We start from the raw sequence: 57,671 nt of genomic DNA, 5'->3' as shown, positions 1-57,671 counted from the left end.
CTCGTTGTCAGTTTTTGAAAGCCAGCATCAACGATGGTGAAGCAGAAGTTCTAAGCCATCAAAATTCCTCTATGCTCAATTCTTTTTCAGTTTCCAACGGACTGGTTTATGTTCCGCACGGACATTATGAATTGAAAAAAGGGGATAAGGTTGAAGTGTATTTGTTATAAAACCTCCGGATTGGCAATATTTGTTGGGTTTCCGTTTATATAATTGATTACATTTTCAAATGCTTTTCCAAAATACAGTTCGTAACCGTTTTTTTCTACGTAGCCTAAATGCGGTGTGCAAACTACATTGGTCATTTGAAACAGTTCAAAATTAGAATCATAAATTGGTTCTTCTTCATAAACATCCAATCCTGCGAAGGCTGGTTTTCCTTGTTTTAAGGCAGAAATTAAAGCTCCTTTTTCAATCAATTCAGCCCGAGCGGTATTGATAAGAATCGAGTTTTTTTTCATTTGCAAAAGATCACTTTCCTTTACAATACCGTTTGTAGCTTCATTTAAACGCAAATGTAGGGTAATAATATCGGCGGTTTCAAAGAATTCTTTTTTGGAGTTGGCGCTGTTAAATCCGTCTTCAATGGCCTTGTTTCTTGAGTTTTTGCTTCCCCAAACCAAAACTTTGGCATCAAAAACTTTGGCATATTGTGCTATCTTTTGACCTATTTTTCCATAACCCCAAATACCAATTGTTTTACCATGAATTGTAGAACCAATATTCGTTTGCCATTTACCCATTTTCATAGCTTCAATCGCTTGGGGAATTTGTCTCATGGTATTCATTAGCAATGCCCATGTTAATTCGGCTGGGGCAATGGGCGAACCAATTCCTTCAGCAACGGCAATTTTATGGGAGGTACATTCTTTTAAATTCAGATGGTTGGATATTTTGCCTGTTTGGCTAATCAGTTTTAGATTGGGTAACAAATCAAGCAACTCCTTAGTGATTTCGGTTCTTTCCCGTGTCAGGACTATTATGTCGGAGTCTTTTAATAATCCGGAAAGTTTTTGAGGATCTCTTTCAGTTTTATGAAGTATTTGAACGTCTTGACCTTCGAGTAAATTAAAACAGTCTAGGTTTTCAATTGCGTTTTGATAATCGTCTAGTATGGTTATTTTCATTTGGTTTCGGAATTGATTTAAAAAATACCCGATAACTAATTTATAAAATTAATTTAATCTTTGATTTCTTTCTTGAGCCAATATTTTTCGGCAAGAATAACAATGGCAATCCCGATAATATAGGTCAGTAAGTCAATCCATGAGAAGGATGTTCCTATGACGGTTCGGGCAATTTTAGATTGTTGCAAATGCAGTTTTTCGACAATATTTAAAAATTGAAGAAATTCAATTGTGAAAGCAAAAATCAGCACAAAAACGGCAACAGGCAAAACAGGTAATTTTACAAACGATTTTATAAAACAATAGATTAAAATCACCACCAAAACATCCCCGAGATACGGCCTTACAAAACTATCATTTACAAAAAGGGCAATAAAAACTTCCACCAAAAAAATCAGGATGGTGAAAATGAAATAGGTTTTATTGAATGTTAGCATGGTGTGATGTGGGCTTTGACGTTGTTGTGCTTTTTTTCTTGAATGAGTTTTATTTACTCTTTAATAAGCAATTTTTCAAATGCTTCTCTTTCACCTCCTCTAAAATATACTTTGCCACAATAACTGTAACCCAGTTTTTCAAAGATTTTTAGCATGGCAATATTGTCAAAATTAGTGTCTGCTTTAACGCTGTAGATGTTATTGCTTAGGGCAAACTCTTCAATCTGTTTCATGATTTCTATGGCGAGCCCTTTACCTAAATACGCTTCAGAAATTGCTATGCGGTGAAATACAACAAAATCAGTATTCGATAACCATTTGCCTTTTATTTTGGCGTATTCAGGTTCGTCGTTAATCAATACGGCGCAATATCCCATAATGGTTTCGCCATCGACCAAAACAAAGCTAGCTCCTCTTTCAATGTCTTTTTGCACCACTTCCGGATTTGGATAACCGTCCTGCCATTGTTCGCTGCCGTCTTCTTTTCTGCGGGCAATTGCCTGTTGTAAAATCTCCCATATCGCAGGGATTTCAGAAGCTGTGGCTTTTCTAAAGAAATAATTCATTTTTATGGTTGTTTGTTTTTTTAGTTCATAAAAGTATCTAAAACATTTTTATTTCAAAGACCATAATTGGGCAATATTCTTGGCAGCAAGATTATAATCTGTCTTTTTTGCGTTTTCATTTCTGAAACTGCAAAATATGGGATCTTCATTAAATATAGATTTGGCTAATTCTCTTCCGGCCATTGTGATGGCGGTTGTTTTATTCAGTCTGTTTTTTTGAAATATTGCAAATGCTTCTTCCTGTGTTTTTGCTTCTTCCAGAGCGGTTGCAAATTCCCATGCATCTTCTATGGCTTGGCATGCGCCTTGTCCGGATGTAGGCAATGCGGCATGTGCCGAATCCCCAATCAGGCATACATTATCTTCGTGCCATTTTGAAATTGGGTTGTGGTCAAACACCTCAATATACTTGATGTTTTCTTCAGCGCTTAACCGAATGATTTTTTCAATTTTTGGAGACCACGAAGCAAATAAGTTCAATAAATCATTTTTATTGTTAGCGTTTTCAAAAGCTGAATTTAGAGGTAACGATTTACCGCCAGCCCAATATCCTTTGAATTCATTTATAGGGACGATTCCAAAACGTTCTCCGCAACCCCAAAAATCTAAAACAGTATCGGTCTTTGAAAAAATAGGTTTGTCGCTTTCTACGATTCCTATCCAGTTTACAAAATTCTGATAAATAGGCTTGTTGTCTCCATTGACATACTGTCTTGCAACCGAATTCATTCTTCCGTCTCCACCAATCACGACATCTGTTTTTATTTCAATTCCATTGTCGAACAAAACAGTCGCTTTATTGTCTTTGCAAGATAGTTGTAGGGCTTTGTGATTAAAAGAAATGGGGATTTTTAGATCGTTGGTTTTTTTCAATAAAATTTCTTGAAGTTCCTTTCTACTCACCGAATAACTGTTAGCACCAATTGCTGAATCAATCGTAGAAACATTAATGGATCCAAGAAAATCGTCTTTATCAGTCCAGCGCTCCATTTGTTTTATTTGGCCTCCAATTTTTTGTACTTCAGTCAATAAATTCAGTTTGTCGAGAATTTTGCTTGCATTTGCCCATAGTATGATGCCCGCACCAATTGTAGTTGCCGTTTTTCTTTGTTCATAAATGGCTATGTTTTCAAATCCTTTTTGACGTAAAGCAATTGCAGTGGTTAACCCGCCAACACCGGCACCCAAAATAACAATATTTGTTTTTCGATTCATTTCGCTACTTGTTTCTTCAAAAATTATATAGATGGTCAGCTTAGTGTATCAAATATAGTGAAAGAATTGCTTTGCAGTCAATGAAAATAGATTCATCAAGGGCGGTAAAAAATAAACTACCTCAGGGCAGAGCCCAGAGGTATTAGTAAAATAGTAACCTGAGATTTTTAGAAATCCTTTTTAATCTGTGAATCTGTGGCAAAAAAAACCGAAGCAGAGCTTCGAGGAATTAAACCTAAAGAGATTAAATTTTGTTTCCGTATTTAGGCTTCAAGAAAATGCAAATGGTTGTATCTTTGCGGTCTTTTAAAATAATAGCAAATATAATGAAGCAGCAATGTGTAATTTTTGATATGGATGGTGTAATCTGCCACACCAATCCGGATCATGGCAAAGCTTTTGAAGCATTCTTCGACAAGTACCAAATTCCTCACACCCAACAAGAATTTGAGGATCATATGTACGGAAAACACAATGGTTATATCATGACGTATTTCTTTAAGCGTCCCATTTCCGGAGAAGAACTCAAACAATTGGAAGACGAAAAAGAATCGATGTTTCGTGAAATTTATAAAGACAAAGTAGAAACCATTCCGCATTATCTAGCGTTTTTGGAGCAACTTAAATCCCGTGGTTTCAAAACCGCCGTTGCGACATCGGCTCCGCGTGCGAATCTCGATTTGATTATTAATGCCTTAAAAATCGAAGATAAAATGGATTCGATGATGGCAAGTCAAGACGTACAACAACATAAACCCAATCCGGAAGTGTATCTAAAATCGGCAGAACGTGTAGGTGTTTCCCCATCCAACTGTGTGGTTTTCGAAGATTCTTTTTCGGGGGTTACAGCGGCTCTAAATGCCGGAATGAAAGTGGTAGGCGTTTTGAGCTCGCATACCAAAGAACAATTGCCACCATGCAACTTCTATATCAACGATTACAGCGATGTAAATGTGGACAAGATTTTGGAATTATTGAACAGTTAATTGGAGTTTGATTTTTTTAAGGAGCAGAAATTTTTGATATTTCATCAACAGTTGTCCCGCTTTTCACTACAATCTCTTGTACCGAACCCCGGTTCACAAGGATTTCCACTACTATCAGGGCTAGTTTATAGGTTTAGTTTTTCATAATGATTTTTCTTAGATTCCAGTAATCCACAAAATTGCCAATCCGGAGGGACTATCGTGTGAAGCCTTTTACCCGACGAAGTTATATGCTTTTGCTCACCTTCAAAAAACTACACTTTCTGCGATGTCCTTAAAATTTTCAAGGTCAGTTTTAACGCTTTCCAATTTGCTAGTCAATGAAAGTAAAGCGATTTTTCCGAGGGGTAGGCGCAAAGGAGGCGTAAGTGAATTGGTGATGTCATAAATGGCTTTGGACGCTTTTTTTGGGTCGCCTTCTTGTTTGCCATCCACACTTTTTATCTTTTCTCTAAACACAGCCGCCGTTGTATCGTAGTCAGCAATTGTTTGTTCAACAATTTTGAAACCGCTTCCCGCAAAGTTGGTTCTGAAAGGGCCGGGTTCTACAATCGTTACCTTAATTCCAAGTGGTGCAAGTTCTTGTGCCAATGCTTCACTAAAACCTTCTAACGCAAATTTGCTTGCGTTGTAAACTCCAAAACCGGCAAAGGCTTTAAAGCCACCGTGCGAAGAAATTTGAATGATGTGCCCGCTTTTTTGATTTCTGAAAAGAGACAAGAAAGACTGTGTTATTTTTAAAGCACCAAAGAAATTGGCTTCAAAAACGGCCCTTGTTTCTTCTGTGCTTGTTTCTTCAATAGCACCAGCAAGTCCATAACCGGCATTATTTACAAGTACGTCAATTTGTCCAAACTTTTCAGTTACAAGTTTAACTGCCTTTTCAATTTCGTTGGGGTTTGTAATATCCAAAGTCAATGCAAGTGCTTTGTCTTTGTGTTGTTTGTTAAAACTGTCTGTCTGTGATTGATTACGAAATGTACCAATGACAAAATCGCCTTTGTCAATAACGGTTTGGGCAAGTGCTTTGCCCAAACCGCTTGAAATTCCTGTGATGAACCAAATTTTCATTAAATGTTTTTTTAAGATTAAAGGAGTTGAGCCAAAGGAAAATCAATTTCAAATCCAGTGAGGTTGTGTAGGTAGTTGCTCGTTATTTTGTCGCCAATAACCATTACCACATCAATCATATTGGCTTCATCATATCCTGCTGCAAAAAAGGCTTCCTTACTTTCTTCGGTTGCTCTGCCTCGATTTTCAACTGCTGATGCCGCAAACTTTACTAATGCGTCTAACTTGCTGTCAAACGATGCTGAACCTTTACGAATTTCAACGATTTGTTCATCTGTAAAACCATTCATTTTTCCTAATGCTGTGTGTGCCGATTGGCAGTAACGACAGTCGTTAATTTGGCTCGTTACCAAGTTAATCACTTCTCTTTCTTTGGCTCGTAAAGTACTCTTTCGATTTTGTAAAGTAAGATAGTCATCCAGTGCCGTTTCATTTTTTGCATAGTAGGCATACAGATTCGGGACAAAACCTATACCTTTTTGTAGGTTATCAAAAATTGCTTGATTGTTTGCAGATACTTGTGATCTTGTAGGAACGGTGAAAGTTCTTTTTTGTAATGTTGACATTTTACTTTTATTTAAAATTGTTGTTTGTCATTATTGACATTGCAAAAATGAGACGACTTACAACGATTAAAAATGAAGTAGTTTAGGAAATTTGGTTGATGTAGTTCAACTTTTTTTGGAAATCCTTTTGTTTCTAATTCTTGACAAGAATTCGGTTGTCATTCCTAAAAACGAAGCCAAAGCATATTGAGGCACTCTTTGAACTATTTGAGGATATTTTGAAACGTAATTTTCATAACGTTCTTCCGCTGTTTGTGTAAGATTTGAAATTATTCTGCGCTGTTGAAATGCAAGTCCACGTTCTGCAATTATCCTAAAAAAGGTCTCAAACTTGTGGTTTTGTCTTTTAATTTCTTGTTCAGTTTCGAAGTCAATTTGCAAAATGATGCTGTCTTCAAGCGCAACTACAAACATTGTCGCCGGCTGCTGAAAAATATAACTGTTGTAATCCGTAATCCACCAATCATCTATGGCAAAGTTAATGGTGTGCTCTTGTCCGTCGTCAGCCGTAACGTATGCTCTAAATGCACCTTTGTAAACATAGTGTCTGTATTTTGCCGTAAAATTGGGTTGGACAATGAATTGTCGCTTTTTGATTTTTACTTCTTTGAAGCAAGAACCAATCAGCTGTTTTTCTTTGTCTGTCAGTTTTACAAATTTCTCTATGTATTCAACTATTTTTTCTGTCATTTACACGTCTGTTGATGTCTTTTATGGGTTAGTTATAGTCATATCATTATGCACAGCGTTCTCTTGTATCGAGTGTGTGCCTTGCGGGAGCAAGAGACAGGCCGTAGGCTTTGATGAAGATCTAAAGTACAAATTTGGAATTAAAAGAAAAGAAAATAATTTTAATAACCCGTTGGGCGAAATTATTTTTAACCACATAGAAACATAGAATTTTCTAGTGTTTAAAAGAATTTGATAGGCATTTTATTTTTCACATAGTCAATCTATGTGAAAAATAGTGCTATTATCTATTTATTCTAGGACAATTAATTATAAATCTATGTTTCTCTATGTGGTTCATTTTTTATTTATTTTAAATTTCGCCTAACGGATTTTAATAAAAATGTTATTCATTAAATTGACTTAGCTCATTAAAGAAATTATCGCTAAAATAGCAGGTAAAGCTTGAACGAAAAATATTTTTTTGCTAACGCTTATTGCTCCATAAACTCCGGCAACTACAACACAAATCAAGAAAAAAAGTGCTATGTTTTTGGACCAAATTACATCTGAAATAAAAAATGTCCAGATTAAGCCCGAGGCTAAAAAACCATTGTAAAGCCCTTGATTGGCGGCTAAACCTTTTGTCGGTTTGAATAAATGTTCGGGTAAAGATTTAAACGTTTTTTTGCCTATGGTCTCCCAAGCAAACATTTCAAAATACAAAAAGTAAAAATGCTCTAAAGCAATTAGTCCTATTAAAATTTTAGCAGCTATTTCCATTAATTTTGGTATTTGTTATAAAAAAAACCTTTTGTTGTATTTTTTCAAAAATACTTAAAAATTTTAATAATAAGAGGAAAAGTTATACAGTTAAAAGGATAAGCTCTAGTTGGTATTTTCCTCAAGCAACTACAACCTAGTTGACTAAAAATAGAATAAATATAGACAATGCCATTCTTTTATGGATGATTTTAGTAACATTCTGAGATCCGCAAGGTAGGGTGACTTTGTGGAGAGTGATTGTTGGTATTGTTTTAGTTTTATTCTATAATTTGTATTAAAAATAAATAAGAGTTTCTTGCATTGCCAGAAACTCTTATAAAAATAACTTACTATTTCAATTATTCTTTAAGTATTTTACCTTCTTGTCTAAATCCATTTTCGCCTTCAATAATGTAAATGTAAATACCTTTTGTTTGTTTCTCTAGACTAATTTCGCTATTAATTTTTGAGTTTTTTATAATTATTTTTCCATTCGCATCAAATATAGAAACATTGTATTTGTCTAAATTTGCTCCTGAAAATTTAATTATTGAATTTGTTGGATTAGGCGAAATAATTATTTCTTGTCCCTCTGTTAAGTCTGTTTTTTTTGAATTAGTTGACTGTTTTAGTAACTGACTAACTCCGCAGTTACAATTCGAAAAAGTTGAGGAACCTAAAGTGCTGATAGCTTTTGGGAAGCAGAATATTGTATTATTTGACGCAAAATTTACATTTATTGTAGTTGATGTATGATCAGTAAAATTTATTACTGCGGTATAATTTTTTTTTCTACATAATTCATTATTTGACTGAAGAGAGAAGGAAATGCAATAAAGATCGCAAGAAGTATAAATGTTATATTCTATGCAATCAGTTCCGGTACTTCCACCATCAGTTGCACATTTTATTGGGATGTTAAAACGTATGCCATTTGCATAACCTTCAGCTATTGAGCCTGAACAACTCAAAGTTGTTGTAAATTGATTGTTAGTAGAGTTCATACTTCCACTTAAAAAAGTGTCACAGGTCCCATTTAAGTCACCAGTAATAAAATAAGGACTAATACTAGTACCATTTGAAGTTATTTTAATTATAACCGGAGTATTTAAAGGTGCGCCTGAACCTAAAGCACTTACGAATGCGCCAGATAAACTGATATTGTGTTCATAATAAACGTAACTTCCGGTCAAATCTGTAACTGTCAAAGTGGAGCCATTTGATATTGCTTGACTAAATGTAGCAAACGAATTCAAAGAAAGAATAATAAAAAGGAATTTAAAAAATTTCATAATTTAAATAAATTAAATCTACCTACTTTCAGTTAGTTTTAAGTCGCTGTTTCGGCTATTCCGACTATGATGTAATTCAAAAAGTGATGTTGCATTATTAATCTGAATTATTCATGTGTCTTAAATTAAAGTTTTATTAAATAATTTTATCTATTTAAAAGGTGTTATTTCTTCCAGGTTGTTTGTCTGAAAATTATACTGATACACTAATATTAGAGGGCCGCTCTGTGTAATAAAAGCTCCTGTTGTTGGCTTAGCTAATTTATAAATAAATATTTATATAATTTAATTAATTTATAAATATTTATTTACAAATTATTAATTGGAAAACCTCACGTATGCAGTTCCTCGCGTGAGGGATGGGAGCAAGTTACCTTGTAACGCGTACAGCCCGACCGCATTGAGGAAAGGGGCTGTATAACCGCATTGCAGAATAAGCCTCTTTTCTCAATGGGGGCACGCCCAAATGAGTTTTAGCACAATAAATTGAAATCGCAAAATCCTATTCTTCGGTCTCTGTTTGTAATTCTTCGATTTGGGGTTCATCGTTTTCCATGTCTATCCATGAAAGGAAAAATTTATATCCTAAAGTCAGGATTACCGCTCCCAGGAATAAGCCAATGAAGCCGTTGTAAATGAAACCGCCTATCGCGCCAAGGAATATCACAAGCATTGGTGCCGGAGGATTGCCTCTTCCTAGCAAAATGGGTTTCAGGATATTGTCGGAAATCAGCGTGATTCCCACCCAAATTGCTAGTATTGTTGCCGTTGTGGCATCGGTTACGGAATACATATAAATGACTACCGGAATGGCAACCGGGCCAATTCCTACTTGTATAATGGCTAGAAATAGACAGATAATGGTGAAAATTCCAGCAAAAGGAACGCCTGCCAAAAAGAATCCAATGCCTATCATTAGCGCCTGAATCAAGGCTACGCCCAAGAATCCTTTTACGACATTGCGAATGGTGATTACGGTGACTTCGGCGTAGTGTTCGCCATTGTTTCCGATAAGTTTGACGAAAATGTTTTTTGATACTTTGGTTAGCGATTCGGAATACAATAACAGTCCCATCGCAATAATAATCGATACGATAAATTGCAAAATTCCTTTGCCGATTCCCGCTAAGGAAAGCAATAGCCATGCTCCGACTGTTTTTAACTGTTCTGTATATTTAAGTGCGACTTTAGAAAGGTCTTCGGAGGCCGATGCCCATATTTCGACTATCGGTTTTGTTATTGTTGGCCAATTTTTGGTGGTTTCTCCGGGAGGCGGAATTAAGTGCTCATTGGTTTGGTAATAATGGGCAAAATTATTGACTTCTTCGTATAAAGATTGTGTTATGAGTACGCTAGGCACAACTAAAATAGTAAGCAGAATTAACGCGACAAATATCGTGACCAATATTTTTTTGCCTTTAAATAATTTGACTACTCTTTCATAAATTGGACTGAAGGCGACAGCAATGACAATGGCCCAAACTATGATTAAAACAAAGGGTTTCAGGATATCATAACACCAGCCAATCAGTAAAAACAATACACCAAGGCGGATAATGATGTCGGCAATTTTTTCGAAATTGAAAATATTGAAAGTTGGGCTATTTTGTTGCATACTATTTCGGTTTTGGTTAATAAGCAATATTTGGTTTATTATGCTAATCTAGTTAAAATATGGTAATTATCAATGGTATATTTGGATGTATTTTGCAGAAAGTTTAAGTTTTTTTGTAATCTTAACATAAAAATAGTTGTAAAATAATGCTTGGTTTACGTACGAATTAAATTGCGGTTTCGTATTTTTACTAAATTGATATTTTGGGGCATTTTAATGTTTTATATGAAATACAAATGTAAATTAGTACAATAACCTCCCCTCTCTTTTGGAGAGGGGTTGGGGGTGAGGTTAATAGTTGGTTTAATTTATATTTGTCTTTGATGTTAATAGAGTATCCGTTCATATCGAACTATTACAAATCATAAAATCGTATTATATGAAAATAGCGCTTTATACCAACGAATTTCCGCCAAATATTTATGGGGGAGCAGGAGTACATATTGATTTTTTAAGCCAAGAATTGGCCAAGTTGGGACAGGTTGAGGTTCGGTGTTTTGGAGACCAAAAAGTTAACAACGATTCCATGCACGTGGAAGGGATAAATTCCTGCTTGACCAAAATGGTGGATCCGGAAAACGAACACATCAAAATGTTCCATAACCTAAGCCGAAATGTCGAAATGGCTCAGGCAACGCCAAAGGCCGACATTGTGCATTGCCATACTTGGTACACGCATTTGGCGGGTGTTTTTACGAGAGAATTGTTACAGGTGCCGTTGATATTGACCACCCACAGTTTGGAAACGCACCGTCCTTGGAAAGTGGAGCAGTTGGGGAACGGTTATTTTATGTCCCGATGGATTGAGACGAACGCTTATAAATCGGCGGATGGCGTGATTGCCGTTAGCGAACAAATGAAAGTTGATGTGGTCGAAGCCTATGGCGTGGATCCTGAAAAAGTTACCGTAATCCATAACGGAATCGATCCTGAATTTTACAAACCTACTTTTGACAATACTTTATTAGCAGAATACGGAATCGACCCGAATATTCCGTTTGTGCTTTTTGTGGGACGAATTACCCGCCAAAAAGGGATTTCGCAATTGATTGAAGCGTGCCAATATTTTAATGAGGATTGCCAAATCGTTCTTTGCGCAGGTGCTCCAGATACCGAAGAAATTGCCATTGAAACATCCAATCTTATCGATCAGCTGAAAGCAAAAAGAAAAGGGGTAATCCTGATTTCGGAAATGTTGCCACGTGAAAAAGTCAAAGTGTTGTACAGCCATGCACGCGTTTTTGCCTGTCCGTCATTGTACGAGCCTTTCGGAATCATCAACTTGGAAGCGATGTCTTGCGAAACACCGGTTGTAGGAAGTCACGTGGGCGGAATTCCCGAGATTATTGTCGAGGGCGAAACCGGATATTTGATTCCGTTGGAAAGTGTTTCGAGGACTAATTTTAATCCGTTGAATCCAACCGAATTTCAAAAAGCTTTTGCGTACAAAGTAAATTTACTACTTGATCACAAAGAATTGGCAGATGCTATGGGGAAAGCCGGACGTGTACGAGTTTTAGAGAAATTCAGTTGGGAGTCAATAGCCAAAACAACTTATAATTATTATCAGGAAGTCATCGCCCGATTTGAGAAAGAAACTGCTTAGATAATTTGATGGGCCACGGATGACACAGATAAAGCGGATTTACGCTGATTTTTTAACCGCAAAGTTCGCAAGGCAGGCGCAATGATCGCAAAGCTTTGTGTCCTATGCGGTTAAATCGGCCACGGATGACACGGATAAAACAGATTTTACACGGATTAAAAAAGTCTGCGAGAATCTGCGACCCCGAAAGCTTTCGGGGGCGTGCCAAATTTTCGCGAACCTTGTGGTTAGGGTCTTATAAGTTTTTCAGAGTCAAAAATAAAGCAAGAATCCGTGTCAATCAGCATAAATCCGTGTCATCCGTGGGCCAAAAAATCACTCAATTTTGCTCAAATCAATGATTTTTTGCGCCACAGACCCTCTTTCGAACAAACGTATAAATTTAAAAACACCGCTCACTAAATACCCCGGATTTGAAACCAGTTTCGCAATTTCGGAGATTTTTATGTCTCTTTCCTGTATGGAGGCTTCTCTTTGGTTTTCCGGAAGCAGAACAAATTCATTGGCATATTTCCAGGCACCGTCTCTCGCGGTTTTCATGCTAAAATCAATAAAGAAATTGTCTATTTTGCCCGATAATTTCAATATGTAAGTGAGTGTCGGCCAAATTTTGATAAGACCTTTTTCAACGCTTCCGACCAAATCACTGAGTATCGTATTTATTTGTTCAAAATCCGATTTCAGATCGGTAATATCTTGCGGAGTACTGACCTGAGCCGAAGCAATTCCCAAATCCAAATTGATATGGGCATTGATACCAAGAAGTAAATGCTGAAGGACAATAGGCCAGTACGTTTCGGTCTTTTGAAAAGCAAATTTCCAGCATTCTGATGGTTTTCCCTTAGCCCTGTATTCATAGTACGCCTTCAGATATCGGTTGGCAAAAATTACATCCAGTTTTTCCATTCGTTCACAATTCTGAAAAGAACCGTTTACGATTCCGCTTTTTATTTTTAGGGTGACAATTCGGTACAGCGTGGGGAACAACCCTATTGGACTTTGTTCCAGTTTGGCGGCTTCTATTATTTCGTCCAAAAACAGTATGACTTCATCAATGGTTGTGGCTTGCTTCATGTTCATTTATAGTTGGTTAGTCTGTTAGATTATTGCGAATATACTTATTTTTTAAAACAGATGCCATTGTTTTTTTGGAGCAGAAAAATTGGTTGTTTTCAGAAAGAATTCTCCCGCTCTTCGTTTCAATCTCTTGTCCTTCCCGATAACTATCGGGACCAGGACAAGAGGATTTTCACTGCGATCGGGGCTAAAAATCAACATTGTATTTTCATAATTAGTTTCTCTATCCTTAGCGTCTTGGCGCCTTTGCGAGACCATATTCACGCAAAGGCGCCAAGACGCAAAGAAATTCGTTTTGAACTTTGCGACCTTACGTCTTTGAGCAAGAATTAAAGTTTGACTTTACGTAATTGGGCTAAAGAGGTATTTTTGCAATCATCGAAAAAAGAAATCTGCGTAGGTCTGCGTAAATCTGCGTGCCAATTTTTTTATAACAAAAAATATATCATAAAGACGTTTTAATCTTTTTTTGAAAAACGGATTTCGTTATATTTGCAAAAGTATAACGAAAATAACCGGCTTTGAGGATCAAAAGTAAAATTTGGATTGAAACCGATGAGGGAATTCTCATCAGCGAAGGACGAATTCAGTTGTTAAAGCAGATTGAGTCCACGGGTTCGCTCAATAAAGCGGCGAAGGAAATGAACATTTCGTATCAAAAAGCGTGGAAATTAATCGACGCTTCAAACAAGGCTTCCAAAGAACCCTTAATTGCAACCCAAGTAGGTGGAAATAAAGGAGGTGGGACTGTTATTACTCCTTACGGAAAATCACTTATCGAGTCTTTTGAAAAAATAAATGTAGCCTGTTGGGAATTTTTGGATGCCGAACTCAAGAAACATTCGTTATAAATCAAACTATGGAGAACAAAATCACAGCAATACTTTTGGCTGGAGGAAAAAGCCAGCGAATGGGAACCGATAAAGGCTTATTGGATTTGAACGGAAAAACATTCATTCAGCATATTTGTGAGGCCTTACAGCCTATCGTAGGTTCGAATATTTTGATTGTTTCTGCCAATGCAGCGTATGATGCTTTAGGTTTTTCCCGAGTGGAAGACATAGTTGAAAACAAAGGCCCAGTGGGCGGTTTTTACACAGGACTGAAAGAATCCAAAACCAAAGTCAATTTAGTTTTGAGTGTTGATGTACCATTAGTAACTACTGAATTATTACAGTGGCTGATTGACAACCACGATGAAATATATATGGTTACGCAAACAAAAATTGGAGAAAAAACCAGTCCGCTGATTGGGGTTTACGACCGCTCAATGCGAATTGTTTTTGGTGAACACATGGCCGGAAACCAGTTAAAATTGCGACAGGTGATCGAAGATGTCAAACACCAAACGATTGAAGTTCCTGAAAAATGGAGTAATCAAGTGCAAAATATAAATACAAAAGAAGAATATCAAAATTTAATCAAATGACCATAACGCTAAAATATTTTGGGTCACTCGCCGATATCACGAAATTGAGAGAGGAGCAATTCACTTTTGATGAAGAGACTATTTTGGTTTCCACATTAAAGTCAAAAATAGAAAGCAGTTATCAAAATATGCAAAACACAGCTTACACTATTGCGGTCAACCAAACAATGAGTGATTTGCAAACCAAAATAAGTGACAAAGATGTGGTTGCTTTTTTGCCACCGTTCGCGGGAGGATAAAAATGTTTAAAGGTTTAAGAAAATGTTTAAAAGTTTAACGTCTAAACCCTTAAACAATTTTAAACCCTTGAACAATTTTAAACTTTTAAACTCTTAAATCCTTGACTAAATGAGATATTCCAGACAAATAATCCTCCCTGAAATTGGGGAAACAGGTCAGCAAAAATTGCAGGATGCACGCATCTTAGTAATTGGTGCGGGAGGTTTGGGCTGTCCGGTTTTGCAAAATTTGGCTTCGGCGGGAGTAGGGAATATCGGAATTGTTGATGGCGATGTCGTGGACGAAACCAATTTGCACAGACAATTATTATATACTTTAAAAGATTGTGGGAGCAGTAAGGCCGAAACAGCTAAGAAAGTGATTTTGGAGTTGAATCCCGAGATTAATGTAACAGCTTTTTCAGAGTTTTTCACGGCACAAAATGCGATCCGAATTGTAGATGATTATCAAATCATTGTCGATTGCACAGACGCTATTACTGTACGTTATTTAATAAATGATGTGGCTGCCGCCAAAAGAATTCCGATGGTGTATGCTTCAATCCATAAGTTTGAAGGGCAGGTTTCGGTTTTTAATTATAAAAATGGGCCGAGTTACCGCTGTCTGTTTCCGGAGCAGGAAGGATTAAATACAGTACCGAATTGTGCTGTTTCAGGAGTTTTGGGAGTTTTGCCCAACACGATAGGAACGTTTCAGGCTACAGAAGTGCTTAAAATAATATTGGAAATAGGTGAAGTGTTGTCTGGAAAATTGTTGCATTATGATGGGCTTCATTTTCAAACGCAGCTTATTAATTTTTCAAAAAATCCAAAAGCGGTCGAAAAAAGTATCATTAACGGAAGTTTGCTTTTGAACAGTAAAAAAGTAATTGAAGATTTAACCCCCGAAGCTTTCTTGGAAAAATGCAGTCAGTCGGGGATAGTTGTCATTGATGTTCGGGAATTGGAAGAAAGTCCTGAGTTTAAAGGCGAGAATGTTATTCGGATTCCTTTGGGACAATTGGAAGAATATAGTAAGAAACTAGATAAAAATCAAGAAATAGTGTTGTTCTGTCAAACAGGACAACGCAGTCAGCAGGCTATGAATTATTTACTGAAATCAGGATTTGTCGGTGTTTTCCATTTGGGAAGAGGCATTGAATCGCTGAAAAATCAATTTCAATAGCAATCTCAATGGCAAATTCAATAACAATATCAAAAAAAATTAAAAACAGGCTATAGAAGTCACAGATAAAAAAAGTATCGGCGAAAATTCGTTTAATCCGTGTCATCCGTGGCCCAATAACAAAAATATGTCAACAGAGAAACCAAAGAAAAGTTCTTTTATTCAAGGACAAATAACCTCCGAGTTCATCGGGAATTCGATTGCCAAACACCAAAGTAAAACCACAATTGGCGCCCATAATATTTTTTTGGGTCAGGTTCGTGCCGATGTCATTGACGGTAAAACGGTGACCGCAATTGAATATACCGCCTACGAAGAAATGGCAGAACGAACATTTTATGAAATTAGAGAAGCCGCTTTTGCAAAGTATGAATTGTCCTGTCTGCATATTTATCACAGTTTGGGATTGGTAAAAACAGGTGAAATTTGCTTGTTTGTCTTTGTTTCAGCACCAAGACGAAAAGTAGTGTATGAAGCTTTGGAGTTTTTGGTAGAAGAAATAAAAGAGAAAACAGCGATTTTCGGAAAAGAAATTTTTGATGACGAAAGTTATATTTGGAAGAAAAACACATAAATAAAAATAGGCCACTCCCGATAGCTATCGGGAGACACGGATAAAACTGATAAACACGGATAGAAAATGATTTTTAATAAATTTTAAAAATCATTGTTGTCCGGCAAAAATATAAATAGAATTCTAAACTCAATATTTATGGCACTTACTGACAGGTCGCTCCTCTGGAGCTTGTTTTTATCAATTCTCTTTTCTACAATCAGAGTGTCCCTATGGGACTAAAATAGCTCCGTTAGGAGCAAACTGTCTGTAGAACATAGATGTTTTTTTTAATAAAGCTACAGAGTAGCGATCTGTTGATTATTCACAAAAATTTAATTAGACAATAATGTTTTAAAATATGTAATCAGTAAAAAATCCGTTTAATCTGTGCCATCCGTGGCAAAAAAATATACGTGCAGTAGGTAAATCTAAAATCCAAAATCGTTAATAAAAAATCTGAAATCTAAATGGTAGATATCACCCATAAAATAATTACGCAGCGCACCGCAACAGCTCAGGCTATTGTAAAAGTAGGTTCGGCTGAAACAATGCAGGCTATTATAAACAAAACCGTACCTAAAGGCGATGTATTGGAAGTGGCACGAACTGCAGGTTTGTTTGCGGTAAAAAACACTTCAAATTCGATTCCCGATTGTCACCCGATGCCCATTGAATTCACCGGAATTGAATACGAATTGCTCGATGATTCAGTGTTGATAAAAGTAACTGTTAAAGCGATTTACAGAACAGGAGTTGAAGTAGAAGCCATGCACGGTGCTTCGATAGTGGCATTGACGATGTACGATATGCTAAAACCTATCGACAAACAAGTCGAAATTTCGACTATAAAACTACTTCATAAAAAAGGAGGAAAATCGGATTATGGAGTAAAAGAAAATTTGGATTTATCGGTGGCGGTGATCGTTTGCTCGGACAGTGTTGCTAGTGGAAAAAAAGAAGACAGAGCCGGAAAAGTAATTTTGGATAAAGTCAAAAAAATGGGAATGACCGTTTCGAATTATACGGTAATTCCGGATGAGGTTGCCGATATTCAGGAAACGATTACCAAATTATGTTCCGGCAATAAAGATTTGATTATTCTGACCGGCGGAACAGGTTTGTCCAATCGCGATGTTACTCCCGAAGCGATTATACCAATGCTTGACCGTCGCATTCCGGGGATTGAGGAAGCAATTCGTTCTTACGGACAAGACAGAACGCCTTACGCAATGTTATCCCGAAGCGTTGTTGGTTTCAAAGGAGATACTTTGATTATGGCTTTGCCTGGATCTACAGCGGGAGCTAGTGAATCGATGGATGCCGTTTTTCCTTCGGTATTGCATTTATTTAAAATATTAAATGGTTTCAACCATGGAAAATAACAAAAATCCAATGCAGGACCACCACGGAAGGGTACACAATTACCTCCGCATTTCGATTACAGAACATTGTAATTTGAGATGTACGTATTGTATGCCTGCCGAGGGGATTGCGCTTACACCAAGAGCGCATCTGATGACTGCAGAGGAAATTGTTACCATTGCAAAGACTTTCGTAAAACTTGGCGTCAACAAAATCCGATTGACAGGAGGTGAGCCTTTGGTCCGAAAAGATGCCAAAAAAATTATTGAAGAATTAGGAAAACTTGGAGTAGTACTGACTTTAACAACCAACGGAATCCTAGTTCATGAATTTATAGATACTTTCAAAGAGGCCGGAATTACCACTTTGAACGTGAGTATTGACAGTTTGAAACAAGACAAATTCAATCAAATTACCCGTCGCAATTATTTTGAGAAAGTCATTGAAAATATTGATTTGCTCGAAAGAAACGGCTTCAAGGTAAAACTGAATGTCGTTGTTATTAAAGGATTTAATGATAACGAAATTGTTGATTTTATTGAGTTGACCAAAGAACGAAATATTCAGATTAGGTTTATAGAGTTTATGCCTTTTGACGGTAATCGATGGAATAAGGAAAAATTGGTAAGCTATGCCGAAATACTTTCGCACGTGAATGATTTTTATGTTGAATCTAATGTAAATCGTTTGCAGGATAGACCAAATGATACTTCAAAAAATCATAAAATTCAAGGTTATCAGGGCAGTTTCTCGGTAATCAGTTCGGTTACGAATCCGTTTTGCAGTACCTGTAACCGTATTCGTTTAACCGCCGATGGAAAATTGAAAAACTGTTTGTTTTCGAATACTGAAACTTCTTTGCTCGATACCTTGAGAGCAGGAGATTCAATAGAACCGCTTATCTTCCAAAATATAAAATCCAAATTCGCCATGCGTGGCGGAATGGATAATGATGCTAAATTCCAAGACCCGCTTCTTTTTTCGAAAAATAGAAGTATGATTAAGATTGGGGGGTAGTGCTATTTCACAAAGATTCACAAAGTCTATTGAGTAAGGTTTTTAATGAATTTCTAAAAAAAAAATCTGCGAGAATCTGCGAAATCTGCGTGAGAAATAGTGGCACGCCCCCGAAAGCTTTCGGGGTCGCTGATTAACGCAGATAAAATGGATTTATTTTAAAGTAATGAAAAGCAGATTATGAAAATAAAATGTTGATTTTTAGCCCCGATTACTTCGTCAGTTCGCTTCGCTCGTGTGAAGTGAAAATACTTATAAGCCGGGGTTCGGCTTATAAGATTGTAACGGATAGCGGGACCAATGTTTCCTAAAATAACAAATCTTTCTGCTCCAAAATACCTGACAAAAGTCATTTCGGCGCCATATAATCGTGGATACCTTTGCGAAATGAATGAAGAAAAAGAATCTGGCAAAAAAGGTTATAACAATTACGGTACCCATCTCCGCGAGAAATACAATGGGAAGAAAGTTTTCAAGGTAATTGTCGATGGTAATTTTAGCTGTCCCAACCGTGACGGACTGAAAGGTTATGGAGGTTGTACCTATTGTAATGTTGATTCCTTCACACCCGATATTTCAAGAAAAGCACCCACGATAGAAGATCAATTGCTTCAGGGGATGGAGCGTGCTAAAAAGTCATACAAGGCAGATCAATTCATTGTCTATTTTCAGCCGAATACCAATACTTATGCCCATGTAGATTATCTGAAAAATATTTACGACCGTGCTTTGGCTTTCAATCCTGATGAGGTTGTTGGGTTTTCGGTAGGGACTCGTCCTGATTGCATTGATGCCGAAAAAGTGGCTTTACTCGAAAGTTATTGCGACCGTTTTGATGTAGATCTCGAAATGGGAATGGAATCGATGTATGACGAAACACTGTTGAAAATCAACAGAGGTTGTACCCATGCCGAATTCATTACCGCAGTGGAGCTGTTAAAAGACAGTCCGATTGATTTGTGCGTACATACTGTTTTTGGATTTCCGTGGGAAACCCGCGAAATGATGCTCAATTATATCGCCGAAATCAACCGTTTTCCCCAAATAAAATTTGTCAAATTCCATCATCTGCATATCGTCGAAGGCTCGATTATGGGCGTACATTACAAGCGAAATCCGTTCCCGCTCTTCACTTTGGAACAATACACCGATTTGCTTTGCGAGTTAATTCCGCTCTTGCGTCCTGATATTGTTATTCAGCGCCTGTTTGGAATTTCTGATTGGGACTTGCTCATCGCCCCAAATTGGGGTCTCAAAAAAACCGAAATTCAACATTACATCGACTCCACGATCGAAAAAAGGGGAGTTATTCAAGGTTCGCAGTACAAAGGGAATTAGAAAGAGTGTTTTTTTGCCATTTTTTTTAAAATTAAGTGCAATTTATGGATAGTTTGTAAGAGTATCAGTATAGTATAAAAGAAATTAACTATATTGTCCTATCTAATACAAACCACTACCAATGACCAAAAAAGCAATTCTCTTAATAGGTTTTATCATTTTCAAATTTGTTTTACAATATTCATTAATAAGCTCTGACTACGATTTACAACGAGATGAATATTTGCACTTAGATCAGGGCCACCATTTGGCTTGGGGATATCTATCGGTACCGCCATTTACTTCCTGGATTTCCTATATTATTTATCTTTTAGGGAATTCGGTTTTTTGGGTCAAATTTTTTCCTGCATTGTTTGGCGCCTTGACCATTGTGGTGGTTTGGAAAGCAATCGAAGAACTCAATGGAAGTTTGTTTGCTTTGATTTTGGGAGCAATCGGGGTGTTTTTTTCGGCATTATTAAGGATAAATACACTGTATCAGCCCAATTCTTTTGATATATTGTGCTGGACGACTTTATATTTTGTTTTAATCAAATACCTCAATTCTAAAGATACTAAATGGCTTTTTATCGGAGCAATAGTATTTGTGTTTGGATTTCTGAACAAATACAATATTGGCTTCCTGATCATTGGATTGCTACCTGCATTTGTTTTGACAGAAGAGCGTAAAATCTTTGCTCAACCCAAATTATATTTAGCGTTTATTTTGGGATTATTACTTATTGCACCAAATCTTTATTGGCAATATGTAAACAACTTTCCGGTGATTCATCATTTAAAAGAATTGGCCGATACGCAGTTGGTTTATGTAGATCGATTAGGCTTTTTAAAATCACAATTACTCTTTTTTATCGGTTCCTTTTTCGTTATTGTATGTGGATGGCTTGCGCTGTTTTTGTATAAACCGTTCGAAAAATACAAACCGTTCTTTTGGAGTATTGTTTTTACGCTAGCCGTTTTTATGTACTTCAAAGCCAAAGATTATTATGCCATTGGGCTTTATCCAATTTATATTTCGTTCGGTTCTGTTTATCTGGGAAATCAGTTGAAAGAAGGTTGGAAGAGGTACTTACAGCCAGTTTTGTTTTTGTTGCCATTGTTGTTTTTTATTCCATTGTACAATGCTTTTTTTCCAAACAAAAGCCCCGAATACATTGCAAGTCACGCAAAACCGTATCAGAAATTTGGTTTGCTTCGTTGGGAAGACGGCAAGGATCACTTATTGCCACAGGATTTTGCTGATATGTTGGGTTGGAAAGAACTGGCCGTGAAAGTAGATTCTGTCGCTTCGACCTTACCTGATTTGGAACATACAATAATCATTTGTGATAATTACGGGCAGGCCGGAGCAATTAATTATTACTCTAAAAATAAAAAAGTAATTGCCCATTCCTTCAATGCCGATTATGTTAATTGGATTCCTTTGGACAAGAAAATAAAAGATGTTATTTTGGTAAAAGAGGGTGACGATGATGATAAAGAAAGGAAAAGAGAAATTCCGATTTTTGACACGGTGTATTTGGCAGGCAAAAGAATCAATAAGTTTGCCAGAGAGTCCGAAATTTCGATTTATGTTTTGCGGGGAGCCAAAGTGGATGTCAACAAAAGAATAAAAGAAGAAATGGAAAGAAAGAAAAATTATCAGGAATAATTTCAATTCAAGAAGAAAATCCAGGTATCTAAAATCTTTACTTAAATATATAACTAATTGATAATTAGAATTATATTTGGTATTCGAAATTTTAAAATCATATACCAATGGAGACATCAGATTTTACCACTGTGTTATTAGTTGACCAAACTCCCGAAGTGGCATTTAATGCCATTAGAAATGTTCGCGGATGGTGGTCAGAAGAAATTGAAGGCGATACCGAGAAACTTAATGATGAATTTACCTATCATTATGAAGATGTTCATTATTGTCAAATCAAACTGATTGAAGTGATCCCGAACCAAAAAGTGGTTTGGTATGTGAAGTATAATTATTTTAAGTTTACCAAAGACAGAAGCGAGTGGACGGGAACCAAAATGAGTTTTGAAATCTCCGAGAAAGATGGTAAAACAGAAATTCGTGTTACACATCATGGATTAGTGCCGGAATTTGAGTGTTATGATATTTGCAGTAATGCTTGGACGCAATACATTCAGCAAAGTTTAAAGAATTTAATCACCACAGGAAAAGGTAATCCAAATGCTACCGGAAAACCTACCACGGAAGACGAAAGGAAATTTAGTGCTTCAACAAAATAAAAGAATAAAAAAGCCCTCAACTTTATTGTCGAGGGACTTTTTTATTTGTTTCAATGTAATTATTTAATGTCTTTTGAGTGATATTTTACAAATCCGCCACAATTTCCATTACGATCAATGGATTGTTGAACAATAAGATTTCCAATATCGATCATATTATTCAATTCGTATAAATCTTTGCAAGCTAAATGATTTTGAATTTTATCGTCAATTTCGTTTTGTAAGCTTTTGAGTGTTTCTTTGGCTTTGAGTAAATCTGAATCAAATCGAACGATTCCCGCATTCTGACGCATTAACAACTGCAGTTTTGCTTTGGTTTGTGTGATGTATTCAGAATCGATTTTTGTTTTGCTTTTGTTTGACCAATCAGGGATTGTGCTGGCAGTTTTTGGCTCGATATAGGGATTATCTGCTAAGTAATGATATACTTTATCCGAGTAAACCAAAGCTTCCAATAAAGAATTTGAAGCTAGTCTGTTGGCGCCGTGAAGACCTGTTCTCGAACATTCGCCACAGGCAAATAAATTTTCTATCGATGTTTTTCCATTGATGTCAACCACAATTCCGCCGCACAGATAATGTTGGGCAGGAACAACCGGAATCCAATCTTTTTCAAGGTCAATGCCAATATTCTTGCAATGTTTATAAATCATTGGGAAATGGTTTTTGAATCCTACCATATCCAAATGGGTGCAATCTAAATAAACACATTCGTCACCCGATTTTTTGAGTTCCAAATCGATGCTTTGCGAAACAATGTCCCTGGAAGCCAAATCTCCTCTTGGGTCATAATGTTGCATGAAGAAATCCCCTTTTTTGGTTCTTAAACGCGCTCCGAAACCACGAACTGCTTCGGATATTAAGAATTTAGAACCTGTACTCTTGTCGAACAAAGCCGTTGGATGAAACTGAATAAATTCCAAATCCTGAATGGCAGCATGGGCACGATACGCCATTGCGATTCCATCACCTGTTGCTATGATTGGGTTGGTAGTGTGACCGTATAAGTGTCCTATACCTCCAGTGGCCAATAAAGTGAAATCCGATTGATAGGTGATAACCTCGTTAGTTTTTTCGTCAAGGGCATACGCACCTATACAACGATTTTCGGTTGTTATTAATTCCAACGCAAAGTGATGGTCGAGAACAGTAATGTTTTCTTTTTGTCTTACCTGTTCCAAAATGGCGCGCTGAATCTCATGACCAGTTTGGTCTTTATGGTGTACCACTCTGTTTTCAGAATGGCCTCCTTCTTTGCCCAAATCAAAAGCACCTTTGGCATTTTTGTCAAATTGGGCACCCCATTCTATGAGTTCTTTCAGGCGTTTTGGTCCTTCGGTGACTACCATTTTTACAACCGTTTCATCACACAAGCCATCTCCACAAATGAGGGTATCCTCAATATGTTTTTGGTATGAATCTTCCGTTTTGTCAGTAACAATGGCGATGCCACCCTGAGCATATTTGGTGTTGGATTCGTCTGCGGTTGCTTTTGTGATTATGGTAATGGTTCTCTCTGGAAAACGATTGGCCATCTTGAGTGCAAATGTAAGCCCTGCTACTCCGGAACCTATAACTAAATAATTGGATTTAATCATTATTAAGATAATTCGAGCATGCGTTCGATAGGGATTAGCGCTTTTTCTCTGATGTCATCCGGAACATCAATTTCCGGAGTTTCGTTTAGCAGACAGTCATACACTTTTTGCAGAGTGTTCATTTTCATGTATCCACATTCGCTGCAAGCACAAGTATTGTCTTCGTTTGAAGGTGCCGGAATAAGGATTTTGTTTGGAACTTCCTGTCTCATTTTATGCAAAATACCCGCTTCAGTAGCGACAATAAATTTGTTGCTTGGATTGGTTTTAACATAATTGATCATTCCTGCTGTCGAACCAATATAGTTGGCAGTTTTTAGGATATGTGTTTCAGATTCAGGGTGTGCTATGATTTCGGCATCAGGGTTTTGTTTGTACAAAGCCACCAGTTTGTCCAGTGAGAATGCTTCGTGAACCACACAGGAACCGTCCCAAAGCAACATTTTTCTACCGGTTTTCTCCATAACATATTTTCCTAAATTTTTATCCGGCGCAAAAATGATAGGTTTGTCCAAAGGGATAGATTCTACAATTTTAACCGCATTGGACGAAGTAACCACAATATCTGTCAATGCTTTTACTTCAGCAGAACAGTTTACATAAGTGATTACGATATGATCGGGGTGAGCTTCTGTAAATTCTTTGAATGTATCTGCAGGACAAGACTCGGCTAGTGAACAGCCGGCTTTCAAATCGGGCAGAATTACTTTTTTAGTTGGGTTTAATATTTTGGCAGTTTCGGCCATGAAATGAACTCCAGCGAAAAGGATAATATCGGCATCCACTTTCATTGCTTCCTGAGATAATCCCAAGCTGTCCCCTACATAATCTGCCACATCTTGTATATCGGCTTCCTGATAATAATGCGCCAAGATTACCGCATTTTTCTCCTTTTTTAATTCCAATATACGCTCTTTAAGACTTTTCATTTTTTAAAAACTTTAATAGTGTTTTTTAATTGAAGGTTAATTCTATGCAAATATAAGGCAAAACTTTGAAGGTTCGCATCTTCGAAAGCTTTCTAAAAGTTTCAAAAAAAAAGTTTTTGTTAAAAAAAAGCGTGCTTTAAGGGTTTTGCAACCTGCGAATTTAATGGAATATGTTTCGTTTAGATATGATATTTATCAGGTTTTAAGCGAATTTGTATGGTGATATTTGCATAAAAGTTAATTAAACCAATTTTACATTTTATGACTACTAATAAACAACTGCATAATTTCCATATTCCGGTGATGGGATTGGGCTATACAATTGATAGTCCGATACGTGTGGCACAATATGGAATCACCTCCGTTGTTTCCATTATTGATGACGATTTGATGGAAAAAATGAACGCTTTTTACAGTGAAAAATTCAAAATACCATATCAGGAAATCACCGAGAAGATTCATGATTACCGTGCTGAAAGAGTTACTTCGTATTTGAATTTGATGGATACTATCGTAAAAGATAAATTCGAAAAATTTAAAGTTGAATTGACCGAAAGCAAGCAGTCTTTGGAGAATTACATTGCTATGTTGCCTAATAAATCGGAGATCAAAAAAGGATTGCAAAACTTTATTGATGAAGGAATTACTTTTAAGGATTCCATCAAAAAATACATTGAAGAGCACCTTGCTCCCGGAGAAATCGATGTCAATATCATGACAAAAGTCGATAAGGATAATTTTAACAAAAACCAGCAATTACCGGTTGAGTTTAATGATGCACATGCTTCGCTTCGTGGTTTTGCTAACAGTAATTTGTCATCATCAGTGGTGCTTTCTGCCGGAATGAACCCAAGATTGTATGCTTATTTTGAGAATTTCCCCGTTTTTTATCCAGATGCAGATAATAAATTGCAAAAGAAAATTATCCTGAAAGTGAGCGATTTTCGTTCGGCGATGATTCAAGGTAATTTCTTGGCGAAAAAAGGACTTTGGGTTTCTGAATACAGAATTGAATCTGGACTAAACTGCGGAGGACACGCTTTTGCTACTGACGGTTATTTGTTGGGGCCAATTTTGGAAGAATTTAAACAAAAGAAAGAGCAATTAATTCAATCAGCTCATGAGTTGATGGTAAAAGCATTGGAATTAAAAGGAATGCCTGTTCCTGCAAAACCTTTCGAATTGAAAATTACAGTTCAAGGTGGTGTTGGTACTGCCGAAGAGCACGACTTTTTATTGGAACATTATCAAGTGGATTCTGTGGGCTGGGGATCACCATTTTTATTGGTTCCCGAAGCGACTTCTGTTGATCCTCAAACCCGAAAATTATTAGAAAAAGCGAAAGAAGATGATTTTTATTTGAGCCATATTTCACCTCTTGGAATTCCGTTTAATGCGGTGAAAGGAACTACGAATGAATTTTACAAACAAAAACGTATTCAGGATGATAAAGCGGGAAGCTCTTGTCCTAAGAAATATTTGGCTTTGAGTAAAGAATATGGGCCAAAGGGAATGTGTCCGGCTTCAAAAAAATATCAGGATTTAAAACTGGAAGAGTTGAATGCTGAAAAAGATTCATTGACCAAAGAAGCTTTTAACAGAAGAAAAAACAGTATTACGGAGAAAGCATGTCTTTGCGTAGGTTTGGCAAACGCTTCTTATCTTGAAAATAATATAAAAATAAAAGGGCAGCCTCAAGGGGTGGTTATTTGTCCAGGGCCAAATTTGGCTTATTTTGACAAAGAAGTTTCGCTTTTGGATATGGTAAAGCACATTTACGGAAACGGTTCTGTACTTGGTAACAAGGAACGTCCAAATGTGATCATCAACGAGTTGAAAATGTATATGGATTATCTGAAAAACGAAATCAATAGTTTTTCTGATCAGATTACGGCTGCACAAGTTAAAAAACTGAAAGCTTTCAAAAGTAATCTGAACGAAGGGATTGAATATTACCAATCATTAATTGCAAATAACAATTGGTTTGAGAAAAGTAAACAAAACATCGAAAAGCAATTAAAACAATATAAAGACGAACTCTTTGATCTTTGTATTCCTGAACAGGAAGTTGCTGTTGCAGTTTAAAAACCGAAAAGGGCTTGATGAATTTCAAGCCTTTTTTTTTGCTCTACGCTTTGTTCAGAATTAGTATCGCAATGATGGTAATTAAAATTGCAATGATCCAAAATATCAGATGAGTTAATAGAGTCAAAAAGAAAGTTTTAATTTTTGACAAACGATTGAAAAATTGAACATTGGTCCAAAAATACATGACAAAATCAATGAGCAGTGTTATATTTGTTAATACTGCTATGGTCGGAGTACCGTTATAATAATAAACTAACGGAATAAACAGTATCGAAATATATAATTTTTGGGCAGCTTTGTAAGTGTTGAGCACAAAATATTCGATAAAATTATAACCTTGTTTTCTAAAACAAATTTTGGTGCCAATGGTGTGCAACGGGATACTGAGTAACGTTATCCAAGCAAAATGTGAAATAGACCATTCTTTGAATTTTTCAATTGCTATCGAATAATCAGAAGTTGCGCTTGGTTCTGTTTCTGTAAACAGGTTTATATGCAACAGATGAATTAAAGTAATATAAACAGTTGCCAAAATTGCTATCAACGAAATGGGCTTGAAATGTTTAACCCTTTTCCCCTCAATAAATTCGCGAATTGAATGTCCTGGTCTGGTGAATAGCTGCTTGGCCGTGTAGGTTATTCCGCTGTCAAAATGGAATAACCCATGCTGGATATCATGCCATAAATAATGTAAGTTGAGTTTGTGGGTTTCGGCTGTTTGTCCACAATTACCGCAATAATGTCCTTTGAAAGTTTGATGGCAGTTTTTACATGTGATATTCATTTTCGATATTTTTTAATCTTCATAAAAAATTGAAATTAAATATTTTAGAGTAAATATAAAGGAATTATCGAACAGTAAATTAAATTATTTATGATAATATTTTTGGAACCTAAAATGGACTTAATATTTCAAAAAAGTATCCCCCGACTTAATTCCCATTGCCAATTCTTCTAGATTGGTATTTTCGAGCATATTAGCCAATTCGGTTCTAATGGATTTGAATTTTTCGTGCATCGGGCAGGGGTGGTCGTCAGAACAATTGGTCAGTCCTAAACCGCATCCCGTAAAAACACGGTCGCCCTCCAGGGCATTTACAATTTGTGCGAGTTTAACTTCCCGCATTGTCTCTCTCGGGATTTCGAAGCCTCCACCAACTCCTTTAACGGAATTAATGATGTTGCCTTTCGACAATATTTGAAGAATTTTGGCCGTAAAAGCTTCGGGGGAATCAATTTTTTTGGCAATGTCTTTTAGCCCCACTCTTTGGTTTTGATAAGATTGTGAAGCTATGAAAATCGTGGCACGGATGCCGTATTCACAGGTTTTGGAAAACATAATATATTTTTTTCAAAATTAAGAAATTAGTTTCAAAATAGATAGTGATAATTGATATGATTAGGTTGTTTTTTGCTAAAAAATTTGCTTAGTCTCGTCCAATAAGTTGAAACTGAAAAAAAACAAAATTTTTCAATCATTTACAAAATCAAAGCCCCCCAAAACGCACAAAAGAACCCAAAACAAGCATTAAAACTCCAATTATAGTAACTGATAGGATATGAAAAGTCATTTCGGGTAATTTATCGGGATTGGTTTTCAGTTTTGGCAACACTCTGAATTGCGCACTCAATGCAAAAAGTACTGTCAATAAAAGCAAAAGCAGTTTGGTTGAAACTACTTTTTCTATTGGTGTCGAAAATTGAAACCAATATTCGATGCTTACACCATATTTGTAGGCCATCAGGATTCCTGTTATTACCAGTAATGCCAGCGAAGTCATTCCTACCGGCTCGTATTTTCTTTCATAGTTTAGAATGATATTTTGATTCTTCTCCCGGAGTGCTTGTGGCAAATGGCCAAAGACCAGCAACAAATGCCCTCCTACCCAAATAGAAGCACACAAAAGATGAATGATTAATAATAAATGATGGCTCATATAATTTTTGGTTTAAGTTTAAAAATGCCGACTGTCAGCATCAAAAGTCCCACAGGCAAAAAGATACTTGACAAAAATAAATTTAGATAATAATCTGGAAGTGATCCTTTGTCCAAAAACAGCCAAATACCTTGAAGGAATAAAAGGATTTCAGTTGCCACAAATCCTACTAGAAATAGAATCATTCCCCATTTCTGAATTCCATTTTTCGGATTTAGAAAATTATTTTGAAAGGCAAATCCAAACAAGAATCCAGTGATAATTCCCAACATTGTTAAATGAATATATCCAATGACGAAATTCCTAATCTCGTGAGAAACTTGTGCCAGTTCTGGAATTAAAACAACCAATTGGATGATAATTTTTAAAGCCAATGAAAATAAAGCAAATCCGTAAACGGTTTTTATCAAAGGAGAAAGATTGGAGAAGAACTCGCGTAATTGCGGTTTGGCAATTTGGATAAAACGAACAGCCGAAACCAATTGCAATACCACACCAATTGCATTTATCCAATGAAAAATAGGATTAGACAAATACCAGCTTACCGGTAAAGCCAATGTTAATACTGTTGCGCTTACAAACAGGTTATAGATTACCTTAAATTTTTTCTCGTCGAATGTTAGTTTTGCTTGTTTGAAAAATAATGCTAAAACCGCAAACTGAAACCAGCCGTTAAACTGAAAATGAAGGAAAAACTGAATCGCAATTTGGTAAATGGCACTTGCTTTTCCAGCCAGTCCTACTGCCGGCCCTAAACACCAAACGCCAACGGTAGATAACAGCATAAAAAATAAAGCCGTGCGTAACATTTTCTTTTCGGGAAATGAAATTGACTTAGTGTCTTTCCAAATTAAATAACAGAAATAGTAACTGCAAAATATGTGTAAAGTTGAAAACAGTATCGACACAAAAGCATATCCCTGGGCAGGAAAATCAATCATCATTCCGATTACTGCGATTTCCGTTACCCAAAATAATTTGTTGTAAATGGGTTTTTCTTGTGCTTTTTCAGGGATAAAAGAGTAAAATATCAAGCAATAAAGCATCATATACACCCAGCCCAGCATTGCAACATGCGAATGCCCGTGCATCAAAAACTGAAAATTGACTCCTTCAATCGGGGAAACATACATCCATCGGAGCAATAATCCCATTAGCGAAGCGATGAAAAAATTAGCGAAGCAAATTAATATCCAATGTTTTCTCATTATTGATTTTGGCTGTTTTTTGTTTTGTAAACAAAAGTGGTTTAAATATAGATTGTAGGTTTAATTTAGCTCCAAAAATTTGCGTTTTCATTTTCTACAAAAGCGTCTTTGGAATGAATTTCTTCAATTATTTCCAATTGTTTTTTTGTTGCAGATTTTTGAATTTCAGCGAATAAAATACGCTCTTCAAAACGAATATGAGCTTCAAGTTCCTTCTCTATACTTTTTAAATTTGTTTCTAGATCTGAAGTGGTTTCAAATAAATCAGTTAAACGTTTGTGTTCTTTCAATGCTTGTTGAATGTGCTCATTGTCTGCTTCAAGAATGGGGAAAATGTATTTTTCTTCCAATTCGAAATGCGTTTGAAGATGATTTTGGTAAAACCAATTAACGTATTCCTTAATGCGTTCCAGTTCGATGTTTTTCGCCATTCCGGTTTTAATTTTCCAGCAAAGAAGTAAAGCATGATGATGGTCGTGACTAAATGGCTTTAATTCAGGGGCTCTTTTTATCGGTGTAGTTGGTTTCATTTGATTAAAATTTAAGCATTATAAAAATAATGAATTTGGTTTTAGGGACTATCCTCTAAAATGCACCTTGATTTTTTCTGTTGAAAGATTTTCGTTTTCCAAATCCCTGAACGAATGCCCTAGTTTTTCAATGGTTGGCGCTTCATTCCTAAAATGCTGAATATAGTAATTTCCTAAATAACCGATGTTTTCCAAATAGGAAATCATCTGTCGAATATCATCTTTCTTCAATAAATCGGAATGTACCGTTGTGCGCACTTCAAATGGAACTTCGCTCTCAAGCAATAAATGTAGTGACTTTTCGAACGGAATAAAAAGTTCTGACTGTGTTATCTTTTCGAAGTTTTCCGGCATGGCTTTAAAATCCAATGCAACATAATCGATAAGTTTTTTGTCGATGAGTTCTTTGAGTATTTTGGGTTGCGAGCCGTTTGTGTCAATTTTGACCAAGAATCCCATATTCTTGACTTCGTTAATGAAAGCGACACTTTTTCTGTGAAGTAAACATTCACCACCGCTAAAAACAACAGCGTCTAGCAGATTTTTTCTGCTTTTTAGGAATTGGATTGCGTTTTCGAATGAAATAATTCCTTTCCCAAAAACAATTTCGGGATTGTAACAATAGACACACCGCATATTACAGCCTGCAAACCAAAGGATGCAAGCTGATTTGTGCGGATAGTCCAATAAGGTAAAAGGTGTTAGGCTATAAATGGGTCTAACAGCACTTTCCTTCAGTAAAATGGGTTCGTTGTTTGTGTTCACCTTTCTTTCCAATATTAAAACTTTCTACGGGTCTATGATAGCCCATTACGCGTGTGTACACCAAACATTTGGTGCGCAATTCTTGATTTTCTGCTAAAATCTGATTGGTTGTTAGTTTCATAGCTTTTAAGGGTTTAAAGTTTAAATTGTTTAAGGGATTAATTTAGTTTAAGGTTTAAAGTTGTTTAAGAGTTTAAACCGTATTAAACTTTTTTTAAACAACTTTAAACCATTTTAAAACTTTTTTTATAGTTCAATAAATTTTGCTTTTTCGGCAATAATGATTTCATCACATTTTGGGCAATATTCGTGTTCCCCGTTCAAATAACCATGCATTGGACATACGCTGAATACTGGTGTTACGGTAATGTATGGCAGCCTGAAATTGGTAATCACTTTTTTGACAAATTGTTTACACGCTTCGGGTGAACTTATTTTTTCGCTCATATAAAGGTGTAAAACCGTTCCTCCTGTGTACTTGCACTGCAATTGATCCTGCAATGTTAAAGCTTCGAACGGATCTTGTGTGAAATCTACCGGAATTTGCGAGCTGTTAGTATAATAAATGTTCTCTTCCTGTCCCGCCTGAATAATGTCGTCATAACGTTTTTTGTCTTCTTTGGCAAAACGATACGTTGTTCCTTCGGCTGGTGTTGCCTCCAGGTTGTATAGATTTCCTGTTTCTTCCTGGAATTCTTTCATTCTATTACGAATGTGATCCAGAATTTCTGAGGCAAATTCAATCCCGGTTTCAGAGGTTACATTGTCTTCTTCGTTAGTAAAATTTTCTATCATTTCATTCATTCCGTTCACCCCGATAGTTGAAAAGTGGTTTCTGAAATGTTCCAAATAACGTTTTGTGTAAGGGTACAATCCGCGGTCGTACATCTCTTGGATAAATACTCTCTTTTTCTCCAGAGTCGATTTGGCTATGTATAAAAGATGATCCAATTCTTCGTATAATTTCCCTTTATTTCCTTTATTAAGATAACCTAAACGTGCCATGTTGATGGTTACTACACCAATACTTCCAGTCATTTCAGCGCTTCCAAAGAGTCCATTGCCACGTTTTAGTAACTCTCGTAAATCCAACTGTAAACGGCAGCACATACTGCGAACGGCATTAGGTTTGTAAGCATTCTCATTTTCAATCTGATTGCCATTTTCGTCTAAAATATATTGACTTCCAATGAAATTCTGGAAGTAGGAAGAGCCAATTTTCGCAGTATTTTCAAAAAGCAAATCGGTGTTTTCTCCATCCCAGTCAAAAGCTTCGGTAATATTCACCGTCGGAATAGGGAAGGTGAAAGGCTGTCCATTGGCATCGCCTTCAGTCATTACAGTATAATAAGCTTTATTGATAAGGTTCATTTCTTTTTGGAAATGCTCATAACGCAAGTCGGTTACTTTGGTTACTCCTCTTTCTTTTGCTCTACTTAATAAATCTTTGTTTTTATTGAGTTCAAATATATGATGGTCATTTTTGGTTGGAATTTGCATTTTTAGATCGTCAGGAACAATCCAATCCAAAGTGATATTAGTAAATGGTGATTGCCCCCAACGTGCGGGAACATTCAGGTTGTAAACAAAACCTCTGACCGCTTTTAAAACGTCCTCGAATCCTAAATTATCTTTGAAAACATAAGGTGCCAGATAGGTGTCAAAAGAACTGAAAGCTTGTGCACCCGCCCATTCACTTTGTAAAATTCCAAGGAAATTAGCCATTTGTCCCAAAGCTTCCCTAAAATGGGAGGGAGGTTTGCTTTCCACACGCCCTCGTACACCGTTGAAGCCTTCGTTCAGCAACACACGCAAACTCCAGCCAGCGCAATAACCTGTGAGACAATCCAAATCGTGAATGTGGATATCTCCATTGCGGTGGGCATAACCTTCTTCTTTGGAATATACTTTATCCAACCAATAATTGGCAATGATTTTTCCGGCCACATTGTTTACTAATCCGGCATTTGAATAGGAAGTATTGGCATTGGCATTGATACGCCAATCGGTTTGTTCAATATATTCCTGAATGGTCTGAGTGCTGTCTACATAAGTAGTGTCATCATTCAGTCCTGCTATATGCTCACGCTGTAATTTTCGGGTATGTCGAAACAGCATGAACGATCGCATTACATCAAAATACTTTTTTTCATACAGCTTCTTTTCGATCATGTCCTGAATTTCTTCGACAGACCATACTTCTTCAGCTTCAAGCTGGATGATAATGCTGTTATAAACACTTTCATCAACAACTACTGAAGCGCTTTTGAAACTTTTTTCAATAGCATCTTTGATTTTATAACTTTCAAATGGCTTGTATTTGCCATTTCGCTTGATTACGTAATTTCCCATAGTTGTTGATTTTTAGTGTTTATATTTTTTTTTATTGTTGAGCCGAAAAGTCTTTTTCGAGCTTAGCTGCTTTTGGAAATAGAATGTTATTTTCCAAATGAATATGTTTGTGCAAGTCTTCTTCAAATTCCTGAAGCATTGCAAATGTTACTTTGTAAGTGTTGCAACCGTCTGCCGGTGGCGTGTAATTGTTGCTCAATGCAGCAATTTTTCTAAAACGTTCCCCTTCGGCATCATGTTCGTGCATCATCATGGCAATTGGGTTCTCTACCGTTCCAAAATGAGGCTGCTCAAGTAATTCGTCCGAAATTGTAGCATTGACCATTTTTTTGATAAATGGAAACAAAATCAGTTCTTCTTTTTTCATGTGCATTGCCAATTCTCCGGCGCAACCTTTAAAGAGTTCGTTTATTTCTATCAACTCCGGATGATTTGCTCCGTGAACTCTACTTAATTTGTCTAAAAACTGAAGTAGTGTTGGTGTTTTTTCTGCTACATAACGGTGATGTGTTTTTTCGATATAATCGGCTAATAAATCGATTGGCCAAGAATTATAATCAATTCCAGATTCACTTTTTAACGATAAAATAGCTTCAATTTCTTGTAATAATTCACTTGGAGTAATCTCTTTTTTCTCGCAAACTTCCTCTACAGTTCTGTTCCCTTTACAGCAAAAATCAATTCCATATTTGGAAAATAAAGCTGCCGTTCTGAAGTCTTTTGCCACAAATTCACCTATTGTTGTTTTCTCTAAAATTTCCATAATGTTGTTTTTAATTTTTAAAAATTTATAAGCACAAAAATAGGTGTTTTTACAATAAAAGACAAATTTATCCTTAATAAAATTTATTATTTCAAAATTTTATAAGTTATTGAAAGCTAAAACAATGAGATTTGGGGAGTTTGCTTTTTTTGTCTATGTAATTTTACGACTAATTGAAAATTTGGAACATGATTTTTATCATATTTTGGGACTGACTTAAGAACATTTTGATGTTGAAAACTTGTCGAAATTTCATTTTTTTAATACCTATTATATATTATGGTGTAAAATAAATAAGAAGAAAAAAAATTAAAATAAATGACATTTATTATAATAAAAGACAAAAATATCTTTTATATTTGCGTTTTAATAAAAGATAACTTTATCCTTTATTTAAAATTAACAATTTTATTAACTAACAAAAACAGATTATTATGCTTTCAAAATCACAAGCACGGGCATTTTTTCTGGGAGGAACATTGGTCACCTTTTTAATCTTTATCGGATTGACTATTTATTCGTTTATGCCCAGAAATGATCAAACGAATTACAAGGCTATCGACAAACAAGTAGTGAGAGGAAAAGAAATTTGGGAACACAACAATTGTATGGGTTGCCACACTATTATGGGTGAAGGAGGCTATTATGCTCCAGAATTAACCAAAGTTATCGATCGTAGAGGAGAAGGTTATGTTAAGGCCGTATTGATGTCGCCTGTGCCGTGGTCACCAAACGGCCGAAAAATGGTTGCCTATAATATGAATGAAAAAGATGCCGATGCCGTTGTGGCCTATTTAAAATGGATCGGGAAAATTGATTTGAACGGATTTGACCGCATTGTATCGCCATTAGCTAAAGAAAATAATTAAAAAAAAGTACTATGAAATATAAATCACAAAAAGTAGCCTATTGGTTTTTTGCACTGTGTATGCTGCTGTTCTCACTACAGATTGTCTATGGTTTTATCATGGGCTTTGATAGAATAGGTATTCAGGGGTTGCACGAAATTATCCCTTTTAATGTTGCCCGGGCGGTGCATACTAATTTATTGGTTGTATGGTTGCTGACCGGTTTTATGGGAGCGGCCTATTATATTATTCCCGAAGAAGCACAACGCGAATTGATAAGTGTGAAATGGGCCTATGTGCAATTGATTTCCCTTGCAGTTGTCGGAGTAATTGCCATTGTTGGTTTTCACTTTAATCATTGGGAAGGTAGAAAATTCCTTGAGATTCCGAGAGAGCTTGATTTCTTGGTTGTTGTCAATGTATTATTGTTTCTAGGCTTGATTTTAGGAACACTTTTCAAAGGAAAACGCAAAACTACAACGGCACTAGTATTGAGTATGGGATTGTTGTTTGCTGCCTTATTATATCTTCCAGGAATGATTTGGTTCGACAGCCAGGTAATGGATTCATTTTTCCGTTGGTGGGTTGTTCACTTGTGGGTTGAAGGTGTTTGGGAATTAATTATGGGAGGTATTCTTTCCTATTTATTAATTAAACTGACTGGTGTTGATAGAGAGGTAATCGAAAAATGGTTGTATGTAATCGTTGGGTTGACTTTCCTTTCAGGAGTTTTAGGAACTGGACACCACTATTATTATATAGGTGTAAACAAAATTTGGTTGATCGTTGGAGGGATTTTCTCAGCGTTAGAGCCTTTGGCTTTCCTTGCAATGGCTTTATTTGCTGTGAATATGTACCGCAAGGGAGAAAAAAGCCATCCTAACAAAATTGCTTTATTTTGGACAATAGGTTCTTCCATCGTTTCTTTTATTGGAGCAGGATTACTTGGTTTCGCACATACTCTGCCACAAACTAACTTGTACACACATGGAACTTTGGTTACGGCAATGCACGGACACTACGCCTTCTGGGGTGCATATGCGATGATTGTTTTGGCTATAATCAGTTATGCATTGCCAAATGTAACTGGCCGTAAAAGATATCAAAGCCCAACTGGAATGGCAGCTTTTTGGTTATCTAATATTGGTATGTTAGGAATGACAGTTGCTTTTGGAGTTGCTGGTGTGGCACAGGTTTATTTGGAGCGAAAAATGAAAATGGAATTCATGGTCGTACAAAATGAAATCAGTATTCACTTTGTGGTATTGTTGATTTGCGCTACGATGTTCACCACAGGAATCTGTCTTTTTGTTTACGATTTCATAAAATACGGCCGTCCGACAGACGAAGCCTTAAGAGCATAATTTTTTTAGTAATTAATAGTCTTTAGTGGTTGGTTTGGAATTTAAGTCATTGTCTGAATAAATTCCAATTTCAAAAAAATGAATAAACAAATAATGTTTTGATTCATCTCTCTCTTAAATTTTTTTGATGTCCCCAAAGTGCTGATCACTATCGACTAATTACTAAAATAATATAAACGACTTACTAATTCAGATTTCCTTTTAACCGGAACGTTGAGATGACTGTTTTTTGAACTTCCATTTCCATAGAAACTTTTGTTTCACGTTTCGGTTTTTTCAAAAAAATAAAAAATATGTTAGCAGATACTTTAATAAGCGCCCCTTATTACCATGCAGTAGGCAAAGAAGTAGAAATCTTTGAACATTCGTATAAAAATAAAATCCCTTTTCTGCTGAAAGGTCCCACAGGTACCGGTAAATCCCGTTTTGTGGAGTATATGGCGCATAAATTCGAAAGAAATCTGATTACGATCAGTTGTCATGAAGAAACTTCTTCAACCGATTTGATTGGCCGATTTATCATCAAAGGAGCGGAAACGGTTTGGCTTGATGGCCCTTTAACTACTGCTGTAAAGAATGGGTCGATTATCTATTTGGATGAAGTGGCCGAAGCCCGTCCCGATGTGATTGTGGCGATCCACTCACTGACCGATCATCGACGCATACTGTATATAGACAAGTTAGGGGAAACAATCAAAGCGCATGAGGATTTTATGCTTGTTGCTTCTTTCAATCCAGGTTATCAAAGAGGTTTTAAGGAACTGAAACCTTCTACACGCCAAAGGTTTATTGCTGTTTCGTTTGATTATCCGGAACCGAAAATTGAGACCGAAATTTTGGTTGCAGAGACAAATATTGACAATGATACTGCCAAAAAACTGGTAGCCATAGGTAACAAGATTAGAAACTTAACCGAATTAGGATTGACCGAAACGGTTTCGACACGACTTTTGGTTGATGCTGCCAAAATTATTCACAGCGGATTGCCAAAGAGATTAGCTGTTCATGTGGCGATTGTTGAGCCGTTGACAGATGATTTACAAACATTGGAAGCACTGAAGGATTTGTGCAATTTGATGATATAATACCGTAGGGACAATTCACATGTAGGGACAACTCGCGAGTTGTCCGTACCATAGTGCCGATATTGAAAAAAATAAAAAAAATGGGTTTCGAGATAGATGAATACTTGGTAGGGAAGTTTTTTAAGCATTTAAAAAACAGAAAGAAAATAAGCCCTGAAATAGAAGCCAGAACGGTTACGCTTGCAGCCATAAAACCTCGTCTTACAATTATGGCTCGTGCTTTGACAGGGAATCCTATTGAAATATTTCCTGCTGAAAGAGAAGGAGGCTATAAAAACAATAACTTCTTTCTTCCAATTTCGTTTTCCGAATTCCCCACTCTGGAAGAGAATCTTACTTTTTATCATTTTAGAGTGCTGTATTTAAGTGTGCAACACCGTTTGAATTTCAATTGGACGGCAGATGAAGCGGAACCAGATTTGGCTGTTTCGCAACAAAGAGCATTGGAGACTTCCGAAGAAATCCTAGCGATTTTGTTTAAGGAATTTTCTATTGATGAACAATTTTTGGCGGAAGCCAAAAAACATTTTATCGAAAAACAAGATGCTAAAAAAGGACCTGATTTTTCGTGGCTTTTTGGCAAATGGATGAAAAATGAAGCGGTTGTTGAGAGTGAAAACGAACTTCAAAATTTCTCGGATAAAGCTAAAAAACCGAATGAAATTCAGCCTTTAACTACGCTTAAAGCAAAAGCTGTTGAAGAAGTAATGACTGTTGAAGTCGACAAAAAACAACAAGAGGATTATGTGATGCTGCATAATTTTGAAAAAGTAGAAACTGCTCAGGAATTCAATGGAAATTGGCGTGATTTTGATGGATCTGATGAATTGGAAGACCATCAGGACGCATTGGATGAATTGAATATGAAATTCACCGTTCGTGTGGACGACTCGGCACATTCGGTTTATCAAGCTGATTTTATGGAAAACACAACCATTTCCGAGAGTGCTTCGGTAGATGAAAAAGGTTTTCACCACAGTTATGATGAATGGGATTTTACTAAAAACAGTTACAAAGAAAATTTTTGTAAAGTATATCCAAAACTGCAGTTAAAGACTGATAGTGATTATTACAAAAAAACAATCGCCAAGAATGCTTCTATATTGATGGGCTTGCGCAAGATGCTGACCAATGTCAATAATAAGATGCAACAACAAAAACGCCAGACCCAAGGTGATGAATTCGACATTGATGCCATCACCGATTTGTATGTTGATGTTCATTCGAGAAGAACGCCTTCGGATAAAATTTATATTTCGAATAGAAAAAAAGAAAAAGATTTGTCGATTCTGATCCTGTTAGATATCAGTCTTTCAAGCGATGGCTACGCAGCCGGCAACCGTGTGATCGATGTAGAAAAAGAAGTTTCTATTTTGTTTGGGGAAATATTAAACGAATTCAATATCGATTTTTCGATTGACAGTTTTTATTCCAAAACCAGAAATTATTCGACTTATTTAACGATCAAAGATTTTGACGAAAATTGGAACAGTGCCAAGCACAAAGTGGGTGCGGTAGAACCTAGCGGATACACTCGAATAGGAGCAGCTTTGCGCCATGCGGGAGCACGACTCGATAAACGAAGCACGAAAAACAAATGGGTCATCTTAATTTCGGACGGAAAACCCAATGATTATGATAAATACGAAGGGAAATACGGAATCAATGACGTAAAACAAGCCCTTCGTGAACTCAATTCAAAAAACATTAATTCGTATGCATTGGCCATCGAGGCCGAAGCCAAATATTATCTGCCACAAATGTTCGGTCAAAACCACTATCAGATTTTAACGACTCCCGTTGAGTTATTGCAATCGTTAGTGAAATTATATGAAAAGATAAAACACCAAAAATAACCCTAACCATTTTTTTTAACCAGCCATTAAGGCGTTTGTTTCATTAAGATGAGTTTCAAAAGTTTTTAGAGGACAAAACAACTTAATTTTCTTAATGTCTTAATGGCAAAAAAAATAGAAATGGTTCAAAATGAAAAATGAAATGACAGAAACAATTCCCTCACTAGAATTGCCGGAAGGTCATCCAGTATGGACTTACTTTCAGGAAAAAGAATTAATAGAGTCTCTTTTGAAAGAGATGAAAAGCGTTAACCCGCTGATTGATTTACCAAAATACATGAATATCTTCAATCAGTTGCTTACTATAGAGAAACGTTTTGCGCGAAAAGAAAATCAGCTTTTTCCTTTTTTGGAAAAGAAAGGCTGGGTTGGTCCGTCTCAGGGAATGTGGTCTTTCCATGATAACTTGAGAGAACAATTTCGTTTGATTCAGTATTATCTCAAAATGAATAATCCAGAAAGAGTTGGAGCCAATACTCCATTTTTGATAGATGGAATTCATAGATTGCTTGGCGTTGAAGAAAACGTCTTGTTTCCTAATGCATTGGATATTCTTACCGATAAGGATTGGATTGAGATGCGCAAAGGCGAAGAAGAAATTGGCTGGATGCTGTCTCAAGAGCCTCCAACTTTCCCAAAAGTAGAATACATACATCCGAGCGAAGATTTTACTGTGAGAGAATTACCTTTTTCATTAGATAATAAATCACATTTTGATGAAGGGTATATGACTGTTGAGCAGGTGAATCTGCTTTTTAGAACGATGCCGGTGGATTTGACTTATGTAGATGAAAATGACCGAGTGATTTTCTACAACCGAGGCGAAGAGCGTGTGTTTCCAAGAAGCGCTGGAATCATCGGCCGTGAAGTAAAATTTTGTCATCCTCCAAAAAGTGTGGGAACAGTTCTCAAAATTTTAGAAGAATTTAGAAAAGGAACCCAAAACGAATCTTCTTTTTGGATCAATTATAAAGAACGTCTGATTTACATCCGCTATTTTGCCGTAAGGGACGCCAATAAAAACTACAAAGGCGTAATCGAAATGTCGCAAGATATTACAGATATCAAGAAAATTGAAGGTGAAAAAAGGTTGTTGGATTGGGAGTGAAAAGATTTCTGATTTTTGATTAACGATTTTTGATTTCTGATTTTGGAGCAGAAAGATTAGTTTTTTTACCATTATCCACAAAAGAGAAAGCTGAAATAATCGACTTCGTTTTTCAATATCTAAAATCTTTTATCATTTCTCTATCGTTTACCACAAAATCATAAATCTAAAATAGTTAATCTTCAATCTAAAATCAAATGGAAACCTTAAAAATAAACTACAAAAACATCTATTATCCCCCTGGAGGTATCCTGATGTGGATAATCATTTTTCTGGAGCTGATTACTTTCGGGATGGCATTGGTTGCCTTTGTGTATTACGGAAGTGAGAACACAGCAGTGTTTCATCAGTCCAGAATGGAATTGAATACTGTTTTTGGAGCAGTGAATACCGTTTTTTTATTGACTAGCGGCTTTTTTATGGCCAATGCGGTACACTATTTTAAAGAGAATGAAATTCAAAAATCATCTGCATTTTTTAAATGGACAATGTTGGGAGGTTTTTTGTTCCTTGCTCTTAAAAGTGTAGAATATTATCACAAAATAGAAAGCGGAATTTCATTGGATACCAATATGTTTTACACTTTTTATTGGTTGTTAACAGGATTTCATGTCATTCATGTGATTATTGGTTTGGTCATTTTGGGCTGGACAAATTACGGAATGGTTAAAAAAGATTCTGATACCAAAATTGAAGATGTTGAAGCAAGCGCTTCTTTTTGGCACATGTGTGATTTGATTTGGCTGCTATTGTTTCCTATACTTTATTTATTTTTTTAAAAATGAAAAAAAACTTAATTTTAGTCTTTATTTTATTACTTTTATTAACCATTACAACTGCTTGTATTTCAGGGCTAAAAGCTTTTTCTGGAGTTGTTGGAATTTTAATACTAATTTTTGCCACTTTTAAATTTTTGTTGGTTGCTTTTCACTTTATGGAGTTAAAGAAAGCACATTCGTTTTGGAAAATCAGCTTGATGCTGACCTTGTTATTGTTTGTAATTGTGATTGTTTCTTTAAAATAGCATTCTTAAATAAAAGTTAAGAAACATGATATTTATCATAATTTTTCAGTAAGGCTTATTCTATTTTTACACTATAAAAGACATGAATGTCCTTAATTAAGTAAAACTATCTAAACCCTATAAATAAAATGAAAAAGAACATCAATTTTAGCAGGTCTTATGGCGTAAAAGTATTTGCGTTGCTTGCTGCATTTAGCATTTTTTCTTGTGAAAAAAAGGAAGATAAAAATGCTGATTATTATGAAAAAATAAAAGTTGAAGGACAAAAAGAAGCAGAACTTACAGCTCCGCCTATGGTACCAAAACCAGTTGGTGATCGTCCTGCGATGAAATTGGTTGTAAACATGGAGATCAAAGAGCAAGAAGGTGAAATGGTTGACGGAACCAAATATGTGTATTGGACATTTGGAGGTTCTGTTCCGGGAAGTTTCATCAGAACCAGAGTGGGTGACGAAGTGGAGTTTCACTTAAAAAACCATCCGGATAATAAATTACCACACAATATCGATTTGCATGCGGTGACAGGACAAGGAGGAGGAGCAGCTTCGTCTATTGTGGCTCCTGGACATGAAAAAGTATTTAATTTTAAAGTACTAAATCCTGGGTTATATGTTTACCATTGTGCTACTGCGCCTGTTGGTATGCATATTGCAAACGGGATGTATGGATTGATTCTTGTAGAACCAGAAGGAGGTTTGCCACCTGTTGACAAAGAATTCTACGTAATGCAAGGTGATTTCTACACTAAAGGAGCTTATGGAGAGCAGGGAGTTCAGCCATTTGATATGAACAAAGCTTTGAAAGAAGAGCCTGATTATGTAGTTTTCAATGGTAAAGTGGGATCAATTGCGGGAGACAACGCTCTTACTGCCAAAGTTGGAGAAACTATTCGTATCTATATGGGTAATGGTGGGCCTAACTTGGTTTCTTCTTTCCACGTAATTGGAGAGATATTTGATAAAGTACATATCGAAGGAGGTGACGCGATTAATAAAAATGTTCAAACTACTATGATTCCGGCGGGTGGTTCTGCAATTGTAGAATTCAAAGTGGATGTTCCGGGAACATTTATATTGGTGGATCACTCCATTTTCAGAGCGTTCAATAAAGGAGCTTTGGGAATGTTGAAAGTAACCGGTGAAGAAAACAAAAAAATCTACTCAGGAACTACTCAGGAAGGGATTTATTTGCCTGAAGGCGGAAATGTCCAAAATATGCCCGAAGGAAAAAAAGAAGCAAAATCAACAGTTGCAAAAACATTGCCTGAGCAAATTAAGTCAGGAAAAGCGATCTTCGGGACAACATGTTTTGCCTGTCATCAATCCGAAGGACAAGGTGTGCCGCATGCTTTTCCTCCATTGGCAAAATCAGATTTCTTGAATGCCGATCCTAAGAGAGCCATCCAAATTGTTATGAGAGGATTGAGCGGTGAGATTACAGTAAATGGTCAGAAAATAAATAGCGTAATGCCAAGTCAAAATCTATCAGACGACGAAATTGCAGATGTTCTAACTTATGTTTACAGCAGTTGGGGCAATAATAAAACAGTAATTACACCAGCAATGGTAAAAGCACAAAGAAAATAATAAACACAATTTTAAATATTTATAAGTCATGAAAAAATACATTTTAGGAATCGCATTAATTGGATTAAGTCTGAAAGGTTTTAGCCAAGATGTAAACAAAGGTAAAGGCGTTTATGCTAAAACCTGTATCGCTTGTCACCAGGCTACAGGAGCTGGAGTTCCGGGTGCTTTTCCACCATTGGCAAAATCGGATTACTTAAATGCCGATGTGGACCGAGCCATTAAACAAGTTATTAAAGGGTCAACTGCCCCAATAACTGTAAACGGAAAAAAATACACTACTGCTATGCCTGCGCAGCCTTTGACTGACCAGCAAATTGCTGATGTACTTACTTATGTATATTCAAGTTGGGGTAACAGTAAAAAAGTAGTTACCGTAGCAATGGTGAAAGCCCAAAGAAAATAATAAATACGAAAGCAAAAAGAATCGCAATGTTCCAATTAAAAAAAATAGTAACCATCTTTATATTGTTGGTAAATTGTATTCTTTTTGCTCAAGATACCAAAATGGCATCCATAGGAGGGGGGACTTTTGTTCCCCTTTATGGAGCCACTACCAAAAAACCGGTCAAAGTAGCTCCGTTTAAATTGGATGTGTATCCGGCAACGAATGCGCAATATCTGGCATTTGTTAAAAAATATCCCGAATACAGCCGTTCAAAAATGAAAGGATTATATGCCGATAAAAGTTATCTAACCCAATGGGAAAGTGATTTTAACTACGGAAAAAATAATCTGAGTAATGCTCCTGTAACCAATGTTTCCTGGTTTTCCGCCAAGAAATATTGTGAATGCCAGGGTAAAAGATTACCCACTATGGACGAATGGGAGTATGTGGCTATGGCCGATGAAAAAAGATCGGATGCGCGTACCAAAGAAGAATTTAATAAATACATTTTGTCTTGGTACGAAAAGCCAAAAACCTATGCGAATCCGGTTGGTCAGACCTTCAAAAATTATTGGGGAGTTTATGATATGCACGGCTTGGTTTGGGAATGGACAGCCGATTTCAACAGTATTTTTCTTTCGGGTGAATCCAGAAAAGATAAAGACACTGATAAGAATCTCTTTTGCGGAAGCGGATCGGTTAATGCGACCGATTTGATGAACTACGCCGCGTTTATGCGTTATGCTTTTAGAGGTAGTCTGAAAGCAAGTTACACTACAAAAAATTTAGGGTTCCGATGCGCTCAAGATAAATAGCTTCGAACCTTACCAAAACCAAACAAAATGAAATCGTCATTAACAACAAGTTTGCGCAAGCAATTGAAAATCATCGAACACCGATGAAAATAAAATATTGTGAGATAAACACTGATAAAAAAAGGCGATAACATATATGACCGCTTAAAAATAACTTTTACATATATGAAATTAGAATTAACCCAAAAACGAAAAGAAATCCTTAAAAAAGGACTTTCTTGTTTACTTGTTTTGTCTATTTTTGCACTTTTTTTTGCTGTTCAAGGTTGTAATAAAAAAGAAGTTGTTGATAAAGACAAACCTATTTCTGATTTGTCAATTTACAATTTGCCTTCCAAATGGACCACTCAAAATGGGCAAAATATTGAAATGAAGGATTTGAGAGGCAAAGTATTGCTAATGGTTATGATTTATACTTCCTGCAAAGCTGCTTGTCCACGTTTAGTTGCCGATATGCGAAATATTGAGTCTCGTTTGCCTGACAATATCAAGGAGCATGTGAAATTAGTATTAATCAGTATTGATCCCCAAACGGACACGCCAAAACGATTAAAAGAATTCTCTATTGCTAATAAAATGGAAGGTGACCAGTGGCTTTTTTTGCGTTCGACAGAAGAAAATACGAGAGAGTTTGCAGCAGTTTTGGCTGTTAATTATAAAAAAATATCCCCGATGGATTTTTCCCATTCCAATATTATAAGCGTTTTCAATGCTGAAGGAGAGTTGGCTTATCAACAGGAAGGATTAGGGGTAAACTCCGATGAAACCATCAAAAAAATAACAGAAGAAGCGGTTAAACTAAATTAAATTTCACTAAATGAAGCTATTTAAAATTATGGTACTGGCAGTAGTACTTATGGCCAGTAAGAACGTTTTTGCCCAAGAATTTGATGCCAATTTACAAATTAAACCCCGTTACGAATTCAGAAATGGGTATAAAGCCCCAATTCCTTATGGAGAAACACCTGGTCAGTTTATTTCGTCAAGAACGCGTTTGAGTTTGAATTTTAAACAGGATAAATTTGTTACCAAGTTTTCTATGCAAAATGTTCGAGTATGGGGAGATGTTGCTCCTAATGCAAAAGCGGATGCAAACGGCATTCAGGTATTTGAAGCATGGGCGCAATATAATTTTAACGAAAAATGGAGTACCCGTTTAGGTCGTCAGGTAATTTCATACGACAATCAGCGTATTCTGGGGGAAGGCGATTGGGGTATGCAGGCACAAAGTCATGATGCTGCATTGGTTACTTATAAAAAGAATAAAAGCCAACTGGATCTTGGCTTCTCTTATAGTGCACTTGCTGAAACCGATATTGCGACACCATACACAGTAGCCAATTATAAATCCATGCAATATGGCTGGTATCATACAGAGTTAGGGAAATTAAACATGAGCCTGTTATTTTTGAATACCGGTTATGAAAATAAACTAGTTGCACCAATCCCAACACCGACACCTGAATTAAAAGTGGATTATATGCAAACTTTTGGAACATATATGAATTCCAAAGGTAAATCTTGGGACGGTAACCTTTGGTTTTACGGACAAACTGGGAAAAATAATACTTATAGTGTAAGTGCTTTTGATGCAGCCCTTAATTTTAATTATGCTTTTACTGAAAAGTTCAAAGCGGGTTTTGGTTATGAATTCCTTTCCGGAAAAAGCCAAACAGATAAAAGTACTGATATAAAATCGTTTTATCCTCTTTTTGGAACTAATCATGGATTTAATGGTTATATGGATTATTTCTATGTCGGGAATTTTAGAAATTCGGTGGGACTTCAAGATGCATTTTTGAAATTTGGTTATAACGTAAACAAATGGCAGTTCGCTTTATTGCCTCATATGTTTAATGCGGCCAATACGGTTTTGGATGCTGGCGGAAACAAAATGGACAACTATCTTGGTACTGAAATCGATTTTACTGCTGGTTATGCTGTTCACAAGTTTATAAATATTACAGGCGGCTATTCTCAAATGTTTGCGACTGATACGATGCAAAGATTGAAAGGTGGCGATGTAGATCATACCAATAATTGGGGTTGGTTATGTGTGAACGTTAATCCCCAAATATTTTCCTTTAAAAAATAGTACTAATTGAATTTTGAAATTAGTATAATGCCGTTTTGTGTTCCATTTTGTTCAAATATTGTTGGACTTTTGAAATAACAGACCCTATAATTATTAGTTCGGTTTCAAGAAAACCTCTCTTTGCAGGATTTTTAGTCTGTAAAGAGAGGTTTTTTCTGTTAATAAATTGCTTTATATTTGTTTAAGAATATTTTGAGATGCTGATATTTATCATGTTTAAGGATAAAAGACTGATTTATCTTTGTTTATGATTAATCAAGGGATTTATAGATAATCTATTGTAGACTGAAAGTTACGAATAGTTGATGATGAATGATTCTTTGATTGACAAAAGGGAATGAGCGCAATCAATAAAGTATTTTTTAATTAAAAAAGATAAAGTTATGGGGACTTATTTAGAGAAATTAGAAGCGGAACGTGAAAACGAATCAAACGAAACACAAAAAGAGCTTTCAAAAACTTGGTTGAAAGAATGGGAACCGGAAAATGAAGAGTTTTGGAAAAAAACAGGTAGTAAAATTGCTTGGAAAACTTTGACAATTACAACTTTGTCATTAATACTTTCCTTTGCTTCGTGGTTTATGATGAGTGTAATTGCGGTGAAATTACCTGGACTTGGTTTTCCGTTTTCTAAAGATCAACTTTTTTGGTTGGTGGCAATACCTGGATTGGCTGCAGGATTTTTAAGAATAATCCACACTTTTATACTGCCTATTTTTGGTACAAGGCACGTGGTGACTGTGGCAACTTTACTAAAATTAATTCCGGCAATTGGAATCGGATTTGCGGTAATGGATACCAATACTCCATTTTGGGTATTTGTTCTTTTGGCTATTACCACTGGTTTTGGAGGCGGAGATTTTTCATCCTTTATGCCTAGCACAAGTCTATTTTTTCCAAAAAGATTAAAAGGAACAGCATTGGGAATCCAAGCGGGTATTGGAAATTTTGGAGTTAGTTTAGCTCAGTTTATTACTCCGATTATTTTGAGTGTTAGTATTTACGGGACCACTTCAGTATTTACAAGTATCGATGCCAAGGAAACACAAAATGTTTTAACAGATTCAACAGTTGAAAAGCAAAAAGAAGTTTTTGCGGCCTTGGACGCCAAAACGCAAAATAAAATTTTGGCTACTGTAAAGAAACCAGTGTTGGATTCTGTTATTGCGGCTACAAAATCAAATGATAATCACGAAATTTTTTCTGCATTACCGCTCAATGAGAAATCTAAAGCGATTGCAAATGCAAATCCTAAATTAGCTGAAAAAATATTAAACAAAATAAGCCCCAAAAATGATGCGGTAAATAAAAGAAACATCTATATTCAATCTGCTGCATTTTGGTACATTGGTTTTCTTTTGGTTTTGGCATTTATCAGTTGGTTTTTTTTAAAAAGCATTCCGATGAAGGCTTCCATAAAAGAACAAATGGATATTTTTAAAAACAAGCATACTTGGTATTGTACAATTACTTATCTGATGACTTTTGGAACGTTTGCAGGATTATCGGCAGCTTTTCCTTTGATGATAAAATATTTGTACGGCGATTTTCCAGATGCACCGGATCCATTAGTTTATGCTTTCTATGGGCCGCTGATTGGTTCTGCCAGCAGAGTCGCTTTTGGTTTTGTGGCCGATAAAATAGGAGGAGCGATATTGACAACCATCACCGGAATCGGAATTTTGACAGGTGCCATTATTTTGATTACCCAAGGATTGGTTTCGCCTACGAGTATGGATCAGTTTCCGTTGTTTGTAGGTGTGATTTTGGCGATGTTTTTCTTTACAGGAATTGGGAATGCAGGTACTTTTAGACAATTTCCTATCATTTTTTCTGAAAACCAACGTCAGGCAGCTGGTGTGATTGGTTGGACTGCCGCGATTGCTGCTTTTGGACCTTTTATCTTTTCTAAATTAATTGGAAATAACCTTTCGGCAAATGGTACTGTAAATCAATTCTTTATTGGCTTGATTCTTTTTACGATCTTAGCTACCAGCATCAACTGGTGGTTTTACAACCGTAAAGGATGTGAAAGACCAAGTTAGTATAACATGACACTGAAGGAGTAATTCTAAGCTTTAGCTTTGTCTTTTAAATTTTTTGAATACTTTTTTTGGTACTTTGAATCCAAAAATCACAATTGTTTATCCTTAGCTCGATGGGAGCAAATATCCTTTTATGCCGTCTAGCCCAAAGGCAAGAGGCATAAAAGATATTGCGGTTGGCTAAAAATGCCAAATGTTTCTGCTGCAGAAAAATAATAATTTAAGAGCTATCAATCCTTTTTTGTTTTAAATTAGTGATTCGTTTAAAAATTCTAACATTTTAATGTTTTGAACTCAATAAAAATACTTAAGTAGTTTTACTTAATTTTTATTTTTTACTTAATTTTGCTCCCGCAAATAAGGCTTTGGAAATAATTTAATGAATTAAGCCGATTCATATTGTAAGCGCGTAATACCATAAAATAAAATGAAAAACAGAACATATAATATAAAAGCATTACTCATTGCCACATTACTTTCAATACTTATGATTGTATTGGTATTTTATGGCTCAAGGGAATTGCAGAATTTTGATGCGGCTCTGATTACTTATTTATTCGGAACTTTGTTTGCTTTTTTTGGAATTGTTTATCGTTATACCGTGTGGTTGCAAAGACCACCAACTTGGATTTATTTTAAGAGGGGAATTACGTATTTAGTAACTGGAAAAGTGTTTTCGCATTTTTGGTTTGCTACAAAGGAAACAGTTGAAAATATAGCGTTTCAGAAATTTATTTATCCTAGGGGAAAATACCGCTGGATGGCGCATTTTATGATTGCTGTGGGTTGCACTTCTGCTTTTTTAATCACTATTCCGTTAACGTTTGGTTGGATTCATTTTACGATGGCTCCGAATTCTATTTCGGTTTATGAAGCGCATTTCTTTGGTTTCAAAGTGATGGATTTTAATTTGGATTCGATTACTGCATTCTTGACATTTCACGCATTGAACTGGTCTTCTTATTTGGTGATCTTTGGTTCAGTATATTATTTGAGAAGACGATTAACAAATCCGGGTTTGATTGCCTCACAATCATTTGAAGGTGATTTGTTACCACTTATTTTATTGATAGCTATTTCGGTTACCGGATTGGGATTGACTTATTCGTACCAATTTATGAAAGGTTTTGCTTTCGACTTTTTGGCGGTATTGCACGCAGTAACAGTAATTATGTTTTTGATTTGGATTCCGTTTGGAAAGTTTTTCCATATTATTCAGCGTCCGGCACAAATTGGTGCTCATATTTACAAGAAGCAAGGGATGAAAAAAGGAATGGCAGTTTGTCCCCATACTGGTGAAGAATTTGCCACTAAGCTGCACATCGACGATCTTAAAATAGTGACCAAAGAATTAGGTTTTGACTTTTCGATGGAAGATGGCTGTTCACATTTAGATTTAAGCCCAGAAGGGAAAAGATCCCGATTGGCTCAAGCACATTTGCGAGCAAGACAGGCTGGGGGGAATTTATTTGGATAATTTTAAAGACAAAAAAATATATAAACATGGCAAAATTACCTGTTTCAGAAGAAAATATTGTTTCGCTTTTTGGACCTCATAAAAATTATAGTCCAAAGGAAGGCTACGAGGGAAGAGATGAACCTGATGAGTTGGTCAAAACCCATTGCTGTTTTTGCGGAATGCAATGTGGAATTCAATTGTCTGTAAAAGAAAATAAAGTAGTTGGGTTTGAGCCATGGATGGAATTTCCTTTTAATGAAGGGCGTCTTTGTCCAAAAGGAGTGCAGCGTTATTTGCAAAATAATCACCCGGACCGACTTTTAAGTCCGTTGAAAAGAGTAGAAGGACAAGGGTTTGTGCCAACTTCTTGGGATGATGCAATGAGCAAAACAGTTTCAGAAATTCAACGTATTCAAGAAAAATATGGAAATGATGCTTTCTCGATGCTTTCGGGAGTTTCATTGACCAATGAAAAAAGTTATTTGGTTGGGAAATTTGCCAGAGTTGCTTTAAAAACAAAAAACCTTGATTATAATGGGCGTTTGTGCATGGTGAGTGCAGGTGCTGGAAATAAAAAAGCATTTGGACTGGACAGAGGTTCGAATAACTATTCTGATTTGGAATATGCTGAGGTAATTATTGTAGCTGGAGCCAATGTCAGTGAAACGTTTCCAACATTAACACACTGGATTTGGAAAGCGAGAGACAGAGGAGCAAAACTGATTGTAATTGATCCAAGGATGATTCCGTTGGCAAGAACAGCCGATATTCATTTGGATGTGCGTCCCGGAACCGATTCGGCTTTGTACGGTGCCATGTTGAAATATTTAGCAGATCACGATATGCTGGATCATGATTTTATAGATAATCATACTTCGGGATTTCAGGAAACTTTAGACGCAGTAAAAGATAATACGCTGAAATGGGCGGAAGAAGTTACCGGAATTAAAAAAGAAAAAATACAGCAAGCAGCTGAGTTATGGGGTAAAGCGAATACCAGCTTCCTGCTTCATGCACGAGGAATTGAGCATCATTCCAAAGGAGTAGATAATGTTTTGGGCTGTATCAATTTGGTTTTGGCAACAGGAAGAATTGGTAAACCTTATTGTGGTTATGCAACCATTACAGGTCAAGGAAATGGACAAGGAGGAAGAGAACACGGTCATAAATGCGATCAATTGCCAGGAAACAGAGATATAGAAAATCCGGAACACCGCAAATATATTTCGGATGTTTGGGGAATAAATGAAAAAGATTTACCGGGTAAAGGTTTGTCTGCTTATGAAATTATCGAAGCCATTCACAGAGGAGAAATCAAAGGGTTAATATCCATTTGCTTTAATCCGTTGGTTTCTTTGCCGAACAGTAATTATGTTCGTGAGGCTTTAGAAAAATTGGAATTTTACGTTTGTATCGACTTTTTCCTTAACGAAACTGCCCGCCACGCCGATATTGTTTTAGCAGGTTCTTTGCAGGAAGAAGAAGAAGGAACTACAACTTCTGCCGAAGGGCGAGTTATCCGTATTCGTCAGGCGGTGACTCCTCCGGGAGATGCCAGAACAGATACTTCTATTATCTTGGAAATCGCCAAACGTTTAGGTGTAAAAGATAAATTCACCTACGAAAGCAGCGAAGCAATTTTTAATGAATTGCGTGTGGCATCCAAAGGTGGTACAGCCGATTACTACGGAATTACTTACCAAAGAATTGAAGATGAAATGGGTGTTTTTTGGCCTTGTCCAACAATAGGTCATCCAGGAACGCCACGTTTGTGGGAAGACAGAAAGTTTAAAACGCCTGATGGGAAAGCGCATTTTAACCCAGCGCCGTATAAGCTTCCGGGAGAAGTTACTGATGCGGATTATCCCGTGATTTTGACTACCGGACGAGTGGTTTCTCAATATTTAAGTGGAACACAAACCCGCAGAATTGGGAAATTAGTAGATCAGTTTCCGGAACCTTTAGTAGAAATCCATCCTAATTTAGCCAAACAATACGGCATTAAACAAAGAGAATTAATTCGTGTTTCAACGAGAAGGGGAGAAGGAATTTTTCCGGCAAATATTGTAGAAACCATCAGGGAAGATACCGTTTTTATTCCGTATCACTGGTCAGGTAAAAAATCGGCAAACCAATTGACACCCGGGACATTGGATCCGATTTCAAAAATACCCGAATTCAAAGTTTGTGCCTGTCATTTGGAACCACTTGGGGAAATAGCACCTCCTGCAAAAGAATCGACGGCTTATGCAAGTGTTTAATCTATAAAAGCAAAGAATGAATTATACTAATTTTAATATACACGAAGAATTTTTTGTAGATATGCAACGCTGTATTGGCTGTAAAGCTTGCGAATTGGCTTGCGCCGAATGCGAGACTAACGGTCAGGACTCGATGATACATGTTAATTATGTGGATCGTGCAGCAACTGTACAGACAACAGTTCAGGTATGTATGCACTGTGATGACCCCGTTTGCGCGAATGTTTGTCCAGCCGATGCGATTTCGAAAGACGAGTTCGGAATTGTGCACACAGCAAATACAGAAAGATGTATCGGATGTTCCAATTGCGTGATGGCTTGTCCTTTTGGTGTACCAAAAAAAGAGGAAAACTACGATTTGATGATGAAGTGTACCATGTGCTATGACAGAACCAGCGTTGGTAAAAAGCCAATGTGCGCAACAGTTTGTCCAAGCGGTGCTTTGTTTTATGGTACGAAAGAAGAAATTCAGGAAATGCGCCCTAACAGTACTCCAGTAAATACGTTCATATTTGGTAAAGAAACAGTGAATACCAAAGTGAATATTATGATGCCAAAAGGAAGTACTGAACTGATAATATACTAAAGAATACACTCATGTCTAAAGAAGATAATTTAAATAAAAACTGGAAAAAAGATTTTCCAATCGAAAAACAACAAGCGACTAATGTTAGCCGTCGAGACTTTGCAAAATTCCTTACTTTAGTTTCAGGAGGATTGATGGTTGGTAGCGGTTTAGTTGCAGCCAAAGCTTATATGTTTCCAAAAGAAGAAGTCGAAGGAGAACATTTTGTATGTAAAAAAGAAGAGGTTCCATTGGGAGGAACTCGTGGTTTTGTAATCGAAGGCAGTACCATTCCGTATATATTAATTCATCTGGAAACGGGCGAGTTTAAAGCTTATGAGCAGAAATGTACCCACCTTTCCTGTTCTGTTTTTTACAAGCCTGGGACCGGAATTATTCATTGTCCATGCCACGAAGGATCATTTGATGCAAAAACAGGAGATGTGTTAGGAGGGCCGCCGCCAAGAGCTTTGCCAAGTCTGGATGTATTTTTCAAAGACAATGACGTCTATGTAAAAGCTACAACTCATCAAGAAAAACTAGGATAAACCAAAAAAATAATTCGTTATGAGTAATTTTAGAAGAGGTCAGAACCAATCCAATCCTAATAAGTTAAACGCGATTCTTTCGTCGTTAATCTTTATTTTAATTCTAAATGTTAGTATTCAAATTTGGTTGTTGTATGCTGCGTTGAACAATGCTTTAGATAACAATAAGGAAATCCTAATTCCTGCGTTTATTGCTTCTCTGATATTGTTTTTGATCGGTTTTGGTTGGCTTTATTATTTGCCGACAGGGAATACGAATACTAAGAAATAAACAAGTTTTGTTTTAGTAACTAAACAAAAAGGGATCAACTTGATAATCGAGTTGATCCCTTTTTATCTTTGATAACAACTATTTTGTGGCAGTGCTATCTTTTTGTTTAATGTTTTTTTTCATCCCGTGATTGTTATGATTTCTCATTTCACGAAAGTGGTCTTCTCTCATGTCTTGGTGATGGGCTCTTAATTCATCCCATTTTTTAAATTGATCAGGAGAAAGAATTTTTTTCATTTTGGCTTTCGTCTCGATTTGTTCATCAAGCATTTTGCTTTTCATTTCAAAAATCTCATCAGAAGTTGGTTTTTCTGTTTTAGTTTTTCTGTTTTTTAGCAAAGCTTCTCTTTTTGAACTTTGTTCCGCAATTAATTTGCTGACTTCTTTTTGCTGAGAAGCATTCAAATCAAGTTCTAATGTCATTTTTTTCAGCATTAGTTGATTGCGTTGTTCAGGTGTGAATTTTTCGATAGGATTTCCATCGTGTTTTTGAGGTCTTTGTTGTTGCGCATAAGTTGATATGCTTGCAATAGCAATTAAAGCAACAGTGATTAATTTCTTCATAGTCAGTAGTTTTTAATTTTTATAGTAAGACTAATGATGTTGATTAAAGTTTAATCATTGTAAAGAAATTATGATTTTTTTAGTTTATTCAACTCTTTTTTGTGAAATGTAAAATTCGGTTTCCGAAATTAGATCATCAACTGTTTTCATGTTTCGTTTTACAATTCAGTAATCCAATCGGAATCGTCTTCGTCAGGTTGTTTGTGGTTAATATCAATTCCAAATATTATACCATCTTCCTCTTCGATTTCTTTCGCCATTTCCATTTCGTTTTCGTTTAGGTGTTTAATTTCATTCGGATCGATAGGTTGAAGTAAATTCAAAACTTGCTGTAGCAAGTGAAGATCATCGACAGATCTTAGTTTGTCAATTATCTTTTGTTTTAATTCTAAAGTCTTCATAATTTATGATTTAGAATAGTAAAATTACAAATAATAGAGGGAATTTTTTTGGTTTGTGGTTGATTAATAGAGTTTTAATTGTAAATTAAAAAGGAGCTTCATTTCTGAAACTCCTTTTTGATATTTATTAGATTAAAAATTACCCAACTAATTCCACAAATTTAAACTCGCCCTCAACGGCAACTTTAGTCAAACCATGTTTAGATAAATTTTTCATAGATGCATCCCATTTTTTACCGCTTAAATTTGCGGTAATTTTTAGCTGCTGAAGATCCATTTTATTTTCGTTTCCTTTTAGTAAATCTACGATAAATTTCTCCTCGTCAGATAATTCAACGGTTTGTATTTTCTCAGGACGCATTTGCGGGAAGAACAATACTTCTTGAATAGAAGCATTATTAGTCAAGAACATCATCAAACGATCCATTCCAATTCCTAAACCAGAAGTAGGAGGCATACCGTATTCCAATGCTCTCAAGAAGTCCTCGTCGATTGTTCCGGTCGCTTCGTCATCCCCTTTTGCTGCCAAACGCATTTGGTCTTCAAAACGCTCTCTTTGGTCAATAGGGTCATTCAATTCCGAGTAAGCGTTGGCAACTTCTTTACCGCAAACCATTAATTCAAAACGCTCAGTCAAATCTGGATTGTCACGGTGCTCTTTACAAAGCGGAGACATTTCTTTTGGATAATCAGTAATGAAAGTTGGCTGAATATAATTTCCTTCGCATTTTGCTCCGAAAATCTCATCAATCAATTTTCCTTTACCCATTGTTTCGTCAACCTCAATTCCCATTCCTTTGGCCGCTTCGAATAATTCAGCTTCACTTTTACCCGAAATGTCAAAACCGGTAAAATGTTTGATGGAATCCGTCATGGTTACACGCGCATAAGGAGCTTTAAAACTGATTTGGTGTTCGCCAAAAGTCACATCGCTCGTACCGTTTACACCAATGGCGCAATGCTCCAATAACTGCTCGGTAAATTCCATCATCCAATTGTAGTCTTTGTAGGCTACATATATTTCCATTGCGGTAAATTCCGGGTTGTGCGTTCTGTCCATTCCTTCGTTACGGAAGTTTTTCGAAAACTCATAAACACCGTCAAAACCACCAACAATCAATCTTTTTAAATACAATTCGTTTGCAATACGCATGTATAGCGGAATGTCTAGCGAATTGTGGTGCGTGATAAAAGGTCTCGCCGCAGCACCACCAGGAATTGATTGTAAAACCGGAGTTTCAACCTCCAAATATCCTTTATCGTTAAAGAACGAACGCATCGAGTTGAACAATTTGGTTCTTTTGATGAACGTTTCTTTTACATTTTGATTTACAGTCAAATCCACATAACGCATTCTGTAACGCAATTCAGCGTCGTTGAAAGCGTCAAATACATTTCCGTCTTCATCCGTTTTCGGCAATGGTAAAGGACGCAACGTTTTACTCAAGAAAGTAAAACCGCTGACACGAATACATTTTGCACCAACTTGTGTTGTAAACAATTCCCCTTCAATACCAATGAAATCGCCCAAATCGGTCAATTTTTTAAATACCTGATTGTACAAAGTTTTATCATCGCCTTCACACAAAACATCGCGGTTCACGTACAATTGAATACGCCCTTCGCTATCCTGCAATTCAGCAAAACAAGCTTTTCCTTGATCTCTCACGCTCATTAAACGCCCGGCAACAATTACCTTCTTACCTTCCTCAAAGTTTTCTTTAATTTGCTTGGAAGTATGATTTACAGGAAAAAGGTTTGCAGGATAAGGATTAATTCCCAAATTGCGTAAGCTTTGAAGTTTTTCTCTACGGATGATTTCTTGTTCGGATAATGCCATTATGTTCTGATTTTTAAGTCCGCAAAGATAAAATTTTTGTTTCAAGTTTCAACTGAAAGCTTTAAGGTTTTTTGTGGTTGATTTTTTTGTTTTTTTATGAATGTTCAGTCTCGGCCTGATCGCTATAGCGGCAATATTTTTTTTCTTGTCCAAGTATTCTGGAATATGATGAAAATAATTATTAAAAGAAAGTATCTTCGCCTAAAGAACCTAAAACTTAAAAGATGAAAAAAACTTTACTTTGCTTTTTTATAACATTATGTCTTTCAAGCTGTATCCTTAAGGAAAAGATGGTTATGAACGAAGATGGATCTGGAACTTTTTCATACGGATTTGATATGTCACCGATGTTTAAACTTGGGGTTAAAAAAGCAGATTCTACAAAAATCAATAAAATAATTGATACCACTTTTACTTTTAAAGAAGTATATGCGAAAATAAAAGACAGTATTTCTAAATTATCAGATGCAGATAAAGAAAAGATTGAAATGCTGGAGAAAGAAAAGGAGAAAATGAAACTCTTGGAAGGTTTTAAAGTCAGCATAAAAGTTAATGAAGAAAAAAAGCAATTCGAATATAGTATGGCATTCGATTTTCCTAGTGGAAATGATTTGAAATCTATTGCAACACCAGCTGAAAGTTTAGAGGCATTAGCAGCTGCAGATAAAAAGAGATTAGGAGCTTTGAGTGCTGTTCCAAAACCAGAAGAAAAAGCGACTGCAACTATTTTTTATGATGGAAAGGTTTTTATTAAAACAGTCACTCCTTCTAAAGATGATAAAAAAGTTAAAAAGAAAAAAGAAGCTAAGAAAGAAAAAAGTGAAAATCCGTTCTCTAAGAAAATGGATGAAATGCTTAAAGAATGTAAATACACGGCTGAATATCAATTTCCAAAAAAAATTAAAACCGTTTCACTTAAAAATGCAGTAATAAAGCCAGACAGAAAAAGTTTTACTGTTGAAGTTCCTCTTGATAACATGCAGGAAAGTAATGTAGATTTTGGTTTTAAAGTGGAATTTGAACAATAATT

57 protein-coding genes and 1 pseudogene (1 of these 58 cut by a window edge) are annotated in these 57,671 nt (G+C 36.2%); 33 read left to right on the top strand and 25 right to left on the bottom strand.

Annotated features, from left to right (window positions below):
- Positions 1-170, top strand: partial view of a molybdopterin molybdotransferase MoeA gene (locus tag OZP12_RS18735; protein ID WP_281226599.1) — the end only. 1,000 nt of this gene lie to the left of the window's left edge; the window shows 170 of its 1,170 coding nt (coding positions 1,001-1,170); its start codon lies beyond the left edge, outside the window; its stop codon occupies positions 168-170.
- Here OZP12_RS18735 and OZP12_RS18730 read toward each other — a convergent pair.
- From OZP12_RS18730 to OZP12_RS18715, 4 genes are read right to left on the bottom strand one after another with little or no spacing between them, the layout of a single operon-like run.
- Complete coding sequence (locus OZP12_RS18730; protein ID WP_281226598.1) at positions 165-1,127, bottom strand: D-2-hydroxyacid dehydrogenase family protein; 963 nt, start codon at positions 1,125-1,127, stop codon at positions 165-167. The genes OZP12_RS18735 and OZP12_RS18730 overlap by 6 nt on opposite strands.
- Positions 1,128-1,180: 53 nt before the next feature.
- Positions 1,181-1,564, bottom strand: a complete 384-nt coding sequence (locus OZP12_RS18725) for a ribosomal maturation YjgA family protein (RefSeq protein WP_281226597.1) — start codon at positions 1,562-1,564, stop codon at positions 1,181-1,183.
- A gap of 53 nt (positions 1,565-1,617) precedes the next feature.
- Entirely contained in the window at positions 1,618-2,130 is a 513-nt protein-coding gene (locus OZP12_RS18720; RefSeq protein WP_281226596.1) for a GNAT family N-acetyltransferase, read from the bottom strand.
- 48 nt (positions 2,131-2,178) lie between these two features.
- Positions 2,179-3,345: an FAD-dependent monooxygenase gene (locus OZP12_RS18715; RefSeq protein ID WP_281226595.1), complete on the bottom strand. Its 1,167-nt coding sequence runs from the start codon at positions 3,343-3,345 to the stop codon at positions 2,179-2,181.
- 326 nt (positions 3,346-3,671) lie between these two features.
- On the opposite strand from OZP12_RS18715, the gene OZP12_RS18710 reads away from it, so the two are divergent.
- Entirely contained in the window at positions 3,672-4,331 is a 660-nt protein-coding gene (locus OZP12_RS18710) for an HAD family hydrolase (RefSeq protein ID WP_281226594.1), read from the top strand.
- Positions 4,332-4,577: 246 nt separating this feature from the next.
- Here OZP12_RS18710 and OZP12_RS18705 read toward each other — a convergent pair whose 3' ends face one another.
- The 6 genes from OZP12_RS18705 to OZP12_RS18680 form a co-directional block, all read right to left on the bottom strand.
- Positions 4,578-5,402 carry an oxidoreductase gene (locus tag OZP12_RS18705; RefSeq protein ID WP_281226593.1) on the bottom strand — a complete coding sequence of 275 codons (825 nt, stop codon included), beginning with the start codon at positions 5,400-5,402 and terminating at the stop codon, positions 4,578-4,580.
- A gap of 17 nt (positions 5,403-5,419) precedes the next feature.
- A complete protein-coding gene (locus OZP12_RS18700; RefSeq protein ID WP_281226592.1) occupies positions 5,420-5,968 on the bottom strand; it encodes a carboxymuconolactone decarboxylase family protein in 549 nt (182 codons plus the stop codon).
- A 105-nt stretch (positions 5,969-6,073) separates the two neighbouring features.
- Positions 6,074-6,658 carry a Crp/Fnr family transcriptional regulator gene (locus OZP12_RS18695; protein ID WP_281226591.1) on the bottom strand — a complete coding sequence of 195 codons (585 nt, stop codon included), beginning with the start codon at positions 6,656-6,658 and terminating at the stop codon, positions 6,074-6,076.
- Between the two features lie 402 nt (positions 6,659-7,060).
- Positions 7,061-7,420, bottom strand: coding sequence for a DUF1304 domain-containing protein (locus OZP12_RS18690; RefSeq protein WP_281226590.1), 360 nt, complete (start codon positions 7,418-7,420; stop codon positions 7,061-7,063).
- A 341-nt stretch (positions 7,421-7,761) separates the two neighbouring features.
- Entirely contained in the window at positions 7,762-8,694 is a 933-nt protein-coding gene (locus tag OZP12_RS18685) for a T9SS type A sorting domain-containing protein (RefSeq protein WP_281226589.1), read from the bottom strand.
- A gap of 502 nt (positions 8,695-9,196) precedes the next feature.
- A complete protein-coding gene (locus tag OZP12_RS18680; RefSeq protein ID WP_281226588.1) occupies positions 9,197-10,309 on the bottom strand; it encodes an AI-2E family transporter in 1,113 nt (370 codons plus the stop codon).
- Positions 10,310-10,688: 379 nt separating this feature from the next.
- Between OZP12_RS18680 and glgA the strand changes: the two genes are divergently transcribed.
- Positions 10,689-11,915 carry a glycogen synthase gene (gene glgA, locus OZP12_RS18675; RefSeq protein WP_281226587.1) on the top strand — a complete coding sequence of 409 codons (1,227 nt, stop codon included), beginning with the start codon at positions 10,689-10,691 and terminating at the stop codon, positions 11,913-11,915.
- A 315-nt stretch (positions 11,916-12,230) separates the two neighbouring features.
- Here glgA and OZP12_RS18670 read toward each other — a convergent pair whose 3' ends face one another.
- Positions 12,231-12,995 (bottom strand): DUF5995 family protein, encoded by a 765-nt coding sequence (locus OZP12_RS18670; RefSeq protein ID WP_281226586.1) that lies wholly within the window; start codon positions 12,993-12,995, stop codon positions 12,231-12,233.
- Positions 12,996-13,513: 518 nt separating this feature from the next.
- Here OZP12_RS18670 and OZP12_RS18665 point away from each other — a divergent pair.
- From OZP12_RS18665 to OZP12_RS18620, 10 genes are all read left to right on the top strand, one after another.
- Complete coding sequence (locus tag OZP12_RS18665) at positions 13,514-13,843, top strand: winged helix-turn-helix domain-containing protein (protein ID WP_281226585.1); 330 nt, start codon at positions 13,514-13,516, stop codon at positions 13,841-13,843.
- 8 nt (positions 13,844-13,851) lie between these two features.
- Positions 13,852-14,421 carry a molybdenum cofactor guanylyltransferase gene (gene mobA, locus OZP12_RS18660; protein WP_281226584.1) on the top strand — a complete coding sequence of 190 codons (570 nt, stop codon included), beginning with the start codon at positions 13,852-13,854 and terminating at the stop codon, positions 14,419-14,421.
- Entirely contained in the window at positions 14,418-14,660 is a 243-nt protein-coding gene (locus tag OZP12_RS18655; RefSeq protein ID WP_281226583.1) for a MoaD/ThiS family protein, read from the top strand. Before mobA ends, OZP12_RS18655 begins: the two co-directional genes overlap by 4 nt.
- 109 nt (positions 14,661-14,769) lie before the next feature.
- Positions 14,770-15,825, top strand: coding sequence for a HesA/MoeB/ThiF family protein (locus OZP12_RS18650; protein WP_281226582.1), 1,056 nt, complete (start codon positions 14,770-14,772; stop codon positions 15,823-15,825).
- Positions 15,826-15,952: 127 nt separating this feature from the next.
- Positions 15,953-16,399, top strand: a complete 447-nt coding sequence (locus tag OZP12_RS18645) for a molybdenum cofactor biosynthesis protein MoaE (RefSeq protein ID WP_281226581.1) — start codon at positions 15,953-15,955, stop codon at positions 16,397-16,399.
- A 449-nt stretch (positions 16,400-16,848) separates the two neighbouring features.
- Positions 16,849-17,763 carry a bifunctional molybdenum cofactor biosynthesis protein MoaC/MoaB gene (gene moaCB / locus OZP12_RS18640; RefSeq protein WP_281226580.1) on the top strand — a complete coding sequence of 305 codons (915 nt, stop codon included), beginning with the start codon at positions 16,849-16,851 and terminating at the stop codon, positions 17,761-17,763.
- Complete coding sequence (gene moaA, locus OZP12_RS18635; protein WP_281226579.1) at positions 17,753-18,760, top strand: GTP 3',8-cyclase MoaA; 1,008 nt, start codon at positions 17,753-17,755, stop codon at positions 18,758-18,760. The genes moaCB and moaA overlap by 11 nt, the downstream gene beginning before the upstream one ends.
- 300 nt (positions 18,761-19,060) lie before the next feature.
- Positions 19,061-20,098 carry a tRNA modification radical SAM protein MnmL/YtqA gene (gene mnmL / locus OZP12_RS18630; protein ID WP_281226578.1) on the top strand — a complete coding sequence of 346 codons (1,038 nt, stop codon included), beginning with the start codon at positions 19,061-19,063 and terminating at the stop codon, positions 20,096-20,098.
- 121 nt (positions 20,099-20,219) lie between these two features.
- Positions 20,220-21,749: a glycosyltransferase family 39 protein gene (locus OZP12_RS18625; RefSeq protein WP_281226577.1), complete on the top strand. Its 1,530-nt coding sequence runs from the start codon at positions 20,220-20,222 to the stop codon at positions 21,747-21,749.
- Positions 21,750-21,856: 107 nt separating this feature from the next.
- Positions 21,857-22,348 carry an SRPBCC family protein gene (locus OZP12_RS18620; RefSeq protein WP_281226576.1) on the top strand — a complete coding sequence of 164 codons (492 nt, stop codon included), beginning with the start codon at positions 21,857-21,859 and terminating at the stop codon, positions 22,346-22,348.
- A 59-nt stretch (positions 22,349-22,407) separates the two neighbouring features.
- Here OZP12_RS18620 and nadB read toward each other — a convergent pair whose 3' ends face one another.
- On the bottom strand, positions 22,408-23,946 hold the full coding sequence (nadB, locus tag OZP12_RS18615; RefSeq protein ID WP_281226575.1) for an L-aspartate oxidase: 1,539 nt from the start codon (positions 23,944-23,946) through the stop codon (positions 22,408-22,410).
- Between the two features lie 2 nt (positions 23,947-23,948).
- Complete coding sequence (nadA, locus tag OZP12_RS18610) at positions 23,949-24,875, bottom strand: quinolinate synthase NadA (protein WP_281226574.1); 927 nt, start codon at positions 24,873-24,875, stop codon at positions 23,949-23,951.
- Positions 24,876-25,136: 261 nt separating this feature from the next.
- On the opposite strand from nadA, the gene OZP12_RS18605 reads away from it, so the two are divergent.
- Entirely contained in the window at positions 25,137-26,960 is a 1,824-nt protein-coding gene (locus tag OZP12_RS18605) for a hypothetical protein (protein ID WP_281226573.1), read from the top strand.
- Between the two features lie 43 nt (positions 26,961-27,003).
- Here the strand turns inward: OZP12_RS18605 and OZP12_RS18600 are convergent, their stop codons facing one another.
- From OZP12_RS18600 to ric, 9 genes are all read right to left on the bottom strand, one after another.
- On the bottom strand, positions 27,004-27,747 hold the full coding sequence (locus OZP12_RS18600) for a DUF3667 domain-containing protein (RefSeq protein ID WP_281226572.1): 744 nt from the start codon (positions 27,745-27,747) through the stop codon (positions 27,004-27,006).
- Between the two features lie 120 nt (positions 27,748-27,867).
- Positions 27,868-28,302 (bottom strand): RrF2 family transcriptional regulator, encoded by a 435-nt coding sequence (locus OZP12_RS18595; protein ID WP_281226571.1) that lies wholly within the window; start codon positions 28,300-28,302, stop codon positions 27,868-27,870.
- 148 nt (positions 28,303-28,450) lie between these two features.
- Positions 28,451-28,900: a CopD family protein gene (locus tag OZP12_RS18590; protein WP_281226570.1), complete on the bottom strand. Its 450-nt coding sequence runs from the start codon at positions 28,898-28,900 to the stop codon at positions 28,451-28,453.
- Complete coding sequence (locus tag OZP12_RS18585; RefSeq protein ID WP_281226569.1) at positions 28,897-30,108, bottom strand: hypothetical protein; 1,212 nt, start codon at positions 30,106-30,108, stop codon at positions 28,897-28,899. Before OZP12_RS18585 ends, OZP12_RS18590 begins: the two co-directional genes overlap by 4 nt.
- A 65-nt stretch (positions 30,109-30,173) precedes the next feature.
- Positions 30,174-30,638: a hemerythrin domain-containing protein gene (locus OZP12_RS18580; protein ID WP_281226568.1), complete on the bottom strand. Its 465-nt coding sequence runs from the start codon at positions 30,636-30,638 to the stop codon at positions 30,174-30,176.
- A gap of 48 nt (positions 30,639-30,686) precedes the next feature.
- Positions 30,687-31,403, bottom strand: a complete 717-nt coding sequence (locus OZP12_RS18575; protein WP_349293559.1) for an anaerobic ribonucleoside-triphosphate reductase activating protein — start codon at positions 31,401-31,403, stop codon at positions 30,687-30,689.
- Positions 31,357-31,524: an anaerobic ribonucleoside-triphosphate reductase gene (nrdD, locus tag OZP12_RS20590; RefSeq protein WP_349293558.1), complete on the bottom strand. Its 168-nt coding sequence runs from the start codon at positions 31,522-31,524 to the stop codon at positions 31,357-31,359. Before nrdD ends, OZP12_RS18575 begins: the two co-directional genes overlap by 47 nt.
- 125 nt (positions 31,525-31,649) lie before the next feature.
- Entirely contained in the window at positions 31,650-33,755 is a 2,106-nt protein-coding gene (locus tag OZP12_RS18565) for a ribonucleoside triphosphate reductase (RefSeq protein ID WP_281226567.1), read from the bottom strand.
- Positions 33,756-33,786: 31 nt separating this feature from the next.
- Positions 33,787-34,518 (bottom strand): iron-sulfur cluster repair di-iron protein, encoded by a 732-nt coding sequence (gene ric / locus OZP12_RS18560; protein WP_281226566.1) that lies wholly within the window; start codon positions 34,516-34,518, stop codon positions 33,787-33,789.
- A 434-nt stretch (positions 34,519-34,952) separates the two neighbouring features.
- On the opposite strand from ric, the gene OZP12_RS18555 reads away from it, so the two are divergent.
- The 18 genes and pseudogenes from OZP12_RS18555 to OZP12_RS18470 all read left to right on the top strand — a co-directional run bounded on the left by OZP12_RS18555 (position 34,953) and on the right by OZP12_RS18470 (position 53,836).
- On the top strand, positions 34,953-35,387 hold the full coding sequence (locus tag OZP12_RS18555; protein ID WP_281226565.1) for a c-type cytochrome: 435 nt from the start codon (positions 34,953-34,955) through the stop codon (positions 35,385-35,387).
- Positions 35,388-35,398: 11 nt separating this feature from the next.
- Complete coding sequence (locus OZP12_RS18550; protein ID WP_281226564.1) at positions 35,399-36,730, top strand: cbb3-type cytochrome c oxidase subunit I; 1,332 nt, start codon at positions 35,399-35,401, stop codon at positions 36,728-36,730.
- Between the two features lie 293 nt (positions 36,731-37,023).
- Positions 37,024-37,815, top strand: coding sequence for a CbbQ/NirQ/NorQ/GpvN family protein (locus OZP12_RS18545; protein WP_281226563.1), 792 nt, complete (start codon positions 37,024-37,026; stop codon positions 37,813-37,815).
- An 80-nt stretch (positions 37,816-37,895) separates the two neighbouring features.
- A complete protein-coding gene (locus OZP12_RS18540; RefSeq protein WP_281226562.1) occupies positions 37,896-39,671 on the top strand; it encodes a nitric oxide reductase activation protein NorD in 1,776 nt (591 codons plus the stop codon).
- Positions 39,672-39,813: 142 nt separating this feature from the next.
- A complete protein-coding gene (locus tag OZP12_RS18535) occupies positions 39,814-40,779 on the top strand; it encodes a DUF438 domain-containing protein (RefSeq protein ID WP_281226561.1) in 966 nt (321 codons plus the stop codon).
- Positions 40,780-40,976: 197 nt separating this feature from the next.
- The gene (locus OZP12_RS18530; protein ID WP_281226560.1) at positions 40,977-41,558 is read left to right on the top strand and encodes a cytochrome c oxidase subunit 3; all 582 of its coding nucleotides are present in this window, start codon (positions 40,977-40,979) and stop codon (positions 41,556-41,558) included.
- A 2-nt stretch (positions 41,559-41,560) separates the two neighbouring features.
- Positions 41,561-41,803: a cytochrome C oxidase subunit IV family protein gene (locus tag OZP12_RS18525; RefSeq protein WP_281226559.1), complete on the top strand. Its 243-nt coding sequence runs from the start codon at positions 41,561-41,563 to the stop codon at positions 41,801-41,803.
- Positions 41,804-41,931: 128 nt separating this feature from the next.
- Entirely contained in the window at positions 41,932-43,389 is a 1,458-nt protein-coding gene (gene nirK / locus OZP12_RS18520) for a copper-containing nitrite reductase (RefSeq protein ID WP_281226558.1), read from the top strand.
- Positions 43,390-43,474: 85 nt separating this feature from the next.
- Positions 43,475-43,795, top strand: a pseudogene (locus OZP12_RS18515) (c-type cytochrome); the annotation flags it as partial.
- Positions 43,796-43,821: 26 nt separating this feature from the next.
- Entirely contained in the window at positions 43,822-44,592 is a 771-nt protein-coding gene (locus OZP12_RS18510) for a formylglycine-generating enzyme family protein (protein WP_281226557.1), read from the top strand.
- 165 nt (positions 44,593-44,757) lie between these two features.
- Positions 44,758-45,399 (top strand): SCO family protein, encoded by a 642-nt coding sequence (locus OZP12_RS18505; protein ID WP_281226556.1) that lies wholly within the window; start codon positions 44,758-44,760, stop codon positions 45,397-45,399.
- 10 nt (positions 45,400-45,409) lie between these two features.
- Positions 45,410-46,687 (top strand): alginate export family protein, encoded by a 1,278-nt coding sequence (locus OZP12_RS18500; protein WP_281226555.1) that lies wholly within the window; start codon positions 45,410-45,412, stop codon positions 46,685-46,687.
- Positions 46,688-47,070: 383 nt separating this feature from the next.
- Positions 47,071-48,732: an MFS transporter gene (locus OZP12_RS18495; RefSeq protein ID WP_281226554.1), complete on the top strand. Its 1,662-nt coding sequence runs from the start codon at positions 47,071-47,073 to the stop codon at positions 48,730-48,732.
- A gap of 427 nt (positions 48,733-49,159) precedes the next feature.
- Positions 49,160-50,209: an MFS transporter gene (locus OZP12_RS18490; protein ID WP_281226553.1), complete on the top strand. Its 1,050-nt coding sequence runs from the start codon at positions 49,160-49,162 to the stop codon at positions 50,207-50,209.
- A gap of 26 nt (positions 50,210-50,235) precedes the next feature.
- Positions 50,236-52,452, top strand: coding sequence for a molybdopterin oxidoreductase family protein (locus tag OZP12_RS18485; protein WP_281226552.1), 2,217 nt, complete (start codon positions 50,236-50,238; stop codon positions 52,450-52,452).
- A 16-nt stretch (positions 52,453-52,468) separates the two neighbouring features.
- Complete coding sequence (locus tag OZP12_RS18480; RefSeq protein WP_281226551.1) at positions 52,469-53,038, top strand: 4Fe-4S dicluster domain-containing protein; 570 nt, start codon at positions 52,469-52,471, stop codon at positions 53,036-53,038.
- Positions 53,039-53,049: 11 nt separating this feature from the next.
- A complete protein-coding gene (locus OZP12_RS18475) occupies positions 53,050-53,565 on the top strand; it encodes a Rieske (2Fe-2S) protein (RefSeq protein ID WP_281226550.1) in 516 nt (171 codons plus the stop codon).
- 19 nt (positions 53,566-53,584) lie between these two features.
- The gene (locus tag OZP12_RS18470) at positions 53,585-53,836 is read left to right on the top strand and encodes a DUF6755 family protein (RefSeq protein ID WP_281226549.1); all 252 of its coding nucleotides are present in this window, start codon (positions 53,585-53,587) and stop codon (positions 53,834-53,836) included.
- 78 nt (positions 53,837-53,914) lie between these two features.
- Here the strand turns inward: OZP12_RS18470 and OZP12_RS18465 are convergent, their stop codons facing one another.
- The 3 genes from OZP12_RS18465 to lysS form a co-directional block, all read right to left on the bottom strand.
- Positions 53,915-54,400, bottom strand: a complete 486-nt coding sequence (locus OZP12_RS18465) for a DUF4890 domain-containing protein (RefSeq protein ID WP_281226548.1) — start codon at positions 54,398-54,400, stop codon at positions 53,915-53,917.
- Between the two features lie 158 nt (positions 54,401-54,558).
- On the bottom strand, positions 54,559-54,801 hold the full coding sequence (locus tag OZP12_RS18460; protein WP_281226547.1) for a hypothetical protein: 243 nt from the start codon (positions 54,799-54,801) through the stop codon (positions 54,559-54,561).
- 139 nt (positions 54,802-54,940) lie between these two features.
- Positions 54,941-56,641: a lysine--tRNA ligase gene (gene lysS / locus OZP12_RS18455; protein ID WP_281226546.1), complete on the bottom strand. Its 1,701-nt coding sequence runs from the start codon at positions 56,639-56,641 to the stop codon at positions 54,941-54,943.
- A gap of 224 nt (positions 56,642-56,865) precedes the next feature.
- Here lysS and OZP12_RS18450 point away from each other — a divergent pair, with 224 nt between their 5' ends.
- Positions 56,866-57,669: a hypothetical protein gene (locus OZP12_RS18450; protein WP_281226545.1), complete on the top strand. Its 804-nt coding sequence runs from the start codon at positions 56,866-56,868 to the stop codon at positions 57,667-57,669.
- Positions 57,670-57,671 lie beyond the last annotated feature (2 nt).

It is taken from the genome of Flavobacterium aquiphilum (assembly GCF_027111335.1).
GTDB classification, from domain to species: Bacteria; Bacteroidota; Bacteroidia; order Flavobacteriales; family Flavobacteriaceae; genus Flavobacterium; species Flavobacterium aquiphilum.
The sequence above is the reverse complement of the archived record's forward strand: the minus strand, read 5'-3'. Positions and strand labels throughout refer to the sequence as shown.

Excerpts from the sequence above, each read along its gene's own strand:
- OZP12_RS18730 (WP_281226598.1), bottom strand. The coding sequence starts at position 1,127 with ATGAAAATAACCATACTAGACGATTATCAAAACGCAATTGAAAACCTA.
- OZP12_RS18725 (WP_281226597.1), bottom strand. The coding sequence starts at position 1,564 with ATGCTAACATTCAATAAAACCTATTTCATTTTCACCATCCTGATTTTT.
- OZP12_RS18720 (WP_281226596.1), bottom strand. The coding sequence starts at position 2,130 with ATGAATTATTTCTTTAGAAAAGCCACAGCTTCTGAAATCCCTGCGATA.
- OZP12_RS18715 (WP_281226595.1), bottom strand. The coding sequence starts at position 3,345 with ATGAATCGAAAAACAAATATTGTTATTTTGGGTGCCGGTGTTGGCGGG.
- OZP12_RS18710 (WP_281226594.1), top strand. The coding sequence starts at position 3,672 with ATGAAGCAGCAATGTGTAATTTTTGATATGGATGGTGTAATCTGCCAC.
- OZP12_RS18705 (WP_281226593.1), bottom strand. The coding sequence starts at position 5,402 with ATGAAAATTTGGTTCATCACAGGAATTTCAAGCGGTTTGGGCAAAGCA.
- OZP12_RS18700 (WP_281226592.1), bottom strand. The coding sequence starts at position 5,968 with ATGTCAACATTACAAAAAAGAACTTTCACCGTTCCTACAAGATCACAA.
- OZP12_RS18695 (WP_281226591.1), bottom strand. The coding sequence starts at position 6,658 with ATGACAGAAAAAATAGTTGAATACATAGAGAAATTTGTAAAACTGACA.
- OZP12_RS18690 (WP_281226590.1), bottom strand. The coding sequence starts at position 7,420 with ATGGAAATAGCTGCTAAAATTTTAATAGGACTAATTGCTTTAGAGCAT.
- OZP12_RS18685 (WP_281226589.1), bottom strand. The coding sequence starts at position 8,694 with ATGAAATTTTTTAAATTCCTTTTTATTATTCTTTCTTTGAATTCGTTT.
- OZP12_RS18680 (WP_281226588.1), bottom strand. The coding sequence starts at position 10,309 with ATGCAACAAAATAGCCCAACTTTCAATATTTTCAATTTCGAAAAAATT.
- glgA (WP_281226587.1), top strand. The coding sequence starts at position 10,689 with ATGAAAATAGCGCTTTATACCAACGAATTTCCGCCAAATATTTATGGG.
- OZP12_RS18670 (WP_281226586.1), bottom strand. The coding sequence starts at position 12,995 with ATGAACATGAAGCAAGCCACAACCATTGATGAAGTCATACTGTTTTTG.
- mobA (WP_281226584.1), top strand. The coding sequence starts at position 13,852 with ATGGAGAACAAAATCACAGCAATACTTTTGGCTGGAGGAAAAAGCCAG.
- OZP12_RS18655 (WP_281226583.1), top strand. The coding sequence starts at position 14,418 with ATGACCATAACGCTAAAATATTTTGGGTCACTCGCCGATATCACGAAA.
- OZP12_RS18650 (WP_281226582.1), top strand. The coding sequence starts at position 14,770 with ATGAGATATTCCAGACAAATAATCCTCCCTGAAATTGGGGAAACAGGT.
- OZP12_RS18645 (WP_281226581.1), top strand. The coding sequence starts at position 15,953 with ATGTCAACAGAGAAACCAAAGAAAAGTTCTTTTATTCAAGGACAAATA.
- moaCB (WP_281226580.1), top strand. The coding sequence starts at position 16,849 with ATGGTAGATATCACCCATAAAATAATTACGCAGCGCACCGCAACAGCT.
- moaA (WP_281226579.1), top strand. The coding sequence starts at position 17,753 with ATGGAAAATAACAAAAATCCAATGCAGGACCACCACGGAAGGGTACAC.
- mnmL (WP_281226578.1), top strand. The coding sequence starts at position 19,061 with ATGTTTCCTAAAATAACAAATCTTTCTGCTCCAAAATACCTGACAAAA.
- OZP12_RS18625 (WP_281226577.1), top strand. The coding sequence starts at position 20,220 with ATGACCAAAAAAGCAATTCTCTTAATAGGTTTTATCATTTTCAAATTT.
- OZP12_RS18620 (WP_281226576.1), top strand. The coding sequence starts at position 21,857 with ATGGAGACATCAGATTTTACCACTGTGTTATTAGTTGACCAAACTCCC.
- nadB (WP_281226575.1), bottom strand. The coding sequence starts at position 23,946 with ATGATTAAATCCAATTATTTAGTTATAGGTTCCGGAGTAGCAGGGCTT.
- nadA (WP_281226574.1), bottom strand. The coding sequence starts at position 24,875 with ATGAAAAGTCTTAAAGAGCGTATATTGGAATTAAAAAAGGAGAAAAAT.
- OZP12_RS18605 (WP_281226573.1), top strand. The coding sequence starts at position 25,137 with ATGACTACTAATAAACAACTGCATAATTTCCATATTCCGGTGATGGGA.
- OZP12_RS18600 (WP_281226572.1), bottom strand. The coding sequence starts at position 27,747 with ATGAATATCACATGTAAAAACTGCCATCAAACTTTCAAAGGACATTAT.
- OZP12_RS18595 (WP_281226571.1), bottom strand. The coding sequence starts at position 28,302 with ATGTTTTCCAAAACCTGTGAATACGGCATCCGTGCCACGATTTTCATA.
- OZP12_RS18590 (WP_281226570.1), bottom strand. The coding sequence starts at position 28,900 with ATGAGCCATCATTTATTATTAATCATTCATCTTTTGTGTGCTTCTATT.
- OZP12_RS18585 (WP_281226569.1), bottom strand. The coding sequence starts at position 30,108 with ATGAGAAAACATTGGATATTAATTTGCTTCGCTAATTTTTTCATCGCT.
- OZP12_RS18580 (WP_281226568.1), bottom strand. The coding sequence starts at position 30,638 with ATGAAACCAACTACACCGATAAAAAGAGCCCCTGAATTAAAGCCATTT.
- nrdD (WP_349293558.1), bottom strand. The coding sequence starts at position 31,524 with ATGAAACTAACAACCAATCAGATTTTAGCAGAAAATCAAGAATTGCGC.
- OZP12_RS18565 (WP_281226567.1), bottom strand. The coding sequence starts at position 33,755 with ATGGGAAATTACGTAATCAAGCGAAATGGCAAATACAAGCCATTTGAA.
- ric (WP_281226566.1), bottom strand. The coding sequence starts at position 34,518 with ATGGAAATTTTAGAGAAAACAACAATAGGTGAATTTGTGGCAAAAGAC.
- OZP12_RS18555 (WP_281226565.1), top strand. The coding sequence starts at position 34,953 with ATGCTTTCAAAATCACAAGCACGGGCATTTTTTCTGGGAGGAACATTG.
- OZP12_RS18550 (WP_281226564.1), top strand. The coding sequence starts at position 35,399 with ATGAAATATAAATCACAAAAAGTAGCCTATTGGTTTTTTGCACTGTGT.
- OZP12_RS18545 (WP_281226563.1), top strand. The coding sequence starts at position 37,024 with ATGTTAGCAGATACTTTAATAAGCGCCCCTTATTACCATGCAGTAGGC.
- OZP12_RS18540 (WP_281226562.1), top strand. The coding sequence starts at position 37,896 with ATGGGTTTCGAGATAGATGAATACTTGGTAGGGAAGTTTTTTAAGCAT.
- OZP12_RS18535 (WP_281226561.1), top strand. The coding sequence starts at position 39,814 with ATGACAGAAACAATTCCCTCACTAGAATTGCCGGAAGGTCATCCAGTA.
- OZP12_RS18530 (WP_281226560.1), top strand. The coding sequence starts at position 40,977 with ATGGAAACCTTAAAAATAAACTACAAAAACATCTATTATCCCCCTGGA.
- OZP12_RS18525 (WP_281226559.1), top strand. The coding sequence starts at position 41,561 with ATGAAAAAAAACTTAATTTTAGTCTTTATTTTATTACTTTTATTAACC.
- nirK (WP_281226558.1), top strand. The coding sequence starts at position 41,932 with ATGAAAAAGAACATCAATTTTAGCAGGTCTTATGGCGTAAAAGTATTT.
- OZP12_RS18510 (WP_281226557.1), top strand. The coding sequence starts at position 43,822 with ATGTTCCAATTAAAAAAAATAGTAACCATCTTTATATTGTTGGTAAAT.
- OZP12_RS18505 (WP_281226556.1), top strand. The coding sequence starts at position 44,758 with ATGAAATTAGAATTAACCCAAAAACGAAAAGAAATCCTTAAAAAAGGA.
- OZP12_RS18500 (WP_281226555.1), top strand. The coding sequence starts at position 45,410 with ATGAAGCTATTTAAAATTATGGTACTGGCAGTAGTACTTATGGCCAGT.
- OZP12_RS18495 (WP_281226554.1), top strand. The coding sequence starts at position 47,071 with ATGGGGACTTATTTAGAGAAATTAGAAGCGGAACGTGAAAACGAATCA.
- OZP12_RS18490 (WP_281226553.1), top strand. The coding sequence starts at position 49,160 with ATGAAAAACAGAACATATAATATAAAAGCATTACTCATTGCCACATTA.
- OZP12_RS18485 (WP_281226552.1), top strand. The coding sequence starts at position 50,236 with ATGGCAAAATTACCTGTTTCAGAAGAAAATATTGTTTCGCTTTTTGGA.
- OZP12_RS18480 (WP_281226551.1), top strand. The coding sequence starts at position 52,469 with ATGAATTATACTAATTTTAATATACACGAAGAATTTTTTGTAGATATG.
- OZP12_RS18475 (WP_281226550.1), top strand. The coding sequence starts at position 53,050 with ATGTCTAAAGAAGATAATTTAAATAAAAACTGGAAAAAAGATTTTCCA.
- OZP12_RS18470 (WP_281226549.1), top strand. The coding sequence starts at position 53,585 with ATGAGTAATTTTAGAAGAGGTCAGAACCAATCCAATCCTAATAAGTTA.
- OZP12_RS18465 (WP_281226548.1), bottom strand. The coding sequence starts at position 54,400 with ATGAAGAAATTAATCACTGTTGCTTTAATTGCTATTGCAAGCATATCA.
- OZP12_RS18460 (WP_281226547.1), bottom strand. The coding sequence starts at position 54,801 with ATGAAGACTTTAGAATTAAAACAAAAGATAATTGACAAACTAAGATCT.
- lysS (WP_281226546.1), bottom strand. The coding sequence starts at position 56,641 with ATGGCATTATCCGAACAAGAAATCATCCGTAGAGAAAAACTTCAAAGC.
- OZP12_RS18450 (WP_281226545.1), top strand. The coding sequence starts at position 56,866 with ATGAAAAAAACTTTACTTTGCTTTTTTATAACATTATGTCTTTCAAGC.